Source organism: Pseudescherichia sp., assembly GCF_031979925.1.
In the GTDB taxonomy this organism is placed as follows: domain Bacteria; phylum Pseudomonadota; class Gammaproteobacteria; order Enterobacterales; family Enterobacteriaceae; genus Pseudescherichia.
The window spans coordinates 108,152-165,281 of sequence record NZ_DALZFB010000002.1 but is presented as its reverse complement, the minus strand read 5'-3'; the positions used below and the strand labels follow the sequence as shown (position 1 = coordinate 165,281).

The 57,130-nt window shown below is 56.5% G+C and carries 53 protein-coding genes and 5 pseudogenes (1 of these 58 only partly in view); 23 read left to right on the top strand and 35 right to left on the bottom strand.

Annotated features, from left to right (window positions below; genetic code table 11):
- Positions 1–1,903, bottom strand: partial view of an ATP-dependent Clp protease ATP-binding subunit ClpA gene (gene clpA / locus RTM13_RS04180; protein ID WP_103819666.1) — the 5' portion only. The gene continues 374 nt to the left of window position 1, outside the view; 1,903 of the gene's 2,277 nt are visible here — the first part of the coding sequence; it begins with the start codon at positions 1,901–1,903; its stop codon lies off the left edge, out of view.
- A gap of 28 nt (positions 1,904–1,931) precedes the next feature.
- Entirely contained in the window at positions 1,932–2,252 is a 321-nt protein-coding gene (gene clpS, locus RTM13_RS04175) for an ATP-dependent Clp protease adapter ClpS (protein ID WP_312210375.1), read from the bottom strand.
- Between the two features lie 329 nt (positions 2,253–2,581).
- Between clpS and cspD the strand changes: the two genes are divergently transcribed.
- Positions 2,582–2,815, top strand: coding sequence for a cold shock-like protein CspD (gene cspD / locus RTM13_RS04170; RefSeq protein WP_312210373.1), 234 nt, complete (start codon positions 2,582–2,584; stop codon positions 2,813–2,815).
- Between the two features lie 71 nt (positions 2,816–2,886).
- Here the strand turns inward: cspD and macB are convergent, their stop codons facing one another.
- The 3 genes from macB to RTM13_RS04155 form a co-directional block, all read right to left on the bottom strand.
- Complete coding sequence (macB, locus tag RTM13_RS04165) at positions 2,887–4,830, bottom strand: macrolide ABC transporter ATP-binding protein/permease MacB (RefSeq protein WP_312210372.1); 1,944 nt, start codon at positions 4,828–4,830, stop codon at positions 2,887–2,889.
- Positions 4,827–5,942 carry a macrolide transporter subunit MacA gene (macA, locus tag RTM13_RS04160; protein ID WP_312210370.1) on the bottom strand — a complete coding sequence of 372 codons (1,116 nt, stop codon included), beginning with the start codon at positions 5,940–5,942 and terminating at the stop codon, positions 4,827–4,829. Before macA ends, macB begins: the two co-directional genes overlap by 4 nt.
- A gap of 96 nt (positions 5,943–6,038) precedes the next feature.
- Positions 6,039–7,697, bottom strand: coding sequence for an ATP-dependent endonuclease (locus RTM13_RS04155; RefSeq protein WP_312210368.1), 1,659 nt, complete (start codon positions 7,695–7,697; stop codon positions 6,039–6,041).
- 213 nt (positions 7,698–7,910) lie between these two features.
- Here RTM13_RS04155 and hcp point away from each other — a divergent pair, with 213 nt between their 5' ends.
- Both hcp and hcr read left to right on the top strand, forming a co-directional pair.
- A complete protein-coding gene (hcp, locus tag RTM13_RS04150) occupies positions 7,911–9,563 on the top strand; it encodes a hydroxylamine reductase (protein WP_312210366.1) in 1,653 nt (550 codons plus the stop codon).
- A 10-nt stretch (positions 9,564–9,573) separates the two neighbouring features.
- A complete protein-coding gene (hcr, locus tag RTM13_RS04145) occupies positions 9,574–10,542 on the top strand; it encodes an NADH oxidoreductase (RefSeq protein ID WP_312210365.1) in 969 nt (322 codons plus the stop codon).
- Between the two features lie 109 nt (positions 10,543–10,651).
- Here hcr and RTM13_RS04140 read toward each other — a convergent pair whose 3' ends face one another.
- Complete coding sequence (locus RTM13_RS04140; RefSeq protein WP_312210364.1) at positions 10,652–11,080, bottom strand: DoxX family protein; 429 nt, start codon at positions 11,078–11,080, stop codon at positions 10,652–10,654.
- Positions 11,081–11,229: 149 nt separating this feature from the next.
- Between RTM13_RS04140 and poxB the strand changes: the two genes are divergently transcribed.
- The 3 genes from poxB (at position 11,230) to RTM13_RS04125 (ending at position 15,124) form a co-directional block, all read left to right on the top strand.
- Positions 11,230–12,948 carry a ubiquinone-dependent pyruvate dehydrogenase gene (poxB, locus tag RTM13_RS04135; RefSeq protein WP_312210363.1) on the top strand — a complete coding sequence of 573 codons (1,719 nt, stop codon included), beginning with the start codon at positions 11,230–11,232 and terminating at the stop codon, positions 12,946–12,948.
- Positions 12,949–12,986: 38 nt separating this feature from the next.
- Complete coding sequence (gene ltaE, locus RTM13_RS04130) at positions 12,987–13,988, top strand: low-specificity L-threonine aldolase (RefSeq protein WP_312210362.1); 1,002 nt, start codon at positions 12,987–12,989, stop codon at positions 13,986–13,988.
- A gap of 122 nt (positions 13,989–14,110) precedes the next feature.
- Entirely contained in the window at positions 14,111–15,124 is a 1,014-nt protein-coding gene (locus tag RTM13_RS04125) for an NAD(P)-dependent oxidoreductase (protein WP_312210361.1), read from the top strand.
- A gap of 2 nt (positions 15,125–15,126) precedes the next feature.
- Here the strand turns inward: RTM13_RS04125 and RTM13_RS04120 are convergent, their stop codons facing one another.
- On the bottom strand, positions 15,127–16,008 hold the full coding sequence (locus RTM13_RS04120) for an N-acetylmuramoyl-L-alanine amidase (RefSeq protein WP_312210359.1): 882 nt from the start codon (positions 16,006–16,008) through the stop codon (positions 15,127–15,129).
- Between the two features lie 108 nt (positions 16,009–16,116).
- On the opposite strand from RTM13_RS04120, the gene RTM13_RS04115 reads away from it, so the two are divergent.
- The 6 genes from RTM13_RS04115 to artJ all read left to right on the top strand — a co-directional run bounded on the left by RTM13_RS04115 (position 16,117) and on the right by artJ (position 20,532).
- Positions 16,117–16,635 carry a lipoprotein gene (locus RTM13_RS04115; protein ID WP_312210357.1) on the top strand — a complete coding sequence of 173 codons (519 nt, stop codon included), beginning with the start codon at positions 16,117–16,119 and terminating at the stop codon, positions 16,633–16,635.
- A 144-nt stretch (positions 16,636–16,779) separates the two neighbouring features.
- The gene (gene artP / locus RTM13_RS04110; RefSeq protein WP_042392362.1) at positions 16,780–17,508 is read left to right on the top strand and encodes an arginine ABC transporter ATP-binding protein ArtP; all 729 of its coding nucleotides are present in this window, start codon (positions 16,780–16,782) and stop codon (positions 17,506–17,508) included.
- A gap of 20 nt (positions 17,509–17,528) precedes the next feature.
- Entirely contained in the window at positions 17,529–18,260 is a 732-nt protein-coding gene (artI, locus tag RTM13_RS04105; protein ID WP_312210356.1) for an arginine ABC transporter substrate-binding protein ArtI, read from the top strand.
- A gap of 6 nt (positions 18,261–18,266) precedes the next feature.
- Positions 18,267–18,983, top strand: a complete 717-nt coding sequence (gene artQ / locus RTM13_RS04100) for an arginine ABC transporter permease ArtQ (RefSeq protein WP_312210354.1) — start codon at positions 18,267–18,269, stop codon at positions 18,981–18,983.
- Positions 18,983–19,651, top strand: coding sequence for an arginine ABC transporter permease ArtM (gene artM, locus RTM13_RS04095; protein ID WP_312210352.1), 669 nt, complete (start codon positions 18,983–18,985; stop codon positions 19,649–19,651). The genes artQ and artM overlap by 1 nt, the downstream gene beginning before the upstream one ends.
- Positions 19,652–19,800: 149 nt before the next feature.
- The gene (artJ, locus tag RTM13_RS04090; RefSeq protein ID WP_312210350.1) at positions 19,801–20,532 is read left to right on the top strand and encodes an arginine ABC transporter substrate-binding protein ArtJ; all 732 of its coding nucleotides are present in this window, start codon (positions 19,801–19,803) and stop codon (positions 20,530–20,532) included.
- Between the two features lie 52 nt (positions 20,533–20,584).
- Here the strand turns inward: artJ and rlmC are convergent, their stop codons facing one another.
- The 9 genes from rlmC to nfsA all read right to left on the bottom strand — a co-directional run bounded on the left by rlmC (position 20,585) and on the right by nfsA (position 29,068).
- On the bottom strand, positions 20,585–21,718 hold the full coding sequence (gene rlmC / locus RTM13_RS04085; protein ID WP_312210348.1) for a 23S rRNA (uracil(747)-C(5))-methyltransferase RlmC: 1,134 nt from the start codon (positions 21,716–21,718) through the stop codon (positions 20,585–20,587).
- A 42-nt stretch (positions 21,719–21,760) separates the two neighbouring features.
- On the bottom strand, positions 21,761–22,234 hold the full coding sequence (locus tag RTM13_RS04080) for a YbjO family protein (protein ID WP_312210347.1): 474 nt from the start codon (positions 22,232–22,234) through the stop codon (positions 21,761–21,763).
- A gap of 78 nt (positions 22,235–22,312) precedes the next feature.
- Positions 22,313–23,158 (bottom strand): putrescine ABC transporter permease PotI, encoded by an 846-nt coding sequence (potI, locus tag RTM13_RS04075; RefSeq protein ID WP_312210346.1) that lies wholly within the window; start codon positions 23,156–23,158, stop codon positions 22,313–22,315.
- A complete protein-coding gene (potH, locus tag RTM13_RS04070) occupies positions 23,155–24,108 on the bottom strand; it encodes a putrescine ABC transporter permease PotH (protein ID WP_312210345.1) in 954 nt (317 codons plus the stop codon). Before potH ends, potI begins: the two co-directional genes overlap by 4 nt.
- Positions 24,109–24,117: 9 nt before the next feature.
- A complete protein-coding gene (gene potG / locus RTM13_RS04065) occupies positions 24,118–25,251 on the bottom strand; it encodes a putrescine ABC transporter ATP-binding subunit PotG (RefSeq protein ID WP_312210344.1) in 1,134 nt (377 codons plus the stop codon).
- 89 nt (positions 25,252–25,340) lie between these two features.
- Positions 25,341–26,450, bottom strand: a complete 1,110-nt coding sequence (gene potF, locus RTM13_RS04060; protein ID WP_312210342.1) for a spermidine/putrescine ABC transporter substrate-binding protein PotF — start codon at positions 26,448–26,450, stop codon at positions 25,341–25,343.
- 349 nt (positions 26,451–26,799) lie between these two features.
- Complete coding sequence (locus RTM13_RS04055) at positions 26,800–27,279, bottom strand: YbjN domain-containing protein (protein WP_312210340.1); 480 nt, start codon at positions 27,277–27,279, stop codon at positions 26,800–26,802.
- An 87-nt stretch (positions 27,280–27,366) separates the two neighbouring features.
- Positions 27,367–28,269: a 30S ribosomal protein S6--L-glutamate ligase gene (gene rimK / locus RTM13_RS04050; RefSeq protein ID WP_312210338.1), complete on the bottom strand. Its 903-nt coding sequence runs from the start codon at positions 28,267–28,269 to the stop codon at positions 27,367–27,369.
- A gap of 76 nt (positions 28,270–28,345) precedes the next feature.
- Positions 28,346–29,068, bottom strand: a complete 723-nt coding sequence (nfsA, locus tag RTM13_RS04045; RefSeq protein WP_312210337.1) for an oxygen-insensitive NADPH nitroreductase — start codon at positions 29,066–29,068, stop codon at positions 28,346–28,348.
- Positions 29,069–29,243: 175 nt separating this feature from the next.
- On the opposite strand from nfsA, the gene RTM13_RS04040 reads away from it, so the two are divergent.
- Complete coding sequence (locus tag RTM13_RS04040) at positions 29,244–29,513, top strand: GrxA family glutaredoxin (protein WP_312210335.1); 270 nt, start codon at positions 29,244–29,246, stop codon at positions 29,511–29,513.
- Between the two features lie 15 nt (positions 29,514–29,528).
- Here the strand turns inward: RTM13_RS04040 and RTM13_RS04035 are convergent, their stop codons facing one another.
- Positions 29,529–29,900, bottom strand: coding sequence for an inner membrane protein YbjM (locus RTM13_RS04035; RefSeq protein ID WP_312210333.1), 372 nt, complete (start codon positions 29,898–29,900; stop codon positions 29,529–29,531).
- Positions 29,901–30,184: 284 nt separating this feature from the next.
- On the opposite strand from RTM13_RS04035, the gene RTM13_RS04030 reads away from it, so the two are divergent.
- Entirely contained in the window at positions 30,185–31,870 is a 1,686-nt protein-coding gene (locus RTM13_RS04030) for an aspartate:alanine antiporter (protein ID WP_312210331.1), read from the top strand.
- A 339-nt stretch (positions 31,871–32,209) separates the two neighbouring features.
- On the opposite strand, the pseudogene RTM13_RS04025 reads toward RTM13_RS04030, so the two are convergent.
- Both RTM13_RS04025 and RTM13_RS04020 read right to left on the bottom strand, forming a co-directional pair.
- Positions 32,210–32,604: pseudogene (locus RTM13_RS04025) on the bottom strand (phage tail protein); the annotation flags it as partial.
- Positions 32,601–32,807 (bottom strand): annotated as a pseudogene (locus RTM13_RS04020) (hypothetical protein); the annotation flags it as partial. The pseudogenes RTM13_RS04025 and RTM13_RS04020, both read right to left, overlap by 4 nt.
- A gap of 149 nt (positions 32,808–32,956) precedes the next feature.
- Here RTM13_RS04020 and RTM13_RS04015 point away from each other — a divergent pair.
- The gene (locus tag RTM13_RS04015; protein WP_312210329.1) at positions 32,957–33,721 is read left to right on the top strand and encodes a hypothetical protein; all 765 of its coding nucleotides are present in this window, start codon (positions 32,957–32,959) and stop codon (positions 33,719–33,721) included.
- 7 nt (positions 33,722–33,728) lie between these two features.
- Here the strand turns inward: RTM13_RS04015 and RTM13_RS04010 are convergent.
- The 4 genes and pseudogenes from RTM13_RS04010 to lysB form a co-directional block, all read right to left on the bottom strand.
- Positions 33,729–34,174: pseudogene (locus tag RTM13_RS04010) on the bottom strand (phage virion morphogenesis protein).
- A pseudogene (locus RTM13_RS04005) lies at positions 34,167–34,597 on the bottom strand (phage tail protein). The pseudogenes RTM13_RS04010 and RTM13_RS04005 overlap by 8 nt, the downstream one beginning before the upstream one ends.
- The gene (gene lysC / locus RTM13_RS04000) at positions 34,560–34,802 is read right to left on the bottom strand and encodes an Rz1-like lysis system protein LysC (RefSeq protein WP_312210327.1); all 243 of its coding nucleotides are present in this window, start codon (positions 34,800–34,802) and stop codon (positions 34,560–34,562) included. Before lysC ends, RTM13_RS04005 begins: the two are co-directional and overlap by 38 nt.
- Positions 34,693–35,121 (bottom strand): Rz-like lysis system protein LysB, encoded by a 429-nt coding sequence (gene lysB, locus RTM13_RS03995; RefSeq protein ID WP_312210325.1) that lies wholly within the window; start codon positions 35,119–35,121, stop codon positions 34,693–34,695. The genes lysC and lysB overlap by 110 nt, the downstream gene beginning before the upstream one ends.
- On the opposite strand from lysB, the pseudogene RTM13_RS03990 reads away from it, so the two are divergent.
- Both RTM13_RS03990 and RTM13_RS03985 read left to right on the top strand, forming a co-directional pair.
- A pseudogene (locus tag RTM13_RS03990) lies at positions 35,119–35,704 on the top strand (phage portal protein); the annotation flags it as partial. The gene lysB and the pseudogene RTM13_RS03990 overlap by 3 nt on opposite strands.
- 69 nt (positions 35,705–35,773) lie before the next feature.
- Positions 35,774–36,715, top strand: coding sequence for an HNH endonuclease signature motif containing protein (locus tag RTM13_RS03985; RefSeq protein WP_312210323.1), 942 nt, complete (start codon positions 35,774–35,776; stop codon positions 36,713–36,715).
- Between the two features lie 75 nt (positions 36,716–36,790).
- On the opposite strand, the gene RTM13_RS03980 is transcribed toward RTM13_RS03985, so the two are convergent.
- A complete protein-coding gene (locus tag RTM13_RS03980; RefSeq protein WP_312210321.1) occupies positions 36,791–37,789 on the bottom strand; it encodes a hypothetical protein in 999 nt (332 codons plus the stop codon).
- Positions 37,790–39,127: 1,338 nt separating this feature from the next.
- Here RTM13_RS03980 and RTM13_RS03970 point away from each other — a divergent pair.
- Together RTM13_RS03970 and RTM13_RS03965 are read left to right on the top strand one after the other, a co-directional pair.
- A complete protein-coding gene (locus tag RTM13_RS03970) occupies positions 39,128–39,781 on the top strand; it encodes a hypothetical protein (RefSeq protein ID WP_312210320.1) in 654 nt (217 codons plus the stop codon).
- A 316-nt stretch (positions 39,782–40,097) separates the two neighbouring features.
- Entirely contained in the window at positions 40,098–41,318 is a 1,221-nt protein-coding gene (locus RTM13_RS03965; RefSeq protein ID WP_312210318.1) for an MFS transporter, read from the top strand.
- On the opposite strand, the gene RTM13_RS03960 is transcribed toward RTM13_RS03965, so the two are convergent.
- The gene (locus RTM13_RS03960) at positions 41,281–42,513 is read right to left on the bottom strand and encodes an MFS transporter (RefSeq protein WP_312210316.1); all 1,233 of its coding nucleotides are present in this window, start codon (positions 42,511–42,513) and stop codon (positions 41,281–41,283) included. The two genes, RTM13_RS03965 and RTM13_RS03960, sit on opposite strands and share 38 nt — an antisense overlap.
- Before the next feature lie 173 nt (positions 42,514–42,686).
- On the opposite strand from RTM13_RS03960, the gene ybjG reads away from it, so the two are divergent.
- Both ybjG and deoR read left to right on the top strand, forming a co-directional pair.
- Positions 42,687–43,295 carry an undecaprenyl-diphosphate phosphatase gene (ybjG, locus tag RTM13_RS03955; protein WP_312210314.1) on the top strand — a complete coding sequence of 203 codons (609 nt, stop codon included), beginning with the start codon at positions 42,687–42,689 and terminating at the stop codon, positions 43,293–43,295.
- Positions 43,296–43,368: 73 nt separating this feature from the next.
- Complete coding sequence (deoR, locus tag RTM13_RS03950) at positions 43,369–44,127, top strand: DNA-binding transcriptional repressor DeoR (RefSeq protein ID WP_312210312.1); 759 nt, start codon at positions 43,369–43,371, stop codon at positions 44,125–44,127.
- Between the two features lie 6 nt (positions 44,128–44,133).
- Here the strand turns inward: deoR and dacC are convergent, their stop codons facing one another.
- Entirely contained in the window at positions 44,134–45,342 is a 1,209-nt protein-coding gene (dacC, locus tag RTM13_RS03945; RefSeq protein WP_312210311.1) for a serine-type D-Ala-D-Ala carboxypeptidase, read from the bottom strand.
- A gap of 259 nt (positions 45,343–45,601) precedes the next feature.
- Between dacC and RTM13_RS03940 the strand changes: the two genes are divergently transcribed.
- A complete protein-coding gene (locus RTM13_RS03940; RefSeq protein WP_312210310.1) occupies positions 45,602–46,228 on the top strand; it encodes a glutathione S-transferase family protein in 627 nt (208 codons plus the stop codon).
- On the opposite strand, the gene RTM13_RS03935 is transcribed toward RTM13_RS03940, so the two are convergent.
- Both RTM13_RS03935 and RTM13_RS03930 read right to left on the bottom strand, forming a co-directional pair.
- Positions 46,225–47,343, bottom strand: coding sequence for a PQQ-dependent sugar dehydrogenase (locus RTM13_RS03935; protein ID WP_312210309.1), 1,119 nt, complete (start codon positions 47,341–47,343; stop codon positions 46,225–46,227). The two genes, RTM13_RS03940 and RTM13_RS03935, sit on opposite strands and share 4 nt — an antisense overlap.
- Before the next feature lie 108 nt (positions 47,344–47,451).
- Positions 47,452–47,838 carry a biofilm formation regulator BssR gene (locus tag RTM13_RS03930; protein ID WP_312210307.1) on the bottom strand — a complete coding sequence of 129 codons (387 nt, stop codon included), beginning with the start codon at positions 47,836–47,838 and terminating at the stop codon, positions 47,452–47,454.
- Between the two features lie 211 nt (positions 47,839–48,049).
- Here RTM13_RS03930 and rimO point away from each other — a divergent pair, with 211 nt between their 5' ends.
- Positions 48,050–49,369 (top strand): 30S ribosomal protein S12 methylthiotransferase RimO, encoded by a 1,320-nt coding sequence (gene rimO / locus RTM13_RS03925; RefSeq protein WP_312210306.1) that lies wholly within the window; start codon positions 48,050–48,052, stop codon positions 49,367–49,369.
- Between the two features lie 48 nt (positions 49,370–49,417).
- Here rimO and RTM13_RS03920 read toward each other — a convergent pair whose 3' ends face one another.
- The 7 genes from RTM13_RS03920 to RTM13_RS03890 form a co-directional block, all read right to left on the bottom strand.
- On the bottom strand, positions 49,418–50,428 hold the full coding sequence (locus tag RTM13_RS03920) for an SIS domain-containing protein (RefSeq protein ID WP_312210305.1): 1,011 nt from the start codon (positions 50,426–50,428) through the stop codon (positions 49,418–49,420).
- 18 nt (positions 50,429–50,446) lie between these two features.
- On the bottom strand, positions 50,447–51,508 hold the full coding sequence (locus tag RTM13_RS03915; RefSeq protein WP_312211006.1) for an SIS domain-containing protein: 1,062 nt from the start codon (positions 51,506–51,508) through the stop codon (positions 50,447–50,449).
- A 27-nt stretch (positions 51,509–51,535) separates the two neighbouring features.
- Complete coding sequence (locus tag RTM13_RS03910) at positions 51,536–52,384, bottom strand: PTS system mannose/fructose/sorbose family transporter subunit IID (protein WP_312210304.1); 849 nt, start codon at positions 52,382–52,384, stop codon at positions 51,536–51,538.
- A complete protein-coding gene (locus RTM13_RS03905) occupies positions 52,362–53,141 on the bottom strand; it encodes a PTS mannose/fructose/sorbose/N-acetylgalactosamine transporter subunit IIC (protein WP_312210302.1) in 780 nt (259 codons plus the stop codon). Before RTM13_RS03905 ends, RTM13_RS03910 begins: the two co-directional genes overlap by 23 nt.
- Positions 53,142–53,157: 16 nt before the next feature.
- Complete coding sequence (locus RTM13_RS03900; protein WP_312210300.1) at positions 53,158–53,628, bottom strand: PTS sugar transporter subunit IIB; 471 nt, start codon at positions 53,626–53,628, stop codon at positions 53,158–53,160.
- Between the two features lie 15 nt (positions 53,629–53,643).
- Positions 53,644–54,066, bottom strand: a complete 423-nt coding sequence (locus RTM13_RS03895; protein ID WP_312210298.1) for a PTS sugar transporter subunit IIA — start codon at positions 54,064–54,066, stop codon at positions 53,644–53,646.
- A gap of 101 nt (positions 54,067–54,167) precedes the next feature.
- Positions 54,168–56,930, bottom strand: a complete 2,763-nt coding sequence (locus RTM13_RS03890) for a sigma 54-interacting transcriptional regulator (RefSeq protein ID WP_312210297.1) — start codon at positions 56,928–56,930, stop codon at positions 54,168–54,170.
- Positions 56,931–57,130: the final 200 nt, after the last annotated feature.

The window sequence follows — 57,130 nt, the reverse complement described above, 5'->3', positions numbered from 1 at the left end:
TCTTCTTGATCTCCTCCATCGCATCGGTGCTGTTATCCTGATGGATAAGACCAATGGATTTACGCTCGGTTTCACGCACCCCGGCGTTGGTGGTCATCACCAGCACCACGTTACGGAAGTCCGCTTTACGCCCGTTGTTATCGGTCAGGGTACCGTTATCCATCACCTGCAGCAGCAGGTTAAAGACGTCCGGGTGCGCCTTCTCGATCTCGTCGAGCAGCAGTACCGCGTGCGGATGCTTGATCACCGCGTCCGTTAACAGCCCACCCTGATCGAAGCCAACGTATCCCGGAGGTGCACCAATCAGGCGGCTGACGGTATGACGCTCCATATACTCGGACATATCAAAGCGCAGCAGCTCAATGCCGAGCGCTTTTGAGAGCTGAACCGTGACTTCGGTTTTACCGACCCCGGTCGGGCCGGCAAACAGGAACGAGCCTACCGGTTTATGATCCTGGCCGAGACCCGCGCGGCTCATCTTAATGGCTTCGGTTAAGGCCTCAATGGCTTTATCCTGACCAAAGACCAGCATTTTCAGGCGTTCGCCAAGGCTCTTCAGCGTATCGCGATCGCTCTGAGAGACGCTCTTCTCAGGAATACGGGCGATGCGGGCCACCACCGTTTCGATATCCGCCACGTTAATAGTTTTTTTACGCTTGCTGACCGGCATCAGGCGCGCACGCGCTCCGGCCTCGTCAATCACGTCGATCGCCTTATCCGGCAGATGACGGTCGTTAATGTATTTCACCGCCAGCTCCACCGCTGCACGTACCGCTTTCGCGGTGTAACGCACGTCGTGGTGCGCTTCGTACTTCGGCTTCAGCCCGTTGATGATCTGCACCGTCTCTTCAACAGACGGTTCGGTGATATCAATTTTCTGGAAGCGACGCGCCAGCGCACGGTCTTTCTCAAAGATGTTGCTGAACTCTTGATAGGTCGTAGAGCCCATCACGCGGATCTTGCCGCTGGAGAGCAGCGGTTTGATCAGGTTAGCGGCATCGACCTGACCACCCGAGGCGGCACCCGCCCCGATAATGGTGTGGATCTCATCGATAAACAGGATGCTGTTGCTGTCCTGTTCGAGCTGTTTCAGTAGCGCCTTGAAACGTTTCTCGAAATCACCGCGGTATTTGGTACCTGCCAGCAATGAACCAATGTCCAGCGAGTAGATAGTGCAGTCAGCCATTACTTCCGGCACGTCACCCTGCACGATACGCCAGGCCAGACCTTCCGCAATCGCCGTTTTACCGACGCCGGATTCGCCCACCAGCAGCGGGTTGTTTTTACGGCGACGACAAAGTACCTGGATAGCTCGCTCAAGCTCCCTGTCGCGGCCGATCAGCGGATCGATCCCGCCGACACGAGCAAGCTGATTGAGATTGGTGGTGAAGTTTTCCATACGTTCCTCCCCGCCTGCCTGCTCTTCGTGATTTGCCTGGCTGCCGGGATCGGAAGCCTGATTCGGTTCGTCTTTCCGCGTGCCGTGGGAGATAAAGTTCACCACGTCGAGACGGCTCACCTCATGCTTACGCAGCAGATAGGCAGCCTGAGACTCCTGCTCGCTGAAGATAGCGACCAGTACGTTCGCGCCGGTCACTTCACTACGGCCGGAGGACTGAACGTGGAATACCGCACGCTGCAATACGCGCTGGAAGCTGAGCGTCGGTTGCGTATCGCGCTCGTCTTCGCTGACGGGCAGCACGGGTGTGGTTTGTTCGATGAAGGCTTCGAGTTCCTGACGCAGCGCCACCAGATCGACGGAGCACGCTTCAAGCGCCTCGCGAGCCGATGGGTTGCTGAGCAGAGCCAGCAATAAGTGCTCGACGGTCATAAACTCATGTCGGTGCTCGCGCGCTCTGGCGAAAGCCATATTTAAACTGAGTTCCAGTTCCTGGTTGAGCATTGGGCACCCCCTCAATAGTTTGCCTTAATCAGGCGAGTTCCTGCGTACACAACAACGGATGTTCGTTCTCCCGGGCATACTTGTTCACCATCTCCACCTTGGTCTCTGCTACTTCAGCAGTAAAAATGCCGCAGATGGCTTTCCCGTGATAGTGAACCGTGAGCATCAATTGCGTGGCGCGTTCTACATCATAAGAAAAGAACTTTTGTAGCACGTCAATAACAAATTCCATCGGCGTGTAGTCATCGTTCATTAACATAACTTTATACATAGCTGGCGGTTTTAGCGCGTCGCGCAGCTTATCCGCCGCCAATTGGTCAAAATCCAGCCAATTATTAGACTTACCCATCGTTGTTCGCTTTCATCTAAGGTTGCCATTTCCGACAGAGTGCACCCTGTCGTTGACTTGAGTCTAGATGCATTTTGAATCTACATCAGGATCCAGATAACTAACATCTATCATTGCTATTCGCGAGGGCTGTCACAAACCCAGGCAATAGCGTTAACTGCTTCAAATTTTCGAGTGAATCATCCTGCCGGACGCTGCCAAACGCTTGACGCTAACCCCGATTTATCTAAATTGTACAAGCGAGAGTTGGCGAGGTTTTGAACAAACCCAGACTCTGCCACCGGTTCATTCCATCTTACTCAAAGAAGATTAACGAAGGATGTCGAAGCATGGAAACGGGTACTGTTAAATGGTTCAACAACGCTAAAGGGTTCGGTTTTATCTGCCCTGAGGGCGGCGGCGAAGATATTTTCGCTCACTATTCTACCATCCAGATGGATGGTTACAGAACGCTCAAGGCAGGGCAAACCGTCCATTTTGATGTACATCAGGGGCCGAAAGGCAATCATGCCAGCGTCATCGTGCCCATTGAAGCAGTGGCGATCGTCGAGGCCGTCGCCTGACGCCGCTTAGCTTTAATTGTGTACATCCCGCTCCTAAAATGCCAGCCCGCAAGCTGGCATTTTTATCGTCCCTACTCTCGCGCCAGCGCCTCGACCGGATCGAGTCGGGCAGCGTTGCGCGCGGGTAGCCAGCCAAACAGCACGCCGGTAAAGGTTGAGCAGACGAATGCCGTTATCAGTGCAACCGGGGAGAAACCAATCTCCCAGCCGGGCAAAAAGAGCTGAAGCGTAAAGGCAATCAGCATCGACAGGCAGACGCCTAACGCGCCCCCCACCAGGCAGACCAGCACCGCCTCGATCAAAAACTGTGACAGCACGTCGCTTTTACGCGCCCCGACCGCCATTCGAATGCCAATCTCCCGGGTGCGCTCGGTGACCGAGACCAGCATAATGTTCATTACGCCAATGCCGCCCACCAGCAGCGAGATTACTGCCACCAGCGTCAGGAACAGCTGTAGAGTACGTGTGGTCTTTTCCGCCGTTTTCAAGATCCCATCCATGTTCCAGGCGAAGAAATCTTTTTTACCGTGGCGCAGCGTTAGCAGCCGGGTCAGCTGCAGCTCGGCCTGCTCGCTGCTGTAGCCTTCGTTCACCCGCACGGTGATGGAATTCAGCCACGACTGGCCCATAATGCGTCCGGACATGGTGGTATAGGGCAGCCAGACGCGCAGGATCTTGCTGCTGCCGAACATGCTCTGCTTCTCCTTCGCTACGCCGATGACCGTGGCGGGCATATTCCCCACCAGCACAATCTCACCCACCACCCGGGCTTTATTGGGGAAGAGCTGTCGTCGGGTATTCTCGTCCAGCACGACTACCTGAGCGCGGCCGTTGAGCTGCTGATCGTTGAAGGTCGTCCCCTCGCTAAAGGTCATGCCATAGACGTTGAAGTACTGCCCGCTGACGCCGTTAGCGCTGGCGGCAACGTCGGTACCGCCGTAGCGCAGGCGCAGGTTCTGCGATACCGCCGGGGTCGCCGAGCGAACCCAGGGCTGCTTCTGAATGGCGATCAGATCGTCATACTTCAGCGCCTGCTGATATTGCGGATCGTCATCACCGAAATCTTTTCCCGGATAGACGTCAATAGTGTTGGTGCCAATGGAGCGGATATCCGCCAGTACCAGCTGTTTGGCGGCATCGCCCACCACCACAATCGACACCACCGAGGCGATGCCGATAATAATCCCCAACATGGTCAGCAGGGTACGCATCTTGTTAGCCGCCATCGCCCGCCACGCCATGGTCAGCGCCTCGCGAAAGCCGCTGCTGAACTGCCGCCAGCCGTTATCAGGCTGTACGCTGGGCTGCTGACGAAGGGTCCCCGGCTTCTGGGCAGGCGGCGGGTTGCGGATAATCTCGCCGTCGCGGATCTCTATGATCCGCTCGGCCTGCGCCGCCACCTGCGGATCGTGGGTAACGATAATTACCGTATGTCCCGCGTCGCGCAGCTGGTGGAGGATCGCCATCACCTCCTCCCCGGAATGGCTATCCAGCGCCCCGGTTGGCTCATCGGCGAGGATCACCTGCCCACCGTTCATCAGCGCCCTGGCGATACTGACCCGCTGCTGCTGGCCGCCGGAGAGCTGTGAGGGCTGGTAGCTCTCCCGCTCCCCCAGCCCTAGCCGCTTCAGCAGCTCGTGGGCGCGGGCCAACCGCGCCTTGCGCTCGGTACCGGCGTAGACCGCAGGCACCTCCACGTTCTGCGCTGCCGTCAGGTGGGAGAGCAGATGGTAGCGCTGGAAGATAAAACCAAAATGCTCCCGGCGCAGGCGGGCCAGCGCATCCCCGTCCAGCGTGGCAACGTCCACCCCCGCCACGCGATAGTGGCCGCTGGTGGGTTTATCCAGGCAGCCAAGAATATTCATCAGGGTCGATTTACCGGAGCCGGACGCGCCGACAATGGCAACCATCTCTCCAGCGGCGATATCCAGGGTGACGCCTTTCAGCACCTCGACCATACCGTCGCCAGAGGGGTAGCTGCGGCGGATATCCCGCAGCTCAAGCAGGGTCGTCATGGTGCGGCTCCGGCATTATCCTGACCGATGACGACCTCATCACCCTCCTCCAGGCCTTTCGCAACTTCAACGTCGGTGTCGTTGCGCGCCCCGAGAGTCACCTCCCGCTCGCGGGTTTCACCGTTACGCAGCAACGTGACCTTGTAACGGTTATCACCAATGGGCTCACCCAGCGCCGCCAGCGGAATGGTCAGCACGTTTTTCACCGTCGAGAGCTGGATATGCACCTGAGCGGTCATCTCCAGCCGCAGCACTCCCTGCGGGTTCGGCACCTCAAAACGCGCATAGTAGAAGATGGCATCATTGACCTTCTCCGGCGTCGGCAGAATGTCTTTCAGCACCCCTTCGTAGCGTGTTAATGGGTCCCCCAGCACGGTAAACCACGCCTTCTGCCCCGGCTTAAGGTGAATAACGTCAGCCTCGGAGACCTGAGCTTTTACCAGCATAGTGCTCATATCCGCCAGAGTCAGAATGTTAGGGGCCTGCTGGGCGGCGATCACCGTCTGGCCTTGCAGGGTGGTAATCTGCGTCACTTCCCCCGCCATCGGGGCAATAATGCGCGTGTAGTCGAGGTTGGTTTTTGCCGTGTCGAGGGTGGCCTGGTTGCGCTTGATCTGCGCGTCGATGGTGCCGGTCTGGGCCTCCTTTACCGCCAGTTCGGTGGCGGCGCTGTCGAGATCCTGGCGCGATACCGCCTGAGTCTTCGCCAGCTGCTGCTGACGGGAGAGCGTTACCGCCGCCAGCTTTTTCTCCGCCTCCGCCTGACGACGCTGGGCGCGCAGCTCCATCAGGGTCGCCTCCACTTCGCGGATCTGGTTTTGTGCCTGCTCGGGATCGATCACCCCCAGCAGCTGATCCTTTTTCACCTTGTCGCCAATATTGACGGAGAGGGTTTTAAGCTGCCCGCTCACCTGGGCACCCACATCAACCTTGCGGAGGGCGTCCAGCTTACCCGTTGCCAGCACGCTCTGCTGAAGCTCCCCTGGACGCACGATCAGCGTCTGGTACTGCGCGATCGGCGCGTTGAGCTGCCGCCATCCCCACACGGCGATAACCAGCAGGAGCAGCGCCAGCGCGACGTAAATCTTCCTGCGTTTTCCCTTAAGATTCATAAAAATTCCGGATAGTTAAGCTGACTACACTGAAACAATTCTATATGAACCGTCAGCGGCTGGAACCCTCTCTTTTTTTGCCTGAACGATTCAGGATTAGTCTGCCCGCCCGCGCGCCAGCCACAATACGCGGGAGAACATACTGCGCAGCAGCGGCGGCACAGCTTCTACGCCACGCCGCCCCGCCTCCAGCGCCACTTCAATGGCCAGATCCGGCTTCGAGGAGCGGTGAATAGCTTTAATGATTACCCGCCGCTCGTTCATGCGGATCCCCTCCGGCAGCTGAGCGATACGGTGGTAAACGTCAGCAAAGCCCTGGCGGTACATGAAATGCTCCATATCAAGGGCGGGCAGCGCGGTCAGATGCTCCCGCTCCAGACTTTTGTCATTATCAAGCAGGCTACGCACCGTGGCGGCATACTTCTTCCCTGCCTCGTCGCCATCCACCAGCACATGCCAGGCGATCCCCATCCGGCGGGCGAACTTCACCAGCGGCTTCAGGCCGGACTGGGCAAACTCAATCACCTTAATCCCTTCAGCATCGAAGTGGTGGCCGCACTGGCGCGCCAGCTCACTGATGGTCCAGGTCTCGGTCTCCCCCTCCACCAGCAGCCAGCAGCGAGCAAAGAGCGACGAGGGGCGATTGGCACGAATATGAAAGGCGATGCGACGGCCATCCTCCGCACTCAGTCCGCCCGGCCCCAGACGCCAGGCGGCTACCCTGGACGCCTCACGCACCAGCCGGCAGAGGTGCTCAACGGGCGTCAGGGAGAGCAGCTCCCCGGAGTTAGTGGTAGTGATGCGCTGGAGCGGCAGCAGATTGAGCAGGTGCCAGGCCACCGAGAGCATGATGGGATGCAGGCGCGTCTCGGGATCCTCAATCAGCAGCAACGGGCGCGCATCCCTGTCCAGCTGTACGGTCCCCTTGGCTTTTAGCAGGGTGGCGAACAGGCCCAGCAGGATCACCCGATGGCTGCGGCCACCGGGCCGGTCGATCATTCGGTTGATGATATCGAGATAGCGCCAGCTGCGCTGTTCATCGTGGGAATGGCGGCGCATCAGCCGCTGACGGGCTTCACCGGTGCCCTGCTCGGCAAAATAGTGCTCCAGCAGCTGTACCATCGCCGACAGTCCCTGGCGGATCTGCCCGTCGCTGAGATTTTGCGGACGCGATACCAGATCGTGAGCCAGCACGTCGAGCTGGCGGGCGGTGACGTCCACCTCCGGTAGATCCGGTACGCTGCCGTCGCGGATGCGGCGCATAAAGCGGGCGTCGCGCAGGCGCAGAACCGGCATCAGCCGCACCAGATGCTGCGCAAGATCGTCTGCCTCCGCCAGCGCCAGCGTCTGGCCCTCGGCATCCAGAAAGGAGCGCCGGGTAGTGACGTGGCCGTTGTTGGCCTGCTCCCCCTCCAGGCGGTAGAAAATCCGCCGGTAGCCATCCGTACCTTCGGCTATACAGTTCGCCAGCTGACGATAGCGACGGGCGCGGTAGTTACCCGGCTCGGCTTCACAAAAGGTCAGAATAATATGCAGGTGGCGCTCACGGCCCTGGATATCGCCGGGGGGAAACCAGAAGTCGTTGCGGGTAAAGGTATACAGATCCGTTTCTGGAGAAAGCAGCAGCGTGAGCGCATCAAGCAGGCTCGATTTCCCCCACGCGTTTTCTCCTATCAGAACATTATTATGCTCCAGCATCAGCGACAAACGATTGATGCCGCGAAACCCTACAATCTCTACCCGTTCAAGTCGCATTTCGCCTCCCACAAGTGATTTTTTCATAATTACATAAATTTGCGGGATGCTTAACGAGATTATTCCCCTCGCTACCCCTTTATCGGTAGGCGACCCTTGCCAAAATTGCGCTAAATCAATCTCTCTTCAGATAGCATAAATATCGCTTTAACCACCTGTCGCCCGGGCATAATCTTAAACATGTATTTAAAATATAACTTTAAAGGTGTGACTATGTTTTGTGTGCAATGTGAACAAACTATCCGTACCCCGGCTGGCAACGGCTGCTCTTATGCGCAGGGTATGTGCGGTAAAACCGCAGAGACCTCTGACCTACAGGACCTCTTGATCGCAGCGCTGCAAGGCTTGTCCGCCTGGGCGCTAAAAGCCCGCGACTACGATCTGATCGATCATGAGATCGATAGCTTCGCCCCTCGCGCCTTCTTCTCCACCCTGACCAACGTGAACTTTGACTCACCGCGCATCGTCGGTTATGCCCAGGAAGCCATCGCCAAACGTGAGGCGATCAAGGCGCTCTGCCTGAGCATCGATCCCACAGCCTCCGTTGATAACCCGATGGCGGGATTACAGCTGGTAAGCGACGACCTGGGCGAGCTTCAGCGCCAGGCCGCTGCCTTTACCCCTAACAAAGATAAAGCCGAGATCGGCGAAAATATTCTTGGCCTGCGCCTGCTCTGCCTCTACGGCCTGAAAGGTGCCGCGGCCTACATGGAGCACGCCCACGTGCTCGGCCAGTACGACAACGCCATCTACGCCCAGTACCATAAGATCATGGCGTGGCTCGGCACCTGGCCATCCGATATGAATGCCCTGCTTGAGTGCTCCATGGAGATCGGGCAGATGAACTTCAAGGTGATGAGCATCCTCGACGCCGGTGAGACCAACGCTTACGGCCACCCGACCCCAACCCAGGTTAACGTAAAAGCGGTTGCCGGGAAGTGTATTCTCATCTCCGGCCACGATCTGAAGGATCTGCATAACCTGTTGCAGCAGACTGAGGGCACGGGCGTGAACGTCTATACCCACGGCGAAATGCTGCCGGCCCACGGCTACCCGGAGCTGCGTAAGTACAAGCACCTGGTGGGTAACTACGGCAGCGGCTGGCAGAACCAGCAGGTGGAGTTTGCCCGCTTCCCTGGCCCTATCGTGATGACCTCCAACTGCATCATCGATCCGGCTCCGGGTGCCTATGACGATCGTATCTGGACCCGCAGCATCGTGGGATGGCCGGGCGTGAGCCACCTCGAAGGCGATGATTTTGCGCCGGTGATCGCCCAGGCACAGCAGATGGCTGGCTTCCCCTACAGCGAAATCGAGCATCTGATCACCGTCGGCTTTGGCCGCCAGACCTTGCTCGGTGCAGCCGATACGCTGATTGACCTGGTGAGCCGTGAGAAGCTGCGCCATATCTTCCTGGTGGGCGGCTGCGACGGCGCACGCGGGGAGCGGAACTACTTTACCGACTTCGCCACCAGCGTGCCGGAAGACTGTCTGATCCTGACCCTCGCCTGCGGTAAGTACCGCTTTAACAAGCTCGACTTTGGCAATATTGAAGGCCTGCCGCGCCTGGTGGATGCCGGTCAGTGCAACGACGCCTACTCGGCAATTATTCTGGCGGTAACCCTGGCAGAGAAGCTGGGCTGCGGAGTAAACGACCTGCCGCTGTCGCTGGTGCTCTCCTGGTTCGAGCAGAAAGCGATTGTGATCCTGCTGACCCTGCTCTCCCTGGGCGTCACTAATATCGTTACCGGCCCCACCGCACCGGGCTTCCTGACCCCGGATCTGCTGGCGGTGCTGAATGAGAAATTTGGCCTGCGTTCGGTCACCACCGTTGAACAAGATATGCAGCAGCTGCTGAGCGCATAAGGAGTAGACGATGACGATGCCAACCTCACAATGTCCGTGGCGGATGCAGGTTCACCATATTCATCAGGAGACGCCGGATGTGTGGACCCTCTCCTTGCTGTGCCACGACTACTATCCGTACCGCGCCGGACAGTATGCGCTGGTCAGCATCGGCAACGCCGCCGATACTCTGCGCGCCTATACCCTCTCCTCCACGCCGGGGGTAAGCGAGTACATTACGCTGACCGTCCGGCGTCTTGACGATGGCGTGGGATCCCAGTGGCTGACGCGGGAGGTGAAGCGCGGGGACTATATCTGGCTCTCTGACGCGCAGGGTGAGTTTACCTGTGACGATAAGCCCACCGACCGTGTGCTGCTGCTGGCGGCGGGCTGCGGCGTTACGCCGATTATGTCGATGCGCCGCTGGCTGGCAAAACACCGCCCGCAGGCTGACGTGCAGACTATCTTTAGCGTGCGCTCGCCGCAGGATGTGATCTTCGCCGATGAGTGGCGTGTCTATCCGGTCACCCTGCTGGCAGAGCACAACGCCACTATCGGGTTTATCACCGGTCGTTTGACCACCGAGCTGCTGCAGAGCGTGCCGGATCTCGCCTCGCGTACCGTGATGACCTGCGGTCCTGCCCCCTACATGGAGTGGGTGGAAAGCGCGGTGAAGGCACTGGGCGTGACGCGCTTCTACAAAGAGCAGTTCTTTGTGCCGGTCGCAGCGGCGGCCAGCAGCGGTCTGAAGATCAGTGCCCTGCAGCTGGCACGGGAGTTCTACGCCCCGGTCGGTACCACCCTGCTGGAAGCGATGGAGAGCAACAAGGTGCCGGTTAACGTGGCCTGCCGGGCGGGCGTGTGTGGCTGCTGTAAAACGAAGGTGGTTGCCGGAGAGTATTCGGTGACCAGCACCATGACGCTGACGGATGCCGAAGTTGCCGAGGGTTATGTGCTGGCCTGCTCCTGCCAGCCAGAGAGCGATTTGGTGTTAGCGTAAGGTAAACGCCCGGCGACGCTAACGCTTGCCGGGCCTACAAATTACATCGTGCCCATTGTAGGCCGGGCAAACGCAGTGCCGCCCGGCGTAGCGGTGTCCACATATAAAGTTACGAATACTTTGGCGCAATGGAGTAGCGTCCGGCCCCTAAAAAGGCCACCGCCAGCGCCGCAATAAAGAAGTAGACCATGCTCTCGATCGCCCAGGCACCGGTTTTATCCAGCTGCCCGGTGATATTCACCCCCACCATCATCCAGGCGACAATCATCGTAAAGGCCAGTACCAGCGCCGCCGGGCGGGTGAAGATCCCCAGAATGATTAATACGGGTGCCACTACCTCCCCAACCAGCACGCCATAGGCGATAAACCCCGGCAGACCTTTCGCCACCAGCATGCCGCTGATGCCGTCCACGCCGTCAATCAGCTTGTGCAGGCCGTGAAACAGCATCAGCCCGCCGACCACCAGACGCAGTAAAAAACGGCCCGCATCTTCATGTGCACACATTCTATTAACCGCATTTAACATTGATTTAACCATTTGAAATGATTCCTGTTTTTATTACCCATCGGCAAAAATCATCTTACGTTTAGTGACCGAAAAGCCCCAGCAAATAAAGGGGCAACGGCGCTTCGTTTTCTCTTTTTCATCTAAGCTTGTTACCAACATCACAAAATGGAGATGAAGAGATGAAACAAACCGTCGCTGCCTATATCGCAAAAACGCTGGAGCAGGCCGGGGTAAAACGCATTTGGGGCGTTACCGGCGATTCACTGAATGGCCTGAGCGATAGCCTGAACAAGATGGGCACCATTGAGTGGATGTCGACCCGTCATGAGGAGGTAGCCGCCTTTGCCGCCGGGGCAGAAGCGCAGCTGACGGGCGAGCTGGCGGTATGTGCAGGCTCATGCGGCCCAGGCAACCTGCATCTGATAAACGGCCTCTTTGACTGCCACCGCAACCACGTGCCGGTGGTAGCCATTGCGGCACACATCCCCTCCAGCGAAATCGGCAGCGGCTACTTCCAGGAGACCCACCCGCAGGAGCTGTTCCGCGAATGCAGCCACTACTGCGAGCTGGTCTCCAGCCCGGAGCAGATCCCGCAGGTGTTAGCCATCGCCATGCGTAAGGCGATCCTCAATCGCGGCGTCTCGGTGATCGTCCTGCCCGGCGACGTGGCGCTGAAGCCTGCGCCTGAAAGCGCCAGCAGCCACTGGTACAGCGCCCCGCGGCCGGTGGTCACCCCTGCCGAAACCGAGCTGCACAAGCTTGCCCAGCTGCTGCGCTACTCCAGCAATATCGCCCTGATGTGCGGCAGCGGCTGTGCCGGAGCGCATGACGAGCTGCTCGCCTTCGCGGAAAAGCTGAAGGCACCGATTATCCATGCCATGCGTGGCAAGGAGCATGTGGAGTACGACAACCCTTACGACGTGGGCATGACCGGGCTGATCGGCTTCTCCTCCGGCTTCCATGCCATGATGAACGCTGACACGGTGGTGCTGCTCGGCACCCAGTTCCCCTACCGGGCCTTCTACCCCACCGATGCCAAAATCATCCAGATCGATATCAACCCGGCCAGCATTGGCGCGCATAGCAGGGTCGATATGGCGCTGGTAGGCGATATCAAAGCCACGCTGGCCGCCCTGCTACCGCATCTGGAGGAGAAAACCGACCGCCGCTTCCTTGATAAAGCGCTGGAAGACTACCGCGATGCGCGCAAGGGGCTGGACGATCTGGCGAAGCCCAGCAGCAAGGTCATTCACCCGCAGTATCTGGCCCAGCGGATCAGCGACTTCGCCGATGACGACGCTATCTTCACCTGCGACGTGGGGACGCCTACAGTGTGGGCCGCACGCTATCTGAAGATGAACGGCAAACGCCGTCTGCTTGGCTCGTTCAACCACGGCTCGATGGCCAACGCCATGCCGCAGGCGCTGGGCGCACAGGCGACGCATCCCGAGCGCCAGGTGGTGGCGATGTGCGGCGACGGCGGCTTCAGCATGCTGATGGGCGATTTTCTCTCGCTGGCGCAGATGAATCTGCCGGTAAAAATCATCGTCTTTAACAACAGCGTATTGGGCTTTGTGGCAATGGAGATGAAGGCCGGGGGCTACCTGACGGACGGTACCGATCTGCATGAGACCAACTTTGCCCGTATCGCCGAGGCTTGCGGCATTACCGGCATCCGCGTCGAGAAATCCGCCGACGTTGACAGCGCACTACAGCGCGCCTTTGCCACCGAAGGGCCGGTGCTGGTCGACGTGACGGTGGCAAAAGAGGAGCTCTCTATTCCGCCGCAAATCAAGCTTGAGCAGGCCAAAGGCTTCAGTCTCTATATGCTACGCGCCATCATTAACGGTCGCGGGGACGAAGTTGTGGAGCTGGCGAAAACCAACTGGCTCAGGTAAAACAGATGGCACGATCCTGAACCTGATAAGGAAGTGCCGTGATAGATTTACGTAGTGATACCGTTACCCGCCCGAGCCGCGCCATGCTGGAAGCAATGATGGCCGCCCCGGTCGGGGACGACGTCTATGGTGACGATCCCACCGTTAATGAGCTGCAACGCTACGCCGCCGAGCTTTCGGGCAAAGAGGCGGCGCTGTTTCTGCCTACCGGCACCCAGGCCAACCTGGTGGCGCTGCTCAGCCACTGCGAGCGCGGCGAGGAGTATATCGTCGGTCAGGGGGCGCATAACTATCTCTACGAGGCCGGCGGCGCAGCGGTGCTGGGCAGCATTCAGCCGCAGCCCATCGACGCCAGCCCGGACGGCTCTCTACCGTTGGATAAGGTGGCAGCAAAGATCAAGCCGGACGATATCCACTTCGCCCGTACTCGCCTGCTGAGCTTAGAGAACACCCACAATGGCAAGGTGCTGCCCCGCGGTTACCTTGAAGACGCGTGGAACTTTACCCGTGAGAAAGGCCTGGCCCTGCACGTTGACGGCGCGCGCATCTTTAACGCGGTGGTCGAGTATGGCTGTGCGTTAAAAGAGATTACCCAGTACTGCGATACCTTCACCATCTGCCTCTCAAAGGGCCTCGGCACGCCGGTTGGCTCGCTGCTGGTTGGCAGCCATGAGTACATCAAGCGCGCTAACCGCTGGCGGAAGATGACCGGCGGCGGCATGCGCCAGGCGGGGATCCTGGCGGCGGCAGGACTCTATGCGCTGAAAAACAACGTTGAGCGCCTGAAAGAGGATCACGCCAACGCCGCCTGGCTGGCCGCCCAGCTGCAGGAGATTGGCGCGAACGTCATGCGTCACGATACCAATATGCTCTTTGTTCGCGTAGGCGAGCCGAACGCTGCGGCCCTCGGCGAGTTTATGCAGGCGCGCGGCGTGCTGCTTAACGCCTCGCCCATCACCCGAATCGTAACTCATCTCGACGTGAGCCGTGCGCAGCTGGAAGAGCTGGTTAGCCACTGGCAGGCATTCCTGAAACGTTAAGAACGTAGAATATTTGACAGATAAAGTCTGAAAACGGGCTTTAATCTGTCATCTTTCCATTGCATAGCGGCGTAATTCACGGAAGAATGCGCACGAAATTCTTTTCAACACAGTGGATTGCTATGAAGGTTCTGGTCACCGGCGCAACCAGCGGTTTAGGTCGCAACGCGGTCGAGTATCTGCGTCAGAGAGGCGTGAGCGTCAGAGCAAGCGGTCGCAATGAGGCGATGGGCAAGCTGCTGCAAAAGATGGGCGCGGAGTTCGTCCATGCCGATCTCACCGAGCTGGTCTCCTCGCAGGCAAAGGTGATGCTGGCCGGCGTTGACACGCTCTGGCACTGCTCCAGCTTCACCTCACCCTGGGGCACTCAGGAGGCGTTCGACCTCGCCAACGTGCGGGCGACCCGCCGCCTCGGCGAGTGGGCTGTGGCCTGGGGCGTACGCAACTTTATCCACGTCTCCTCCCCGTCGCTCTATTTCGACTATCACCACCATCATGATATCGACGAGAACTTTCGCCCGGCGCGCTTTGCCAACGAGTTTGCCCGCAGCAAAGCCGCGGCCGAAGAGGTGATCCAGCTTCTGGCCCAGGCGAACCCCAACACCCGCTTTACCATTCTGCGGCCGCAGAGCCTGTTTGGCCCGCACGATAAGGTCTTTATTCCCCGGCTGGCGCAGATGATGCACCACTACCGCAGCGTGCTGCTACCGCGCGGTGGGGATGCCTTAGTGGATATGACCTATTTTGAGAACGCCGTTCATGCCATGTGGCTCGCCAGCCAGGAGAGCTGTGATGGACTGCCCTCCGGCCGCGCCTACAACATTACCAACGGCGAACGCCGCACCCTGCGCAGCATCGTGCAGCGGCTGATTGACGAGCTGGAGATCCACTGCCGCATCCGCTCGGTGCCCTACCCGATGCTGGATATTATTGCTCGTAGCCTGGAGCGCTTCGGTGACAAGCGGGCCAAAGAGCCGGCGTTGACCCACTACGGCGTATCGAAGCTTAATTTTGACTTTACCCTCGACACGACCCGCGCCCGCGACGAACTGGGCTATGCTCCGCTGGTTACGCTCGATGAGGGGATCCGGCGCACCGCTCTGTGGCTAAAGGATCATGGTAAGCTGCACCGCTGAGCTTAGCCCTGCCCATATTTTTCCAGCAGCGCGTTGGCAATGGCCAGGGTTTCCGCGTCGGCGACGCCGTCGTAGCGCGCCGGGCGGAAGTGCATCTGGAAGGCCATAATCACCCTCTTCTGCTGGGCAATCGTCATGCCTGGTACAACCTCATAGCCGTAGCGGTAGAGCACATCCAGCAGCGCTGCGCTATCGACTCTTTCAGAAGGCGCGCGGCCGTTGAGGTAGAAGGTCACACGTTGGGCGTCGGGCCAGGCTCCAATTCCCTGCGCAGCCAGTTCACGCCACGGAAAGAGCGGCCCGGGATCGACCTTACGCTGAGGCGCAACGTCCGAGTGGGCCACGACGTTAACAGGAAGTATGTTGTAACTATTAATGATATCCTTTGCCAGCGGGATCAAGGCGGCAATCTGATCCGCCGCGAAGGGGGTAAAATCTTTATCTCTGCCTATCTTCTGCCAGCCGTGGTTCTCTAACTCAATGCCGATTGAGGTATCGTTAATCCGCGTTGCGCCCCGCCAATAGCTCACTCCAGCGTGCCACGCCAGCTGATCCTCAGGCACCAGCTGCCAGATGCGCGGCCTGCCGTTATGAACCGGCGGATGTTCGGGGATCAGGTAGTGCGAGCTGACATTTTTATCCGTCAGGGTTGCCAGAGAGGTATCGAAGTCGCCCGCCGTGTAGTGGATCACCAGTACTTTGATTCTGGGGTAAGCAGCCTGGGCCTGACGCTGGGTATCCAGCTCATAGCCCACCTTTTTAACCACGCTTTTATCGCTTATCTCGCTCTTCTTACTCGCACAGGCGGTAAGCAGCAGGGCCAACACCAGCAGCCAGAAGCGTTGCCACGCTGGCTGAGGCATAGGGGCGGGGAATAGCTGCATCTTTACTCTCCTTTTTAACCTTCGATGCCACAAGCGATGCATAATCAAACAGCCAGGGCTATGATTGATAAAACTATACACATTTCGTTAGCTTATAAGGAAATCATTATGCGCTACTCTCTTTTATCCGTCATTGCACCCTGTGCGCTGGTGCTCTCAGCCTGTACCACGCCCGTGACGCCCGCGTTTAAGGATATCGGTACGCGTAGCGGCCCCTGCGTGGCAGGCGGTCCTGATGCCGTGGCGCAGCAGTTTTACGACTACCGTATCCAGCACCGCAGTAACGATCTGACTGCGCTGCGCCCCTACCTCAGCGACGATCTGGCCGCCATGCTGACCGCCGCCTCCCGCGACAGCCGCAACAGCGCCCTGCTGAGCGCCGATCCCTTCTCCAGCCGTACCACACCAGCCCAAACGGCCACGGTGGCCAGCGCCTCAACCATTCCCAACACCGACGCGCGTAATATTCCTCTGCGCGTAGAGCTGACCCAGGGCAGCCAGCGCTGGCAGGATGAGGTGCTGATGGTGCGTGAAGGCCAGTGCTGGGCAGTTGATGACGTGCGCTATCTCGGCGGCAGCGTTCATGCCCCGGCAGGCTCTCTGCGTCAATCAATCGAGCATCGCTAATACTCTGTGCAGGCCGGACCTCCGCGATTTTGTGCTATTTTTAAGGTGGAATACGGCCTGTAGTTAAGTTTTAACGCATAAATATTGCATAACTATTCTGTCAACGTTACTATTTGCGGCCTCAATAGCTATCAGATTGCCTCGATGAGTATTAAATTAAACGGCATTAACTGCTTCTACGGCGCACATCAGGCGCTGTTTGACATCACACTCGACTGCCCTGAGGGCGAGACGCTGGTGCTGCTTGGCCCAAGCGGCGCGGGCAAGAGCTCGCTGCTGCGGGTGCTCAACCTGCTGGAGATGCCACGCTCCGGTACGTTAAGCATCGCCGGTAACAATTTCGATTTTGCCAAAACGCCCTCTGACAAAGCGATCCGCGAGCTGCGGCAAAACGTCGGCATGGTGTTTCAGCAGTACAACCTCTGGCCACACCTGACCGTGGTGCAGAACCTGATTGAAGCGCCCTGCCGCGTGCTGGGCCTGAGCAAAGAGCAGGCACACGCCCGTGCCGATAAGCTTTTAGAGCGCCTGCGCCTGAAACCCTACAGCGACCGCTATCCGCTGCACCTCTCCGGCGGTCAGCAGCAGCGCGTGGCCATTGCCCGGGCGCTGATGATGGAGCCGCAGGTGCTGCTGTTTGATGAACCGACGGCCGCGCTGGATCCCGAGATCACCGCACAGATCGTCAGCATCATCCGCGAGCTGGCCCAGACCAAAATTACCCAGGTTATCGTGACTCACGAAGTGGAAGTGGCGCGTAAAACCGCCAGTCGTGTGGTCTATATGGAAAATGGCTATATCGTCGAACAGGGCGATGCCAGCACCTTTACCGCACCGCAGACCGATGCGTTTAAAAACTACTTATCTCACTGATATTTTTTTGGGAAGTGACAATGAAAAAAGTATTGATTGCCGCGCTGCTGGCCAGCGTTAGCCTCTCTGCTACAGCAGCCCAAACCATTCGTTTCGCCACCGAAGCGAGCTACCCTCCGTTCGAATCCACCGATGCCAATAACAAAATTGTTGGCTTCGATGTCGATCTGGCGAACGCGCTGTGTAAAGAGATTGATGCGACCTGTACGTTCACTAACCAGGCGTTTGACAGCCTGATCCCAAGCCTGAAGTTCCGCCGCTTCGATGCGGTGATGGCGGGGATGGATATCACGCCAGAGCGTCAGAAACAGGTTCTGTTCACTAACCCGTACTACGACAACTCAGCGCTGTTTATCGGCCAGCAGGGTAAATTTACCGGCATCGATGCGCTGAAAGGCAAACGCGTCGGCGTGCAGAACGGCACCACACACCAGAAATTCATTACCGACAAGCATCCGGAAATTACTACCGTGCCGTACGACAGCTACCAGAACGCGCGTCTGGATCTGCAGAACGGCCGTATTGACGCCGTGTTCGGCGATACCGCAGTGGTGACCGAGTGGCTGAAGGCCAACGACAAGCTGGCTGCGGTGGGTGATAAGGTGACGGATAAAGAGTATTTCGGCACGGGTCTGGGCATTGCGGTACGTCAGGGCAATACCGACCTGCAGCAGAAATTTAATACCGCGCTGGAAAAAGTGAAGCAGGATGGTACCTACGAAACCATCTACAAAAAATGGTTCCAGAAGTAATCCTTGATGAATGAACTTTTTCCTTTAGCAAGCGCCGCCGGGATGACCGTCGGCCTTGCCGTTTGCGCCCTGGCCATTGGCCTGGTGCTCGCTATGCTCTTTGCCGTCTGGGAGTCCGTTAAGTGGCGTCCTGTTGCATGGCTCGGCTCAGGGCTGGTGACCATCCTGCGTGGCCTGCCGGAAATTCTGGTGGTGCTCTTTATCTATTTTGGTTCGTCACAGCTGCTGCTGATGCTTTCGGATGGCTTTACCCTCAACCTTGGGTTTGCGCAGATCCCGGTGCAGATGCAGATTGAAAACTTCGACGTCAGTCCGTTCCTGTGCGGGGTGATTGCCCTCTCCCTGCTCTATGCCGCGTATGCTTCTCAGACCCTGCGTGGGGCGCTGAAGGCTGTGCCGCAGGGCCAGTGGGAGTCCGGCCAGGCGCTGGGGCTGTCTAAAAGCGCTATCTTTTTCCGCCTGGTGATGCCGCAGATGTGGCGTCACGCTCTGCCGGGGCTGGGCAACCAGTGGCTGGTGCTGCTGAAAGATACGGCGCTGGTGTCGCTGATCAGCGTTAACGATCTCATGCTGCAAACCCGCAGCATCGCGACCCGTACCCAGGAGCCGTTTACCTGGTTTCTGGTGGCGGCGGCAATCTACCTGGTGATTACGCTTCTCAGTCAGTACATTCTCAAACGCATTGACCAACGCGCGACACGTTTCGAACGGAGGCCAGGCTGATGCTCGAGTATTTACCGGAACTGATGAAGGGGCTGCACACCAGCCTGACGCTCACCGTGGCGTCGATTGTGGTGGCGCTGATCCTCTCCCTGATTTTCACTATCGTTCTGACGCTAAAAACGCCGGGTCTGGTGTGGATTGTGCGCGGCTACATCACGCTCTTTACCGGTACGCCGCTGCTGGTGCAGATCTTCCTGATCTACTACGGGCCGGGGCAGTTCCCGTCGATCCAGGCGTATCCGTGGCTGTGGCACCTGCTCTCCGAGCCGTGGCTCTGCGCGCTGATCGCCCTGTCGTTGAACAGCGCCGCGTACACCACCCAGCTCTTCTACGGCGCTATTCGGGCGATCCCTGAGGGGCAGTGGCAATCCTGCGGCGCGCTGGGGATGAGCAAGAAGGATACGCTGGCGATCCTGCTGCCGTACGCCTTTAAACGCGCCCTCTCCTCCTACTCCAACGAAGTGGTGCTGGTATTCAAAAGTACCTCCCTGGCCTACACCATCACGCTGATGGAGGTGATGGGGCACGGACAGCTGCTTTACGGTCGCACCTACGACGTGATGGTTTTCGGCGCGGCGGGGATTATCTATTTGGTAGTCAACGGCTTGCTGACGCTGCTGATGCGGCTTATCGAGCGGCGGGCGCTGGCGTTCGAGCGACGCAACTAAAACTCTTTGAGGCGGGGCAACCCGCCTTTTTTACGTCGGCATAAATATAATTAATCAATAATATTGCATATCCATTCATTAGATGGCATTGTAACTCCATGCCGCAGACACGGTAAAAAACTATAAGATTGACAGACAGGAGTTCCATAATGAAAAAGTTAATTCTGGCCGCCATCCTCGCCACCTTCGCCGCCGGTGCCAGCGCAGCAGATAAGATCAGCTTCGGCTCCTCTGCCACCTACCCGCCGTTTGAGTCGCTGGATGCCAGCAACCAGATCGTTGGCTTTGATATCGATCTGGCAAAAGCCCTCTGCAAACAGATGCAGGCCGACTGCACCTTCACCAACCATGCTTTTGACTCGCTGATCCCGGCGCTGAAGTTCAAGAAGTATGACGCGGTGATATCCGGCATGGACATCACCCCAGAGCGTAGCAAGCAGGTCTCCTTCACCGACCCGTACTACGCCAACTCGGCGGTGGTGATTGCTAAGAAAGACGCGTTTAAATCCTTTGAGGATCTGAAAGGCAAGCGCATCGGCATGGAGAACGGAACGACCCATCAGAAGTTCCTCCAGGATAAGCATCCGGAAGTGAAGACCGTGGCCTATGACAGCTACCAGAACGCGATCCTTGACCTGAAAAATGGCCGTATCGACGGCGTATTCGGGGATACTGCGGTAGTGAACGAGTGGCTGAAGAACAACCCGCAGCTGGGTACCGCCACGCCGAAGGTGACCGACGCGCAGTACTTTGGTACCGGCCTTGGCATCGCGGTGCGTCCGGATAACAAAGCCCTGCTGGAAAAACTGAACGCTGCCCTGGCGGCCATCAAAGCCGACGGCACCTATCAGAAAATCAGCGACCAATGGTTCCCGCAGTAATAAGTATTTGATAAACGCCCGGTGGCGCTCTCGCTTACCGGGCCTACAAATTCTACTCTACTTCCCGCACCAACAACGTTAACACCTCATAATGCGCCGTATGCGGGAACATATCGAACAGCTGCACGCGTTCGATGCGGTATCCTGGCAGCTCGCGAATATCCTTCGCCATCGTCTCGGCGTTACAGCTGGAGTAGATAATCCATTGCGGAGCCATGGCACTCAGGTAGTCGCACAGCGGCTTGCCGATGCCACGCCGCGGCGGGTTGACCAGCACCAGATCTGGCACCGCCCCCTGCCCCGTGGCGAATGCGGTCGAGTCCAGCGCCTGGAAATGCACATTATGCAGGCCCAGCTCTTCAGCAGACTGCTTCGCGCAGGCGATAGCTTCCGGAGCGATCTCGATCCCGGTCAGCGTCATCTCCGGCGTCGCGCAGTGCAGGCCAAAGCCGCCCACGCCGCAGAAGAGATCCCACATATGCTTCACCGGTAGCGCCCGCACCCAGTCGCGGGCAGTGGCGTAGAGGCTCGCCGCCACGCTGGGGTTGGTCTGGAAGAAGCTCTGGGGGCGGATCCACAGCGGCACGCCGTTAAAGCGCTCCGCCAGCGCCCGCTGGTCGGTGAGCCAGATCTCCTGCTCCCCCTCCATAATCGCCATATGCACCGGCTGGATGTTTACCGAGATCACCTTCAGCTGCGGCAGCCCGGCCTGTAACGCAGGCAGCGCGGCGCGAAGCTGTTCGAGCTTGGCCTCTGAACGCAGCACAAAGCGCAGCATCAGGCCGCCGTCGAGCTGGCTTTCGGTGAGCAGCAGGTATTTCAGCTCCCCACGTTTGCGCGCCACGTTATAGGGCGTTAAGCCCGCCCGGGCAATAAAGGGCTTCAGGGCAGCAAACACTGAATAGAACGACGCCGGATAGAGCGGACAATCTGTAAGATCCTCCGGCGAACCGTCCCTGTGCAGCATCCCCAGCAGCGGTTTCTCTACGCTGCCGCTCACCACCATCTTGGCCTTGTTGCGGAACCCCTGCTCCGGGCCGCCCACTGGCGTGCACCACTCGGCGACCGGCAGACCGTCCAGCAGCGTACGCAGGCTCGCCATCTTCATGGCAAGCTGCTGTGGGACCGGCTGGTCGATCCATTGACAGGAGCGACAGCGACCGGCGTCATAAAGGGCGCACTGCATGATAGAAACCTTCTTTTTTGCGGGGCGGGGATTGTACCACCGTTACTGGAAGCGGAAAAAGCGTCTACAGGGCGATGGGATAAACAGCAGACCAAGCACCAGCATATCCGGCAGCTTCTGCATCACCAGCGAGCGGAAGATCTCCCGCTTCGAACCACCGGCAATGCTGAACAGCTCCGGGTAGCCATAGCCCAGCGAGGCCGCCCACAGATAGCCTGCGGCCACCACCTGGGTCAGAAGGTAGAGCCAGCGCGCCCAGTTGCGGCCTTTCACTACCGAGAAGGCGCAGAGAAACTCCAGAAACAGCAGCAGCAGGCTGCCGAGAAAAACCAGCGTCAGGCTCCAGGTCTGGGCGCTACGGTGGATAAAGTCGAGCGTCCCGCGCAGCCCCAGCAGGTTAAACAGCAGCAGCAGGTCGAGGCAGCGGATCGCAATAATAGCGATAGCCGCCACCTGTACCAGCGCTGGCACGTTAAGACGCGCATGGCCCTGCTGCGTTTTATTGAAAAATCCCACTGCGTAGCCTTCCCTGCGAAACGATGCCGCGACCGGCGCGGCACCTGTGACCCATGACCTCAGCAAATTTTAGTGGGATCACCCCTGTCTTGCACGCTGGATATCGCGCGTTCGTTGCTTTTCTGCGCGGGCCATCAATAGCCAGGCGATAAAACCAACAATTCCTACCACGCCGAGAATAATCGACGCCAGGGCGTTGATCTCCGGATTCACCCCCATGCGCACGCTGGAGAAGACCAGCATCGGCAGCGTGGTGGCCCCCGGCCCGGAGACAAAGCTGGCGATCACCAGATCGTCCAGCGACAGGGTAAAGGCCAGCAGCCAGCCAGAGATCACCGCTGGCATGATCATCGGCAGGGTAATGATAAAGAAGACCTTTACCGGGGTGGCACCAAGATCCATCGCCGCCTCCTCAATGGAGCGATCCAGCTCGCGCAGGCGGGAGGAGATCACCACCGCCACGTAGGCGGTACAGAAGGTGACGTGGGCCAGCCAGATGGTGAGCATGCCGCGATCCGCCGGCCAGCCGATAGCGTGGGCCAGGGCGACAAACAGCAGCAGCAACGACAGGCCGGTGATCACGTCGGGCATCACCAGCGGGGCGGTGATCATAAAGGCAAAGCCGTTTGCCCCGCGAAAGCGGCCGAAGCGCACCATCACCACGGCAGCGATGGTGCCGAGGATCACCGCCATCGTCGCCGCGCAGGCGGCAATGGTCAGGCTCAGCCCTACCGCGCTCATCATCGCATCGTCGTGGAACAGCGTGCTATACCAGCGCGTGGACCATCCGGCCCACACCGTCACCAGCTTCGAGCTGTTGAAGGAGTAGATCACCAGCATCAGCATTGGCGCATAAAGGAAGGTGAAGCCAAGGACAAGGATCATGATCCGCCACGGCGAACGCACTACCGGTAAGTTGTTCATGCGTGGTCTCCCGTGCCTTTGCTCTGATGTTTATGGAACCACATGATGGGCACAATGAGCAGCAGCAGCATAATAATCGCCACCGCCGAGGCCACCGGCCAGTCGCGGTTGTTAAAGAACTCCTGCCACAGCACGCGACCGATCATGATGCTGTCCGGGCCGCCGAGCAGTTCCGGGATCACGAACTCACCCACCGCCGGGATAAACACCAGCATCGAGCCTGCGATAATTCCACCCTTGGTCAGGGGCACGATCACGCTGAAGAAGGTCTTCAGCGGCCGCGCACCGAGATCCAGCGAGGCTTCAACCAGCGAGTAGTCGATGCGCGTCAGGGCGGTGTAGATGGGCAGCACCATAAACGGCAGATAGGCGTAGACGATGCCGATATAGACCGCGAGGTTGGTGTGCAGAATGGTCAGCGGCTGGTCGATGACTCCCAGCCAGAGCAGGAAGTTATTCAGCACGCCGTTATTTTTCAGGATCCCCATCCAGGCGTAGACGCGGATCAGGAACGAGGTCCACGACGGCAGGATCACCAGCAGCAGCAGGATGTTGCGCGTCGAGGGCTTGCTGTGCGCCACCGCCCAGGCCAGCGGATAGCCCAGCAGCAGACAGAACAGCGTTGAGATGCCCGCTACCTGCAACGATTGCAGATAGGCCTCGAAGTAGAGCGGATCGTCCGTGAGCTGGAGGAAGTTCCCCAGGTTAAGGGTGATCGAGAGCTGGCCGTCGGCCCACTCCATCAGATCGGTATAGGGCGGGATCGCTCGCGCCATCTCGGCCAGGCTGATTTTAAAGACGATGAGAAACGGCAGTAAAAACAGCAGCGACAGCCAGATGTAGGGCAGCGCGATCACCAGCTTGCGCCCGTGCTTCATCTGCATCCGCGCCAGCCAGAGGGTAAAGCGGGACGTTTTTTCCACGCGGGCCGGGGGTTCTAATGTACTCATCACCGCTCCTTAAACCGTTAGCACAACGCAGCTGTCGGCGTCCCAGCAGAGGCGCACCTCATCGCCCCACGTTGGCAGGCCTTTGCGGTAGCGATGTTCATTCTGTAACTGGGCGCTGATCATCTGCCCGCTCTTCAGGCGAACGTGGTAGATAGAGAGATCGCCAAGGTAGGCAATGTGCACCACTTCACCCACGGCAAAGTTATAGCCGTCAGCAGGTGGCTCATCGCAGAGCATGATCTTCTCCGGGCGCAGGGCCACGTAGACCGGCACGTTGTCCACCACCGACGCATCCGGATCGACCTTCAGAGGATGCATCAGCCCCGGCGAGTCAATCACCAGCCCATCCTCCTGGCGCTCCTTCAGCAGCCCTTCGAAGACGTTCACCGAACCGATAAACTCCGCGCTGTAGCGGGTCGTCGGATGCTCGTAGATCTCCTCCGGCTCGCCAATCTGCACAAACTTACCGCGGTTCATGATCGCGATACGCCCGGCCATAGTCATCGCCTCTTCCTGATCGTGGGTCACCATCACGCAGGTCACCCCTACCCGTTCAAGAATGTCGACCACCTCCAGCTGCATCCGGTCGCGCAGCTTCTTATCCAGCGCGCCCATGGGTTCGTCGAGCAGCAGCAGCTTCGGCCTTTTCGCCAGGCTACGGGCCAGGGCCACGCGCTGACGCTGACCGCCGGAGAGCTGATGCGGCTTACGCCTGGCAAACTCGCTCATGTGCACGAGGCCCAGCATCTCCGCTACCCGGCTGGCAATCTCCGCCTTCGGCAGCTTGTCCTGCTTCAGGCCGAAGGCGATGTTCTGCTCCACGGTCATGTGCGGGAAGAGCGCGTAGGACTGGAACATCATATTGATAGGGCGCAGATAGGGCGGAACGTGGGCCAGATCGACGCCGTCCAGCATAATCTGCCCGGTGGTGGGCTGCTCGAAGCCCGCCAGCATACGCAGCAGGGTCGATTTCCCGCAGCCGGACGCGCCCAGCAGGGCAAAAATCTCACCCTTGTAGATGGTCAGGTTGACGTCATCCACGGCGTGTTGACCATCAAAGGATTTGGTCAGGTTACGAATTTCCAGCAGCGGCGTCAGCGCCTTACGAGGTTTCGCCTGTGGGCGGGGGGTTGCGTCATTCACGGGATGCTCTCCGGCATACAGATAAACAGGTGCATATGCACTAAAACGGTGCCTGATGTCCGGTGGCGCGAACGCCACCGGATACGGTCTTATTTACCGCTCTTCACTTTGGTCCACGCGCGGGTTCTTACGCGATCGATTTTCGGCTCCTGCACCTTGAGGGTAAAGAGCTTGGCGAAGACGTCAGCCGGTGGGAAGATCGCCGGGTTTTCGCGTACTTCGGCGCTGATCAGCGGTACGGAAGCCTTGTTGCCGTTAGCGTAGAAGACGTGGTCGCTGATGTGGGCGATAACGTCCGGACGCATCAGGTAGTTGAGGAACTGATAGGCTTCCTCTTTGTTTTTGGCATCTTTCGGCATGGCGAAGACGTCAAAGAAGGCCAGCGCCCCCTCTTTCGGAATGATATAGGAGACGTTAACGCCGTTTTTCGCCTCTTTCGCCCGGTTCGCCGCCTGCCAGACATCTCCTGCCCAGCCGATGGCTACGCAGATGTCGCCGTTGGCCAGATCGTTAATGTACTGGGAGGAGTGGAAGTAGCGGATATTTGGACGCAGCTTCAGCAGCAGATCGGTCGCCGGGCCGGTATAGTCGTCCGCTTTGGTGCTGTTGGGATCTTTGCCCAGATAGTTCAGCACGGTAGCGAAGATCTCTTCCGGCGCATCAAGGAAGGAGACGCCGCAGCTCTTCAGCTTCTCAAGGTTTTCCGGCTTCAGCACCACATCCCAGCTATCGATCGGCACGTCGCCCAGCACGGCTTTTACCTTATCGACGTTATAGCCAATACCGGTGGTGGCCCACAGGTACGGCATCGCGTACTGGTTATCAGGATCGTGCTTCGCCACCAGCTTGAGCACTTCTGGATCCATGTTCTTCCAGTTTGGCAGCTTGCTCTTATCCAGCGGCTGGAACACGCCTGCGGTCAGCTGACGCTCCAGGAAGCTGGCGGAAGGCACTACCAGATCGAAACCGGTGCTGCCCGCCATGAGTTTGCCTTCCAGCACCTCATTGGAGTCAAACACGTCGTAAACAACCTTGATACCGGTCTCTTTTTCAAAGTTTGCCACCGTGTCCGGGGCAATATAGTCAGACCAGTTATACACGTGCAGCGTCTTCTGCTCAGCGGCCAGCGTGCCGGCGGAGACCGCCATCAGGGCACCCGCAACCAGACCAGACAACCATTTTTTACTCAGGGTGGTCATATCTCATTCCTTCTGGAAAGTTCGTGCGTAGACGAACTAAATGTACGCATTAAAGATATGCAAGAATCGTGCATACTTTATCACTCTGCACAGCTTCGGGTATGAGACGCCACCCGGCAGACGCTGCAAGCTTTTTAAAGCAGCGCAAGAATAACTGTAGCCAGGGTTAGAGGCTATAGGTCAGGTAAAAAACCGGGTTTTATCAATTTTTTATTCACTATTTGTCTATGCCATCGTCCGATAGCGCCATCATGGCGGTGAATAAAACTGGCAGGGGGCAGGAAATGCAGAATAAAAGCGGGGAAGATTGCAGCCGCTATGGCAGCGACTGCGCTTATGTCATGTGGGTTTAGTGAAGAAAATTGCGCACCGTTTCACCGGCGACCGCCTCGTCTTCTTCTGCATTAAACAGCAGCTGCTGCGCGCAGGCTTCCAGAATCACCATAGAAACCTGCTCTTCGCTGTGACGCATAAACCAGGCAAACTGCTTGAGATTCACTCCAGGAGCGGCGAACAGAGACTGGCACACCACCAGCTTCGGCAGATTATCATCCTGGATGTCGAGGAAGGCTTTTATCGTCAGCGAGCTGGCGTTAATCGCAGAGAGATCGGCCGCCAGCGCCAGCAGCGCAGTAGGCTTAACCTCTGCCATCGCCGAGAAGAGAACAATATCATCAACCAGATCGATCTTGGCGTCGTAGATGCCGTCAAAGTTTTGCATATGCGGCAGGTGTAGCGCCTGGCAGGTGTCACACTCATAAAAACTGATGCCCAGCTCGTCAAGCCAATGACGCAAGGTGTCCAGACTGGGTACGACGAGTGAATCCATAATAGGGGGTGACCTCTGTAGAAAAATTTGCGGGCATAGCTTACGCAAAAAACGCCCTGTATACCATTTATACTGCCGGAAAAGCGCCTAGCCGCCCGTTTTCAGACAAAAGCCGGGGGTCGCCTGCTGCTCGATCCAGGCAATCATCTTCCCGGCGATGTCCACCCCGGTGGTCTTCTCAATGCCCTCAAGGCCCGGCGAGGCGTTGACCTCCATCACCAGCGGCCCGCGATCGGCTCGGAGAATATCCACCCCGGCGACGTCCAGCCCCAGGGTGCGCGCCGCTAGCAGGGCCATCTCCCGCTCGCGCAGGGTAATGTTGGCCACCGTCGCCACGCCGCCCCGGTGCAGGTTGGAGCGGAAATCGCCCTCTTTCGCCCGCCGCTCGATAGCGGCAACCACCTCATCCCCCACCACCAGGCAGCGAATGTCGCACCCCTTCGCCTCTTTAATGTATTCCTGCACCAGGATGTGGGCGTTCAGGCCGCGAAAGGCGTCAATCACGCTCTCTGCCGCCTGGCGTGTCTCCGCCAGCACTACGCCGATACCCTGAGTACCCTCCACCAGTTTGACCACCAGCGGCGCGCCGCCGACCATGTCGATGAGATCGCTGGTGTCATCCGGTGAGTGGGCGATGCCGGTAACCGGGAGATCGATCCCCTGACGCGCCAGCAGCTGCAGCGAGCGCAGCTTGTCTCTGGCACGGGTAATGGCGACGGATTCGTTGAGGGGGTAGCTGCCGAGCATCTCGAACTGGCGCAGCGCCGCCGTACCGTAGAAGGTAATGGCGGAGCCAATGCGCGGGATCACGGCATCAAAGTAAGGGAGCTGGCGGCCCTGGTAGTGGATCGATGAGGCTGCCGGGCTGATGTTCATATAGCAGGAGAGCGGATCGAGGATCTCGATCGTATGGCCCCGCTGCTGCGCCGCGTCACGCAGACGTTTACACGAATAGAGCGTTCCATCCCGGGACAAAATGGCAATTTTCACCCTGCACCTCTCTACAATGACAGTGTCACAGCTGCCCCGCTATCATACACGCAGCGAGACGCAGGATGAACGGGATTTATCGCGTTGCCCAGCCCTGCTTATGCAGATAGTCAAGAATAAACGGACGGTTCTCTTTAATGATGGTGCGGCGGATATGATCGCTCCAGGTATCGCGACGGTTGTTGCTGCCGCGGGTCATATAGTACTCCGCCAGCTCTTCGTCATACCGCGCCAGCACGTCGGCATCTACCGGCTGATAGCGGTTCTCATGCACCACCATCGTGGCAGGCAGGCGCGGTTTCACATCCGGGTTATCCGCTGGCCAGCCGAGGCAGAGGCCAAACAGCGGCAGCACATGCTGCGGCAGGCCAAGCAGCGCGGTCACCTCTTCAATGCTGTTGCGGATGCCGCCGATATAGACGCCGCCCAGTCCCAGGGATTCAGCAGCCACCAGCGCGTTCTGCCCCATCAGGGATGTATCCACCACGCCCAACAGGAGCTGCTCGGCAAGGCCCAGCTGCGCATCAGGGCAGATTTGCAGATGACGATTGAAGTCGGCGCAGAATACCCAAAACTCCGAGGCCTGGGCGATATGCTGCTGGCCCCCGGTCAGCGCCACAAACTGCTCGCGCAGGGCCGGATCGGTTACACGAATAATTGAGGAGCACTGCAGGAAGCTGGAGCTGGAGGCCGCCTGCGCCGACGCGATAATCGCTTCGCGCTGCGCCTGGCTGATAGGTTCCTGAGTGAAGTGGCGGATTGAGCGATGGGCACGCAGCAGATCGATAGTTGGGGTCATCTGATTTTCTCTGGCAGTGTCATTTAAACCGGCATTATAGGTGATTTTTTTGCGGATGATTTGGTGAAACATAGCCTTATGGCATCGAAACGACAGGCAAAACCTTCTTTCTATTACCTGAGGTAATCGGCATGATACCCCTAATCATTATCTGGCTTAACGTTAAGGAGAGAGTATGTTTGCTGTAATCTTTGGACGCCCTGGCTGTCCCTATTGCGTACGCGCAAAAGAGCTGGCAGATAAACTGAGTGCCGAGCGTGACGACTTTAGCTATCGCTATGTCGATATCCATGCGGAAGGGATCACCAAAGCCGATCTGGAAAAGACCGTAGGCAAGCCCGTTGAGACCGTGCCGCAGATCTTCCTCGATCAGAAGCACATCGGTGGCTGCACCGACTTTGAAGCCTATGCCAAAGCGCATCTGGGTCTCTTTGCCGAGCAGTAAGCACGTCCGGGGGCGTTAACCGCGCCCCCGCCTCACCAGCAGGCTACGAATAAACAGATAGCAGAGCGCCCCCAGCGCGCACCAGAACACTGCGCTAAACAGCCACGCCATCTCCTGCCAGACAGAGCGTATCGGCGTCATGAAGAGCAGCATCAGCACGAAGCAGACCGTTGCCCCCAGCATTGCGCCAACTACCGGCAACACCACGCGACGTTTTGTTGAGATAAAGCTGGCCACCGCGCCGGGAATGATAAAAAAGAGCAGCCCCAGCTCAGGATGGCCGGCAGGCTGGAAGGCCCCTCTCACGTTCAATATATGTGACAGGTAGACCACAATAAAAAGCAGGAAGCAGCAAAAAGCGCCCGCCCAACCACGTTTAGACTTCAAATAATCCTCCTGACATCGCCTCTATCGAACATTTCTTCGCCCCAAAGGAACGTTCGGTTTGATAAAGCAGTGTGGCAATCCTTGCCAAAAAAGCACCCACGCGAATGCGCGATTCTTAGCTAGCCGTTGTTTATCAATACGATTAAACTAACGGCCTGATCTGTTTTGCGGTCATTGTTTTATTTTGCAGCAGCATGACGCTCAGGCCCGCTGCCTTAAGAAAAACATTAGCGTAAATCATCATTTCTTTCAACAGCTTACTAGTAAACAAGAAGTTAGCCTCCGTGAATATAAACGTCGCAGATTTGTTAAATGGGAATTACATACTGTTATTATTTGTGGTGCTGGCGCTGGGCCTGTGCCTCGGAAAATTACGGTTAGGCTCGGTACAACTCGGTAATTCCATTGGCGTTTTAGTGGTTTCGCTATTATTAGGCCAGCAGCATTTCGCCATTAACACTGACGCCCTGAATCTGGGTTTTATGCTGTTTATTTTTTGCGTGGGCGTGGAAGCCGGACCCAACTTTTTTTCAATTTTCTTTCGCGACGGCAAGAATTACCTGATGCTGGCGCTGGTGATGGTCGGCAGCGCGCTGCTGATTGCGCTGGGGCTGGGCAAACTGTTCGGCTGGGATATCGGCCTCACCGCCGGGATGCTGGCCGGATCGATGACCTCTACGCCGGTGCTGGTGGGTGCGGGGGATACGCTACGCCATTTGGGCATGCCCAGCAGTCAGCTCACCACCGCGCTGGATCACCTCAGCCTCGGCTACGCCCTGACCTATCTTATCGGGCTGGTTAGCCTGATTTTCGGCGCGCGCTATATGCCGAAGCTACAGCATCAGGATCTCCAGACCAGCGCCCAGCAGATCGCCCGCGAGCGCGGTCTCGACACCGACGCCAACCGCAAGGTCTACCTGCCGGTGATCCGCGCCTACCGCGTTGGCCCGGAGCTGGTGGCGTGGGCCGACGGTAAAAACCTGCGCGAGCTGGGGATCTACCGTCAGACCGGCTGCTACATCGAGCGTATTCGTCGCAACGGCATTCTGGCGACGCCGGACGGCGATGCAGTTTTACAGATGGGAGATGAGATCTCGCTGGTGGGCTACCCTGATGCCCATGCCCGCCTCGATCCCAGCTTCCGTAACGGTAAAGAGGTCTTTGACCGCGACCTGCTCGACATGCGTATCGTCACCGAAGAGATCGTGGTGAAGAACCACAACGTGGTGGGTCGCCGCCTCGCCCAGCTGAAGCTTACCGACCACGGCTGCTTCCTGAACCGGGTGATCCGCAGCCAGATTGAGATGCCTATCGACGACAGCATCGTGCTGAATAAAGGTGACGTGTTGCAGGTGAGCGGCGACGCACGACGGGTAAAAACCATCGCCGACCGTATCGGCTTTATCTCTATTCACAGCCAGGTGACCGACCTGCTGGCGTTCTGCGCCTTCTTCATCGTCGGTCTGATGATCGGCATGATCACCTTCCAGTTCAGCTCGTTTAGCTTCGGTATCGGTAACGCGGCGGGCCTGCTGTTTGCCGGGATCATGCTTGGCTTCCTGCGTGCCAACCACCCTACCTTTGGCTATATCCCTCAGGGGGCGCTGAACATGGTGAAGGAGTTTGGCCTGATGGTCTTTATGGCGGGCGTCGGCCTGAGCGCCGGAAGCGGCATCGGCCACGGCCTTGGCGCGGTGGGCGGACAGATGCTGGTTGCCGGGCTGTTGGTGAGCCTCGTACCGGTGGTGATCTGCTTCCTGTTCGGCGCCTACGTGCTGCGGATGAACCGCGCCATGCTCTTCGGCGCGATGATGGGGGCACGCACCTGCGCCCCGGCGATGGAGATTATCAGCGACACCGCGCGGAGCAACATTCCCGCGCTCGGCTACGCGGGCACCTACGCCATCGCCAACGTGTTGCTGACCTTAGCCGGGACGCTGATCGTCATCATCTGGCCCGGCCTCGGATAACTCTGAAGATAGTCGGTTGCGTAAAAATTTTCTGGCATCACGCGAACTTTTTATAGAAGTGCCAGTCATAACTATTGCCACTGCTTTTCTTTGATGTCCCCATTTTGTGGAGCCCATCAACCCCGCCATCTTTGGTTCAAGGTTGATGGGTTTTTTATTGCCTGAAATTCTGCCTATTCATAATCAGTCCCTTAGACTCCAACCATTCCTTTTATGGCGACAGAGTGGCGGCAGCGCTACGACAACCAAGGCAGTTCCAACCCAGAAGGCCCGTAGATATAACCACCACTAATCCAAAACTTACCGCCATACCTGGGACCATAGATGTAGTTTCCGCTTACCGAACATTTCGAACAGCGACTCATCCACCCGTTTCAGGGTCAGACTGAACTCAATCCGCCTGGGCATTCCGCTTTCAAAAAATTCCGTTTTGGTCTGGCTCAGGTTCTCGATCACAAACATACCGTAGATAGTCCCACTGCCCTCAATAAGCGGCCACGCTTTGCCCAGCTCCGCCATCTGCTCCAGCGCCAACAGTGACAACCTGCCACCGGTCACTTCCGGCAGCAGCACACCAGAAAGTGTCAGGGATTCGTTGTCCGGTCCAAGAAACTGCGTGGACGGGCGGCGGTTCACCCGGTTGTTGACCGCGTGCCGCCAGCTGAGCTGATACTGCAGCTCCTGATACGGCACGGTGCGCAGCATAAAACATACAAACCCAGCACCATCATCATGAATCGTATCCCCCCTGATCGCTGTACTTGCTGCGCGCCTTCGCCCTGGCCCGGCGCTCACGCTCATCGAGCTGGCGCCCCACTTCACGGGCAATGTCCGGCTGGGCGGTGATATGAATCGGCGCATTAATTTCGTAGCGGATCACCGGCGGCGGGCTGTCAGTCTTCACCGGCTGCACCTGATATGCCCTGACCGGCAGGCTGCCGGTACGGATCAGGTTGGTGATAAGGCGCATGATTTCTGTGAGTTGTGCGTTCATGCTGGTAAATCTACTGAGCGTCATCGTCCCGTACCACTGGCTAAAATTGTTTAATCCATGGCACAATGGGACATCTTTTGGAAGGATTAAACATGAAAGAAAATATAAATTTTTTTATTAAAAAACTAATAAATAAAGCATTTCCTGAGTTCAGTAATAAAGTAACTTGGACCTTAATTACTGTAGGTATCGGCATACTTGCCTTACCCGCCCCCACGTATTTGCTTTTTATTAATTTATTGATAGATTTCTACAATAAAAAAACCAACTCAAACATAAATCTCATTGAGATTAACAATATCACCCCAAGCAGTGGCATTGCTTTAACACTAATTATTACTGGATTAATTTACCATCTAATTATCAAAGGGTTTCAGATTTATTCTGAAATGATTAAAGAGAATAACGATAAAGAAATACAAAAGAATAAAAGAACAGCCGACATAAGCCTTTATGAGAAATTCATAGATTTATTCCCTCCAACATCATTCTCAGTAAGGCTATTAAAGGACCAAGACTTTGGCAATCCATACCATGAAAATGCTGTTAAAGACTTTGATCAGTTGAAGTATGGATGGGGTCATGCGAACCAGCATTTTCACGATCAAGAAATTGAAGACAAAGCCAAAATTCTTTATCAGGAGATAAATAAATTCAACACATTCTTAGCTATCAATACAAATTATATCAACCAAGGCCCGTTAATAAGCATGCTTACTGACTGGGACCGTGCCATGGATATGGAATGGGAACCACAAACAGAAGCAAATGTGAAAAAAGCTAACGAATGGGGTTCAGAAATTCATGCAATTTATTGTGACTTCATTGATTCCACAAGGAAGAAGCTTGCCATCTAGTCACAATTTATAATGCGAGCCAGTGAAGCATATAATCTTGGACAACCCCTTCTATTTGATCGTTTGTCCCCAGCAACCGCCGCTCAGCATAACGCACTTCCGGCCCCCACGGCTTACACGATCACGTAAGCCGTAATGATGTACCCGTGCAATTCGCTGCACCTTCCCTGCAAACTGCACGCTGGTAGAATCCGCGCTGGCGGCAGTTTTCAGGTATTTCGCCGTGCGTAGCTTTGCAAACATCTGCCGTTCAATGTGCCCTTTTTTAGTCCGCGCAGTGACCTTTCGCGGCTCGTACCCGCTGCCGTCCGGGTTGCGCTGCAGCCGGATGTTCTGCTGCTGATTCCGGCGCAACTCCTGCGCCAGTTCGCGCATCATGCGCTGACGTGCGGCAGGCTCCATATTCGCCAGCAGCACGGCCAGCCACTCATCGACTTTATGCAGATTATCCACGCTTCGCTGTCCACATTTCTTCTGGCTCATCGGGTTCCGGCTCAGCCTCAACTGTCGAGATAGCGCCGTCGGTGCTGACCAGCAAGCGCTCCATCAGCTGCAGGTTCAGGCTAATATCACACACGTCGTTGCGCAGAATATCCACCTCAAAGGTGAATAGCTTCTCACGCAGTTGTAGATTGTTGATGGCATCCGCCTGACTCACTTTCAGCCACAGCAGCACCGGGGCCATCAGCAGGTTCTGGTGACCGCTGAAATCTTCATCACCACGTTCAGGGTGTAGCGGTATTCCCACGACATGGACTGCGCACCGGTTGCCACCAGGGAGCCATTATCCACGAACAGATGCAGCTTGTCTGGGTCATCGCGCACATAGGGCACCGCCCTATTCAGGGCGCGGCGTAAGGACTGCGGCTTGTTCACTGTTTCGCTCCTGACACGCCACGACCGTGTCTACTTTGTCGGCACAGACCACCCAGGCGGCCTCGGTTTTGTCCAGCACCGCGTTCAGGTCACCGTTAGTTCGCGGCGCTGACGGGTTCAGACTGCACGGCGTCACTCTCGGACAGCCACTCACGGTAAGCTGCATCTCCGGTGATGGCGGACCTTTCGCGCAGCCTGACAACATCAGGAGACAAAAGAGTGTCAGCCCAGCGGCGTAAATCTTCGTTTTCACGTTTAAGCTCCTCGATCCGGCTCTGCCGCTGATGAAGCAATGCGCGCGAGTCTTCTGCCGCCGCATAGAGCCGCGTCTGCTCACGGCTGTTGGTTTCGGTCAGAATGGACAGGCCGATCAGCTGGCTGTTTTTCTTCGCCAATTCCAGGCTTTTGCTTTTCAGCGCTTCGCCCTTGGTTTCGATGGTGTGGCTGGCGTTATTAGGCCGGCACGACTGCCAGTCCAGCGCCGCCAGAAGCATTAGCAGAATAATCACCAGTGCCCGACTCATTCCCTCACCACGCAGCCGTATGAATTCACCAGAGGGAGCATCTTCCACCTGATGGAGCCGGACCTGAACCAAAAGATTTACGGACTGCCGGAATACCTGTCCGCCATTCCTTCCGCCCTGCTGAATGAGTCCGCTACGCTTTTCCGCCGGAAGTATTACAACAACGGCAGCCATGCAGGTTTCATCATGTATATGGCCGACGCCGCGCAGAACCAGGAGGATGTGAACAGCATCCGCCTGGCGATGAAAAGCGCCAAAGGGCCGGGCAACTTTCGCAACCTGTTTATGTATTCGCCGAACGGGAAAAAGGATGGGATCAGATCATCCCGTTGTCAGAGGTCGCAGCAAAGGATGAGTTTCTGAATATCAAGAACGTGAGCCGGGATGACATGATGGCAGCACACCGCGTTCCGCCTCAGATGATGGGGATTGTGCCGAGTAATGTTGGGGGGTTTGGGGATGTGGAGAAGGCGGCTAATGTGTTTGTGCGGAATGAATTACTACCGTTACAAAAAAGATGGGTGAAGTAAACGACTGGTTAGGGCAAGAGGTTTTGCGATTTGAGTCATACTCCTTGGCGTAATTTCTCTTGTAAATTAAAATGCTTTGCTGTTGGATAGTGTTAACCAATTTTTTATAAGTGGAAAAAATCGTGGTACAGCAAGCATGGTCCTTTAAAGCAATTGAGAAAGACGATCTTAGATATTGGGGTAATGATGGTTATCATGATGACTCATCAGTTTTCTATCGCTATGACAGTTTTGTAGCGAACTACAAAAATGTAAAAAACGGTGATATTGTTATTATTACCGACAGAGAAAGTGTCTTAGGCATATCTGTTATTGAGAAATTAGAAACACAGAGCATTAATAAGAAACGTAACAAATGTGTCTATTTGGACTGCAAAGCAAAAAAAATCCTGCCAAGGAAAACTATAAAACCAGAGTGGCGTTGTGATAAAGGCCATGAATTTGATGAACCAAGAGTGATTTTCGAGCCAGCTAAAGAATTTATAGCAAACTACGGCACTCAGTACCGTACACTATCCGATATTACAATGTCACAACTTATAGATAAAACTCCACGCTACAATGGGCAAATGTCCATCCAAGAAGTTAACTATCCTTGGGCTGTTGCTTTGCTTACTTCCCAACCTACTATGATTCTGGATCTAAATGCTAGCGAAGCCGATAAAGACATTCCCACTTTGACGAATGAAGATCAACGGAACGTTGTAGAGCGGCAAATAAAACAACGACGTGGGCAAAAAACATTTCGAGACAAGCTATTAAAATCAAACCCTATTTGTGCGGTTACAGGATGTAAGCTTGTTGATATTCTTGAAGCTGCTCACATTGATGCATATCGAAACGACAGTCACAATCACATTAGCAATGGATTATTGCTCAGAAGTGACATTCACACTTTATATGACCTAAATCTTTGTGCTATAGATCCGACCACAAAAACCATTCATTTTTCAGCGGATGCTTTGGAAAATGGGTATTCGAAATTTGAAGGTTTAAAGATAAGTATTAAACACACTATCGCAATAAAATCACTATTAACTAGGTGGAAGTCCTTTAACATTTAAGTACCCTGTTGATATGTAATACCTAGCGATAACAAATGGGCGCCTTTAGTATCTAAGGCGCCCATTTGCATAGCACTATAGCACTAGGGAATCACTGACCCATGCCTTATTATGGCCCGCACGATAACAATCATAAAGTAATAAATCTGATCTTGTATCCGTTGCGAGTTCAATTTCAGGGATGTAATAACTTGCTGGATTGCTATTATCTAGTGATATTGAAAAATTTTGATTAACGATCGTTGAAAGAGATGTATTGGCATCCAATAAACCAAATGGACCATACTTTACACAGTACATTACAACACAAGCAGCAACTGCGTCCATTACGTTTTCTAAAGTTGAAAAGTGAAACGCCCCTGATCTATCATGTTTAGTTTTATTATATGCATTATACCATGGCAAAGAAGTTGTGGGGTTATTTGCATTCCATCCATCAAAAGGTTTGAAATGTCTTAATCCGTCATAATTCAAATATTTAATTTTATATTCAGACAGATAAAGCTTATCTAGTAATCTTACATAATCATTTGTGGAGTACCGACCATTTGAACGAGATAAATTTGTTTTACCAATGATTGAGACCCATTGATTTTCAACCTCAGTACAAGCAAGAATTAATAGCTCTCTACATTTATGACTGTAAGAAATCAAACCATGGGTACTTGGTTCAACATATAGAAAAATATCATCAAGCTTTTCTATCAAAACTCTTAGGGCTTGCTCTGTTGCTCTTTTTTCAAACTCATCGATACCTAATGCTGTTTCTATATCATTGACATAATATAAGGATGGCCGCCACACTCCCTTAGTGACATGTCCAACTTCATTATCTAAAGGGGATATGTTCTGAGCCCCAAATACCCTCTGAACCCAATCATTAAGAGTTCCGCTTCGTTGCTCAATAACAGTTAACCCAACTGATATTACATTAAATCCAACGTCACGCCCATACAGATGCACAAAATGACTTGTTGTTTCATAAGCGTAACCGAATTTGTGCTTTTGATGTGTTGTTGTTTCAAAGTTAGGAATGCGTGTATGAGTGTTTTCGTACCAGATTCCGTTCATCATCACCTCTAATGAGAGTCGATTATATTTCATTGGCTTATATGAGTAATACTACACTAAGTTGTTCCTGTGACAGCTACTATCTAAGCCACTTCAGGCATGCAGCGCGCTCGTATCCCCGCCACGCCTGCCTGATTTATGTAGTGGTTTTAATGCAGGTGCTTGACGGACTAGGAAGCGCGCCAGTTCTGGAGGCCCCGACCCATTTGGATCATGCGAATCCATACATCATAGGCATGCACTGCTTTCTCATACCGCAGGATGCCATATGGGAGGGAGTTTCCCATGGTGCGAAATCACTAATGCGTACTCTTATCATGTCCTACTCCATATTTATTCAGCTTGGTACTCAGATCGCTAGTCTGCTCCGACAGCCACGAGATCGCCACCTCCTTGTCGCCACCGCTACTACCTGAGCTGGCAACCAGCCGGGCCATAAGTGCTATCCGCTGCAATGAAGGTGACTCCATGAGCAAATCGTTCACAATTCTCTTCCAATATCACTGCTTATACATACAGTGCATTATATGATTTAAAAGCTGAAGTAGTTTTTTAGTCAGCTAATCCATTGATTGTAGACATACCATTTCCGTACACCTTTTGTACAATTTACGCCATTTGTCATCCTCATGCAGACGCTAGTTTCGGTAAAACAGACGCAACCCAGCTCAAAATGGCAGACTGCCGTCACGCAGAAGCAGATCCAGTGCCGTTTCACTCGCGTCAAAACCTCTGAACCTCAGCTCCGCATCGAGCTACAGCCGTTGATGCTCTGTAACTTCCTGTTTGTATCCTTTCTGGCGTTTCGGTTTTACCACTTGTAGCCTCGTGGCCAGTTGTCGCAGTTCCTTTATGCTCATATTCTTGTAATCTGAGATAATTGGAAAAATTTTAGTTAACTGCCTGCTGCGATAAAGGAATTTTTATGACAACGAAGTCGGAATCGAATGATGAACTGAGTGAAAATAGTGAGCTTAGGGCCGTAAAGCGTCTCTACGAGCTTACTATTCGTAATCTATACGTACAGTGCAATATACCTTCGCGTTTAGAAAATGCTTTTTTAACTTTTTTCGGATTATGTGAACTGCACCGCACTAGCTCGTTTTCCCTTTGCCGATAAAGATTATGTGCTGTTTGGTCTCTTGATTAGCAATAAAGAATATCCTTGCAGTAACGTGAACGTCTAACACCCGCCATTAACTTCCTAATTTTATTTACACTCGCGAATGTATTAATAATATACTTTAAATGCTATTTTTAAACCCGCGCCCTTGTATTTGCTTCAACCCTCGCTTTTATAGGGGTATGATCCATTAAAAATTGTACAAGGAACAGTTGTTAATGGATGTATCACTAATAGCCAATGCCGTAGTAAAAGGCGTTGTATCCCTCCCCTGTGACTTTTATCTAGGACTTGAAAGAACATTTCAGGATCTCAACATGTCCGATGGAGGTTACCGAATACAGCGGCGTAACCTCAATGATGATAGGCGGGTTGTGTTGGCAATCAGATCGTTGATAAAAGACAGAAACACTATCGTAAAAGTGACTAAAATTATCATCAACGATGTCCTTAGTCATCTACCAGAACCAGCTTTAAAAAAGATCCACGATTCCCTTATCTCCAGCGCTACCACCATGAGTTCACGTACCGCTTTACAAGTAAGTGTTTCGACGTTTCTTGGTACTAGGGTACTAAACGGCATGATGACAACCTTGGTTACTCGTCTGGCAATGCGGGGCCTGACTGGGGTTATGCTTGGAGGGATTGTTACTCAAGGCGTGATTGCACGGGCATGCGATGCTTCACGAAGGTTAAGCCTTGAGAACCCACAACTCTGGCAGGCACTCTATATCCATAATTATGATATGCTCTACTTCTTATTCGAAGGTCCTTTAATACATTTTATTGAGATGGGCGAGATGTTACGTAAACATCCCGGAAGAACAGAGGAATTAATACGTGTTATCGAAGATATTAAAATTAACAATTAAATTCACGTCAGAGGTGTTCGGCACCCTCATCTTGACGCTTACCATTTTTGGTATGTTTTATACTGGTTTTATTAATGAAGGAATAATGCGAATAGTCGGTCCCTTAATGGTTTTGGCTGCTGGAATTATTGCATACGTTGTCATTATGCTCATCGCGGACAGATCCGTTAAAAAAAGTAATAACAGCTAACCCGCCCGGCGGCACTTAAGTTTGCCGGGCCTACGGGCTGACCTACCCCCCACCTTTCCCCTGCATTCTTGCCCAAATCTTGCTACTGTTAAGCGACGCCAAAACCATAACTAAAGACAACACGCTATGACCTCCTCCTCTCGCTCTGCCCTGAAACACCGTCTTTGGGCTCTGTTTACCTTCTTCTTTATACCTGGCCTGCTGATGGCCTCCTGGGCTACGCGGACTCCGGCCATTCGCGACATCCTGTCGGTTTCCACCGCTGAGATGGGCGCGGTGCTGTTTGGCCTCTCTATCGGCTCAATGAGCGGCGTTCTCTCCTCCGCGTGGCTGGTCAAACGCTTCGGCACCCGCAACGTTATCCGCGCCAGCATGTCACTGTCGGTCTTCGGAATGATGGTGCTGAGCCTCGCCCTGTGGTTTGCCTCGCCGCTGCTGTTTGCCGTTGGGCTGGCGCTGTTTGGCAGCAGCCTGGGGGCAGCCGAAGTGGCGATTAATATCGAAGGCGCGGTGGTGGAGCAGAAGATGAACAAAACCGTGCTGCCGATGATGCACGGCTTCTACAGCCTCGGCACGCTGGTGGGCGCGGGTATCGGCATGACGCTTACCGCCTGGGGCGTGACTGCGACCCTGCACGTGCTGCTGGCGGCGCTGGTAGCCATCGTGCCAATCCTGATTGCGATTACCGCTATCCCTGACGGCACCGGGCGTAACGATGCAGGCGAAGCGCAGCACGAACGCAAGGGTCGTCCCTTCTATCGCGATACCCAGCTGATGCTGATTGGCGTGGTGGTGCTGGCGATGGCCTTTGCCGAAGGCTCCGCCAACGACTGGCTGCCGCTGCTGATGGTGGACGGTCACGGCTTTACCCCGACCTCCGGATCGGTGATCTACACCGGCTTTACCCTCGGCATGACCGTTGGGCGCTTTACCGGCGGCTGGTTTATCGATCGCTACAGCCGCGTCACGGTAGTGCGGGCCAGCGCCATTTTGGGCGGGCTGGGGATTGCGCTGATTATCTTCGTCGATAGCGCCTGGGTGGCAGGCGTCTCCGTGCTGCTGTGGGGCCTGGGCGCGTCTCTTGGCTTCCCGCTGACCATCTCCGCCGCCAGCGACACCGGGCCGGACGCCGCGACCCGCGTAAGCGTGGTGGCGACGACCGGCTATCTGGCGTTCCTGGTGGGGCCGCCGCTGCTGGGCTTCTTAGGTGAGCACTACGGACTGCGCAGCGCCATGATGGTGGTGCTGGCGCTGATGGTGGTTGCGGTCATCGTGGCCCGGGCGGTAGCGAAACCGGGCCAGTCCCCTGCTAGCCGTTCAGAGAGCGCCCCACCGAGCGGTCTTTGAGGAAGAAGACCATCAATCCCAGCCAGAGCAGGCCGTTTACCAGGTTGAAGAGGCTAAACAGCCCTTCGCCGCCGCTCAGGTAAGCGTGCTTGCTCAGCTCAATGCCGAAGGTAAATATCGCCATCTGCAACATGCCCATGGCGGCGGATACCGTCCCTTTGCTGATGTCGCTGGCGAACAGCGTCAGGCGCACCAGTCCGGCATTGGCGAGGCCGATACCAAACGCGTAGATACTCAGCCCGGCGGTCATCCACAGATAAGCGTGGGATGCAACCATGGTCGCCACGGCCGCCAGCAGCAGTCCGGCAACGATCGGCCAGCCGCCCATTATAATCAGCGACCGTACGCTGCGCCGGGAGGTCAGCCGGGCCAGCACGAGATTACCCACGATCAACGCGCCGAAGATCGGCACCTGCAGCAGGCCGTACTCATAGCTGCTCATCCCTTCGCCGCTGATAATTATGATCGGCGACTGGGCAATCCACGCCAGCAGCGGCAGGCTGACAAAGCCCGTCGCCAGCGCACCGGCGACGAAACGGCCGTTTTTCAGCACCGCCTTATAGTCCCGGCCCAGCTCCTTCAGGGAGAGCGTCTCCCCAAGGCGAGTGGCAGTTTCCGGCATCGCCCGTTGCAGGCCGAAGAAGGCGACAGCCGCCAGCAGCGCGAAGAGGACAAACATCCCCTCCCACGGTGCGACGTGCACCCAGGCGGCTCCCACCAGCGGGCCAAGCAGGGGCGCAATCAGCGCCACGTTCGCCATCAGGGCGGTGATCTTGATGCACACCGCCTCCTCGAACGACTCCTGAATGGCAGCGTAGCCCACCGCGCCGATAAAGCAGAGGCTCACCCCCTGCAAGAAGCGCAGGATAGTGAACTGCTCAATGTTCTGCGCCAGCAGCGTCGCCAGGCAGGTGACAATAAACCACACCACGCCGGTGAGCATCACCGGGCGACGGCCAATGCGGTCCGACAGCGGCCCGAGCAGCCACTGTAAAAACATCCCCCCGGCCAGATAGGCGGTCATGGAGGTCGGCACCCACTCGATGCCAGCATTGTACTGGGCAACCACCGCCAGCATCCCCGGCTGGATCATGTCGTTGCCGATATAAGTTGAGAACTCGTAGAGCACCAGGCACAGGGGAAACATCAGTGCCTGGCGGCCTAAACGGCCTCTGGAAGATGAACGATTTTGCATGTAGCCTCTTTATCCTTAAGATCGCGCAGAGTGTAGTTAAATCGCCGCGCTGGCGGTAGTGAATTCTCTATGGCAGCGCACGTTTAATACGCTTTAATAGCTTAAGGTTCGTTTAAGGTACGTGCTGCACAATGGGAGCCTTAATTTATGGTCAACAGGAGTGACGACACCCCATGCTGGAAAATCTCAACCACACGCTGTTTTACTGGCTGAATGCCACCCCCGACTCGCCATCCTGGCTGATTAACGCCGCGGTATTTATCGCCAAAGACCTGATTACTCTGCTGCCGCTGCTGGCTGTGGCGCTGTGGCTATGGGGCCCGCACGACCGCGTGAGCGCCCAGCGCCATCTGGTGATCAAAACCGCGATGGCGCTGGCGGTAAGCATGAGCCTCTCCTGGTTAATTGGTCATCTTTTTCCTCATGACCGACCCTTCGCCCAGCACGCGGGCTATAATTTTTTACAACACTCGGCGAACTACTCCTACCCCAGCGATCATGGCACGGTGGCGTTCACTTTCGCGTTGGCGTTTCTGTTCTGGCATCGGCTCTGGTCTGGCTGCGTAATGCTGGCCGTGGCGCTGAGCATCGCCTGGTCGCGCGTCTATCTGGGCGTTCACTGGCCGCTGGATATGCTGGGCGGATTGCTGATTGCCCTCAGCGGCTGCCTGGCCGCACAGATGCTGTGGCAGGTTTGCGGAATGGGGCTGCACCGGACGTTGCATCTCATCTACCGCCGCTGTTTTGCTCTACCTATCCGCAAAGGCTGGGTGCGTGAGTGACTTAACCTGGCCGCGCAGGTAATATTGAACGCCCTGCCGTATGCAGGGCTTTTACTATTACGCCAGGGGATTTATGGAAACGAAACGTGACGAAAGGATCGGCCAGCTGTTACAGGCCCTCAAGCGCAGCGATAAGCTGCATCTGAAAGAGGCTGCGACACTGCTCGGCGTGTCTGAAATGACCATTCGTCGCGATCTGAACGCCAAAAGCGCCCCGGTTGTGCTGCTGGGGGGTTACCTGGTGCTGGAGCCGCGCACCGCCAGCCACTATCTGCTGAGCGATCAGAAAACGCGCCTGGTGGAGGAGAAGCGCCTCGCTGCCCGCCATGCGGCAACGCTGGTGCAGGCCCACCAGATGGTGTTTTTCGACTGCGGCACCACCACGCCGTGGATCATTGAGGCGATCAGCGACGAGCTGCCCTTCACCGCCGTCTGCTATGCCCTGAACACCTTCCTCGCGCTACAGGAAAAACCGCTCTGCCGGACCATTCTCTGCGGCGGCGAGTTTCACGCCAGCAACGGTATCTTCAACCCGCTCAACTTTAAAGAGACGCTCAACAACCTCTGTCCCGATCTCGCCTTCTATTCGGCGGCGGGGGTCCATCCGGAGATGGGCGCGACCTGTTTTAACCTTGAGGAGCTGCCGGTAAAGCACTGGGCGATGACCCGGGCGCAGTACCACGTGCTGGTGGTCGATCACAGCAAGTTTGGCAAAGTACGCCCGGCATGCATGGGCGAACTGAGCCAGTTTGATGCTATTGCCAGCGACGTCCGCCCGGACGATAACCTGTTTGCGCTGGCAAAAGCGCAGCGCATCGCCCTGCTTTACTGATCCGGCTTAAGAGAACCAGTTGCCGAACCACTCATGGAACTTCATCAGCACGAAGTCCCACATCCGGCTCAGGAATCCGCCCTCTTCCACCGCTTCCATAACGATCAGCGGCCGCTGCTCGATGGATTTACCGTTAAGCTGGAAGTCGATAGCGCCTACCACCTGGCCCTTTTTCAGCGGTGCGGTAAGCTGCGGGTCATTTAATTTCCAGGTCGCCTTCAGGTTTTTCAGCTGCCCTTTAGGAATAGTGATCGAGCCGGCTTCGCCTGCGCCGAGCTTCGCCTCGCTGCTGCCGCCAAACCAGACGCGGGTAGTGGCGAAGGTGGCATCGGGCTTGATAGGGGTCACGGTTTCGAAGAAGCGGAAGCCCCAGGTCAGCAGCTTCTCTGACTCGTTGAAGCGGATACGGTCGGTTTTACTCCCGAGCACCACCGAGATGAGCCGCATATCACCCTGCGTGGCCGAAGCGACCAGATTGTAGCCTGCCCCTTCGGTGGTACCGGTCTTCATCCCGTCGACGTTGAGATTCGTGCTCCACAGCAGACGGTTACGGTTCGGCTGACGGATCTTATTGAAGGTAAACTCTTTCTCTTTGTGGATGGCGTACTCTTCCGGCACGTCGTGGATCAGCGCCTTGCCCAGCAGGGCCATATCGCGGGCGGTGCTGAACTGTCCCGGCGCGTCGAGGCCGTGCACCGTTTTAAAGGTGGTGTTGGTCAGCCCCAGCCGCTGGGCGTAGTTATTCATCAGGCCGACAAAGGCATCCTGGCTTCCCGCCACGTAGTCGGCAATGGCGATGCTGGCATCGTTCCCTGACTGGATGATCACCCCTTTATTGAGATCCGCCACCGACACCTGATCTCCCGGCTTGAGGAACATCAGCGACGAGCCGCGCAGCGCCGGGTTGCCGGTAGCCCACGCGTCTTTACCCACGGTAACCATATCGGTGAGATGTATTTTTCCCGCCTTCAGCGCCTGACCAGTGACGTAGCTGGTCATCAGCTTGGTGAGGCTGGCCGGATCCAGCTTCTCATCGGCATTACCCTCAGCCAGCACCTTGCCGCTGGCGTAATCCATCAGGATCCACGCCCGGGCGTCAACCGCAGGTGCAGCAGGGGCCGCGACCTGCTCGGCGGCAAAAAGAGAGGGAGAAAAAAGAACCACAAGCGCCGAAGCCGTAGCCAGGCCGCGGAGGGACAGAGAGAAATGCGTCATAAAGGCCACCCGAGTATCCATTCTAAAAAACCGCGTTAGCTCACCGCTACGCGCTAAACGGTGAGTAGTAACGTACAAAAGGCGGGAAGAAAACCGCCAGCTGGTAAAGTTTTTTAAAGTTTACGCAATATCACATCCACACGCTGCTGTGAGCGGGATTTTTTTGTTATTCGTTGCCTGAATGTTAACTTTATCCCACTATGTCAGCCATATGGTGCTGATGACAGCGCCCGGTTGCTGACGGAAAGAAGGAGTTTTTATGATCACGCTGTGGGGCAGAAATAACTCGACCAACGTAAAAAAAGTCTTATGGACCCTTGAAGAGCTGGAGCTGCCATATACGCAAATTCTGGCCGGGCTGGAGCATGGCCTGAACCACAGCCCGGAGTATCTGGCGCTGAACCCCAACGGGCTGGTGCCGCTGTTCCGCGACGATGAGACCGACAGCGTGCTGTGGGAGTCGAATACCATTGTGCGCTTCCTGGCGGCACAGTATGGTCAGGGCCGCCTGTGGATCGAGCCGCCCGCTGCCCGCGCGCAGGCAGAGAAGTGGATGGACTGGGCTAACGGCACGCTCTCCCCGGCTCACCGGGTGCTGTTGATGAATCTGGTTCGCACCCCGGTGGAAAAGCGCGATCCGGCGGTAATTGAGGCGGGCATCGCCGCCTGCGAGCCGCTGTTTGAAATTCTGGATAACGCGCTGGCAAATTCGCCATGGCTCTCGGGAGAGGAGTTTGGCCTCGGGGATATCGCCGTGGCACCCTTCGTCTATAACCTGTGGAACGTGGGGCTGACGTGGACGCCGCGCCCGCACATTCAACGCTGGTATGACGCCCTGAGCGAGCGTCCCGCCTACCGAAAAATTGTGATGATCCCGGTGACCTAATTTCCCGCCGGGCTAACCTTTAACAGCTCGCCGTCGGACTCGTCGGTGAGCACATAGAGGTAGCCGTCGGGGCCGACCCGCACGTCGCGGATGCGCTGGTTGCGATCCCCCAGAATGCGACCATCCTCGGTGACTTTATCCCCGTTCACGCTCATCACAATCACGTCCTTGTCCTTCAGCGCGCCGATAAACAGCTTGTGCTGCCACTGCGGGAAGGTCGATGCGTTATAGAACGCCATGCCGCTCACCGCCGGGGAGTCTTTCCAGTAGAAAGCAGGCTGCTCGGTGCCGGCAACAATCTCCCCCTTCGCCTCCGGGATCTTCATCCCGCTGTAGTTGATACCCCATGTGGCCAGCGGCCAGCCGTAGTTTTTGCCTTTCTGCGGGATGTTGATCTCATCTCCGCCGCGCGGCCCGTGCTCGTTCAGCCACAGGGCGTTGGTCCAGGGATTCATCGCCATCCCCTGCGGGTTACGGATGCCGTAGGACCAGATCTCCTTGCGGGCGTTGGCATTGTTAGCGAAGGGGTTATCGGGCGGCACGGCCCCCTCATCGGTCAGGCGCACCAGCTTGCCCTGGAGCTTATCAAGATCTTGCGCAGTGGGACGCTGATTGTTCTCACCGAGGGCGATATAGAGGTAGCCTTTGCCGTCAAAGACCAGCCGGCCGCCGAAGTGGTTGCCGGTAGAGAGCTTGGGCGTCTGGCGAAAGACCACCTTAAAGGCCTCGAGGCGGGTGAGATCGTCGCTTAACCGCCCGTAGCCCACCGCCGTTCCGGCCTTGCCATCACTGCCCGCCTCGGCGTAGCTCAGCCACACCCGCCGCGACTGGGCAAAGTCTGGAGCCAGCACCACGTCAAAGAGGCCGCCCTGCCCGTTGGCCCACACTTTCGGCACGCCGGAGAGAGGATCGGACAGCCCGCTTCCCGCCTGCCAGTGGCGTAGCTGGCCGCCGCGCAGGGTAATGAGCATCCCTTTATTGTCGGGCAGGAACGCCAGCGACCATGGGCGATCGAGCTTGGTTTGCAGCACGTCAACGTTTACCGGCGCAGGCGCGGCAAAAACCGAGGCGGACAGAAACAGCGCGGGGATAAAAATCAGGGCGTTGCGGCGCATGAGGCACTCCTTTGAGGGTTTCTGGCTTAAAGCGTAGCCAGCGGAACGTTGCGCGCGCCCATTTTTACAAAAGCTTAAGCAGAAGGGGGAGTCGCCTCCCCCGGGGATTCAGGCTTCCACAACCAGCGGTTCACGCTCGCTGAGGCTCTGAATACATACGTTGAGGGTTTTGAGACAGCGGTCGAGCGTCTCTACGTTCACAGCAATATAGTTCGGGCAGTCATGGTGCCCACTCATTAAGCATATACCTGCAGAGGAGAGCGCCCCCTCTGCCCGGCACAGCACTTCACGTTCTCTGGCATCCGGCACGGCAGAAACATGCCGCTCCAGGCCGCGTATTTGTGTTGATAGTTCAAAAAAGCTGTCACGCAGATAGTTGCTTTCGCTGACCGACATGTAACCCTTCGCCTTTCTGAGCTGGACATACGCCGCAAGATCGATGCTGGCGTTAGCAAGTTTTCTCAGCAGACTTCGTTTCAGTCTGTCAACGGTCATACTTGATCCTCCCTTGTCGGCCTAATCGCAAATCAAGCATAAGCTCATTTTTTGTTCAAAATTATGCGCTGGGTCAATATTTATCCAGACTTTAACAATTTTTACAGTGTGACAACGTACGCAAAATTTGCCCAAATGAGTTAGCAGTAGAGAGTCACCGCAAACCCGTGTAAAATCGCCCGGTTTTTTCTTCTGTTTACTTTGTGAGCGTATGAGCATACAACAACCGCGTATTGGTTTTGTCTCCCTGGGCTGCCCGAAAAACCTGGTGGATTCCGAACGCATTCTTACCGAACTGCGCACCGAAGGTTACGATGTGGTGCCGCGTTATGACGATGCCGATATGGTGATCGTTAACACCTGCGGCTTTATCGATAGCGCCGTGCAGGAGTCGCTTGAGGCGATTGGCGAAGCCCTGAATGAGAATGGCAAGGTCATTGTCACCGGCTGCCTGGGGGCAAAAGTGGATCAGATCCGCGAAGTGCACCCGAAGGTGCTGGAGATCACCGGTCCGCACAGCTATGAGCAGGTGCTGGAGCACGTGCACCACTACGTGCCGAAACCGAAGCACAACCCGTTCCTGAGCCTGGTGCCGGAACAGGGCGTCAAGCTGACCCCGCGCCACTACGCCTACCTGAAAATCTCCGAAGGCTGCAACCACCGCTGCACCTTCTGCATTATTCCGTCTATGCGTGGCGATCTCGACAGCCGTCCGATTGGCGACGTGCTGGCCGAGGCCAAGCGGCTGGTTGATGCGGGCGTGAAAGAGCTGCTGGTGATCTCCCAGGACACCTCCGCCTACGGCGTTGACGTTAAGCACCGCACCGGCTTCTACAACGGCTCGCCGGTAAAAACCAGCATGGTTAGCCTGTGCGAAGAGCTGTCGAAGCTCGGCGTCTGGGTGCGTCTGCACTATGTTTACCCCTACCCGCACGTTGATGACGTCATCCCGCTGATGGCCGAAGGCAAGATCCTGCCCTATCTGGATATCCCGCTGCAGCACGCCAGCCCGCGCATCCTCAAGCTGATGAAGCGCCCTGGCTCCGTGGATCGCCAGCTGGCTCGCATCAAGCAGTGGCGTGAAGTCTGCCCTGAGCTTACCCTGCGCTCGACCTTTATCGTCGGCTTCCCGGGTGAAACTGAGGAGGATTTCCAGATGCTGCTCGACTTCCTCGTCGAAGCGCGCCTCGATCGCGTTGGCTGCTTCAAATACAGCCCGGTTGAAGGCGCAACCGCCAACGAGCTGCCGGATCAGGTGCCGGAAGAGGTGAAAGAGGAGCGCTGGAACCGCTTTATGCAGCTGCAACAGCAGATCTCTGCCGAGCGTCTGCAGGAGAAAGTGGGTCGCGAGATCCTGGTGATTATCGATGAAGTCGATGAAGAGGGCGCGATTGGCCGCAGCATGGCCGATGCACCGGAGATTGACGGCGCGGTCTACCTCAACGGCGAAACGAAAGTGAAGCCGGGCGACGTTGTTCGTGTGAAGGTTGAAAACGCCGACGAATACGACCTGTGGGGTACCCGGGTTTAAGACGCAACAAAACGCCCGGCATGCATTTGCCGCCGGGCGTTAGTGCGATTAATACTCGAACTGCCGGTAGTAGCGGCGAATATCCAGACTGTGGCCGGTGTAGTGCTCAAAATGGGCCGCCAGCCGATCCACCAGCAGCGTTGACGCCACGCAGGGAGCCAGGATGCCGCGAAACGCATCATCAATCCCGTCGAGCAGATAATCCCGCGGATCGATAACCACCAGATGGTCAGTGATCTTCGCCGCAAAGCGCTCTACCCGCTCATCCAGCGCCCGACATTTCCCCTCTCCTTTCACCAGAAACAGCGGAACCTCTTTCTCCAGCAGCTCCAGCGTGCCGTGGAAAAACTCGGCCGAGGTAACGGATTTTGTCCGCTTCCACTGCATCTCCTCAAGAATACACATCGAGAAGAGATAGACTTCGCCCCACATCTCCGCGCCGCCAATCCACATCATATAGTCGCTGGCGTGGTATTTACGGGCTATTTCATCCGCCTGTGGATCAAACTTTATTTTCGCCTGGAGCAGGTTCTCCGGTAATAACTCCAGCTGGCTGGCAAACCGATCGTACTCGGCAAATTCACCGTTACGGTTAACCAGGCGGAAAAAGAACCAGTAGAGCAGCATATACTCATATTCCACGCCGTTTTTGTGGCGCATCGGAATATGCCAGCCTGCCGCACTGGCCAGCGGGGAGTCGCTATTTTTAGTAATGGCCACTACCCGGATCCCCTGCGCCTTACACCACTCGGCAAGTTCTACCGACTCTTTGGTATCACCGGATTTAGAGAGCGTCACCACCACAGAGCGTTTGGTTAATTTTTTATGGCCGGTATGAATTAATTCCGCCGCCTGCTCAAGGTAAACCGGCAGCGTCGTCATCTCTTTAGCAAAGGCATTTATTGCCATCATCGGGGCCAGAGAGCCCCCGACAGAAGCAAAAAATAGCGCATCATATTCCTGCTGAAATATCTCATCAGCGGCCTGCTCAGCCTGTTTACGCGCAGCAACGATCTCACGAGCACTCGTCAGGTACTCGTCCTGATTAAAACCCAACATATTTTCTCTCCTGATTAATTAGATCTTACTTTTTAATACGCGGTCAAAGTCATCAAAAATACGCACCGACAGATCGATCCCTTTGGCACACGCCGTGCGCCAGGCCAGCACCTGCATCGGGACAACCAGCAGCAGCGAGGCGAGGTCGTGCGCCAGCGGGAAGTTGAGGGCCAGCGTCTGCGGATCCTGCTCATCGCTCAGGGTCACCAGCAAGGTCTGGTTTACCGCCGGAGCCATGTAGCCCCGCAGCGCCCGCAGGCGTTTGTCCGGGGCATCCTCAATAAAAAACATCACGTGCTGGGCATTGGCCTCCAGATAGGGACCGTGCATATAGGCCTCCAGCTCAAAGCCGCTGGACGGGACGCGCACCGTTTCGGTGAACTTGGTCTCAAACTCTTTCGCTACGCCGGTCAGCGCCCCGTAGCCGATAGCCACAAAACGCGTCCCGCTGCGCAGGGTCTCCTGATGGCGGTCGAAAAATGCCTCCGTCCGGGCGATAGCCCCTGGAATAGCGGCGACAAGCTGGCCCAGCTCGTGCAGGGTGGCCTGTGCCTCCTCATCCGCGATCTGTTTTTGCGCCCGGGCAAGAGTAAGCGCAATCAGCAGCAGGTTGAGCACCGTGGCGCTGAAGCCCCTAGTGACGAAGCCCACCTGCTCGATGCCGGTATTGATATCCAGCACGTAATCGCAGCCCTTGCCGATGGGGCTTTGCGGATCCGAGGTCAGGGCAAAGACCGGCAGCCCCGCAGCCTGAACCTTCTCCATCGCCGCCAGCGTCGAGGCGCTCTTGCCGCTCTGGGAGACAGCAATCACCAGATCGGTGTGCGGATCGACAGTTTCATAGTGCACAAAGTTGTACGGCTCTTTGATCTCCACCCGCAGGCCGTAGCGCCGCTCAAAGAGATCCCTTGCACACAGGGCGGCATTAAACGAGGAGCCGGTCGCCAGCAGCAGCAGGCGGCGCACCGGGCGCTCGCGGGCAAAGGCCTCAATCGCCGCCAGGCTATGCCGATGCTCGCGCAGGATCGTCTCCAGCGCCGCGGGCTCCTCTTCGATATAGGTCATCATGGTTGGTAACATCATGGTAGGTAACATAGGTTTCTCCGGTTAAAACAGGCCAATCCACGAGCCGAAAATGCCGACCAGCGCCATCCCGCCGATAATGGTGAGCGGTTTTACTCTGCGGCCCAGCAGCCAGTAGACGATGCCGAAGCTGATGAGTGGCAGCAGGCAGGGCATGACGTTGTTGATAATGTCCTGCACCTCGGTCTTCGCCTCCCCTGCACCAAAGCTGATGGGGATAGTGATATTGATCATCGAGGCGGTCATCGCCCCCACCACCATCAGCCCCATAATCGATGCGCCGTAGGTCAGGCTCTCCATCATGCCGCTCTGCTGAACGCGCTGAAGCACCCCGGTGCCGAGCACGTAGCCCCAGCGGGTAAAGAACCAGCGCACCAGAATGTGCGGAACGTTAAACACCAGCAGAAAGAGGATCGGCCCGAGAATACTGCCCTGCAGCGCCAGGCTGGTACCGATCCCCGTCGCGATCAGGCGCAGCGTCCCCCAGAAAAAGGAGTCTCCTAATCCCGCCAGCGGTCCCATCAGCGACGCCTTCACGTTATCAATCGCCCCGGCATCGATGGTTTTCTGCTGGCTGTTCTTCTCCTCCATGGCGGTAGTGATCCCCAGCAGCAGGGTGACGATATGCGGCGTGGTATTGAAGAACACCAGGTGACGCTTCAGCGCATTTTTTAGATCCTCTTTCTGCGGGTAGAGCTTTTTCAGCACCGGAATAAGGGTGTAGACAAAGGCCAGGTTCATCTGCCGCTCATAGTTCCAGGAGAACTCCATCTGGAAGGAGCGCCAGAAGACACGGCGCAGATCGCGGGCGGTAATCGCCTTCTCATCCTGCACGTCAGGCAGGGTCTCTTCAGAAATCATCTTCGTCGTCATGGCTGACTCCTTGCTCTGTGGTGGCACGAGGCGTGGTGAAGGCGGTGACGTTAACCATAATCACGGCCACGATAGCGCCGAGGATCGCAATGCCGGTGACCGGAATTTTCAGGTAGGCCATCAGCACAAAGCCGAGGAAAAAGTAGGGCGCGACCTTTTTGTTGATCAGCAGCCGGGCCAGCATGGCAAAGCCCAGCGCCGGAATGATGCCCGTCGCCACGCTGAGGCCGTGCTTAATAAACTCTGGAATAGCATCCAGCAGGGACTTCACCGCGCTGCTGCCCACCAGGAAGGAGACGGTCACCACCGTAGCCAGCATCAGCGACAGGCCAAACCCGGCGATCAGATGCATCCGCTCTATGCCGCGCGTATCGGCCTCGTCGGCATAGGCATCCGCCTTCTGGTTAAGCATCGGGATAAACATCCCCAGATAGACGTTTTTTAACACCAGCGTCAGGGTGGCGATGGGCAGCCCCAGCAGCAGCGCCGTTTCGGTCCCCGCACCAGAGGTGATAGCGAACGCCACGCCCAGCACGCCGCCGGTCACCACGTCAGGTGGAATGGATGCGCCCACCGAGAAGGAGCCGATAAAGGCCAGCTCCAGCGTCGCGCCCATGATAACGCCCGTCTGAACATCACCCAGCACCAGCCCGGTTAACAGGCCGGTGACGATAGGCCGGGAGATTAACGAGGTGCCCAGGGCATATTCCGACTGGGCGATAAACGCTACCAGTCCGAGTAAAAGTGCCTCTACCATAGTGAATCCTCAGGAATTACAAACATTCCGTTATGAGCTGTTTGCGATCGTTGGGAACCTGGCGGATCTCAATTTCAACCCCCTGCCCCACCAGTTCATTGAGCCGGGTAATTTCGTCAGGCAGCAGATTCACCGCCTTCGAAATATTTCTGCTGCCCTCTTTCGCTTTGATTCCGCCGAGGTTGATGCTTTTTATTTCCGGTATCTCTCGGGCTAAGCGCCAGGCGTCCTCTACTGACTCCACGACGATAAACAGCGTATATTTGTCAGTAACGCCGCTTTTAATTGCCTCAATGGAGTCAGTGATATTTTTAATAACCAGCTTCACCGACGGCGGCTTAGCCAGCTTGATAGTGGTTTTACGCAGCTCGTCATTGGGCACGCTGTCGTTGGCAATCAGAATGCAGTCTGCGCCGACATATTGCGTCCATGAGAACGCCACCTGGCCGTGCAGTAAACGATGGTCAACCCGCACTAACGTAATCATCCTGTTTCCTCCCTCTTAGAAATCTTTATCCGCCTGCATTGCGCTGGAGATGGTGTAGTTACAGTACTGAATGCTCTCCCTGGAGCTTATTAACGCCTCCTCGATAAGCTTCCCGGTATCAGGCTCGTCGCCGGAAATAAGCAGATCGATCACCAGCGGCAAATTGAGGCCCGCCACCAGATGAAAGCGGGGCCGCTGCAGAAAACGAACAAATTCGTTATTTACGCTGCCGGCGAAGATATCGGTGATAACCACAACCTCATCTTCGTCAGGGATCCGCTGCATTAGCTCCGTGACCTGCTCAGTTAAATCCCGCTGCTCCTCAACGTAGGCGCAAAGCGTCGAAATATCCGTCTGCTTACCGAGGATCAGCTCAACTGAGTCGAGCACGCCCCGGGCAAGGGTGCCATGGCTGGCAAATATGTAGTGTCGTTTCATCCTGTCCTCGAAAATGCGTTCCACTACCGGAGGTATTGCAACCGGCGTGCCACGAAAAAGTGGCGCACGGTGAAATGCGCCACGACAGGAGAGCGTGAGGATTAAAACTCTTGATCTTGCGGGATAAATTCTGTTTCCAGGGTCAGAATATTATGGATGTAACAAAGCTCTACAGCGGGGATTTTGACACTATAACTGCTCTCAATGACACTAAAGGCCTGCTTAATATCGGCCAGCTCGCTTTCCGGACACTGCCGTCCTGCATAGCTGGCAGGAGAGGCGTTACGGATCAGCCGCTCTATCAGGCAGCTGATGTGCACGTAGAGCGCTACCTTGCGATCGTTGGGGATCTGGCAGCCAGCCAGATGCTCGTAGCGCAGGACAAATTGCTCAACCTGGTTAAGCACCTTGCTGGTGTCAAGAATAGTGACCGACTCAATCACCCGGCGCAGGGAGAAGTTCTTCAGCAGCAGATTGTTAATCTCGTCGATCTGCTCTGGCGTAGCGATATCGCCAAAGATACGCATCAGCTGGGCATGGCCATCCCCGGCGATCAGCGAATCCAGCGAAATCCACGGCACGGCGGGCAGGTGCGGATCGAACGTGCCGACCACGGCCAGCATCTCATAGCGATTAAATGCCAGCGCGCCCTCCTGGCCATTGCTGAGCGTGTCGTAGTCGCAGGCGATCACGTCAATACCCAGCGTCTCTGGGATGCTGGCCTTCAGCAGCGTGCAGAGATTGGTTGCTGCGCCAAGGCCGGTGACGCAGGTGGTCAGGATCACCCGCGGACGGTTTGCCTGCGGCCAGAAGATCTGATGCTCCACCGGCAGGTCGTCGCTGACCTCGTGGGCGATATCCTCGATCAGATCGCCGCGTAATATCCGCTCGCCAACGTAGAGCGCCATGCTGGTGGAGACGTTATTGACAATCGCCACCGGCGTCGAGACCCGGCGTTGAAAATGGTGATGAATGGCGTTGAGCGATCCCATATCGACAAGGATCATCACGCCCGAGGCCAGGGTATTGCTTTCGATGTAGTCCATCACCTGGCGGGCAATGGCCTCCGGGGTGACGTCCAGCGGCATATCGAAAGACTCAAACAGATGATTTTTTAACAGACGGTTGGCGACGTTAGCAATGCTGCTGGCGGTAGCATAGCCGTGGGCCAGAATAACGGCGCGGGTGACGTGCGGCTGGCTGATCGCGCCAGACTGATGCAGCCACAGCACCAGCAGCAGGGCATCAATCCGCTGCGGTTCGATATCCAGCTTTTGCGTCAGCGCGGTGATGATGGCCTGGCAAAAACGGTAGAGCAGCGGGTACTTCTGGGCGAGGAAATCGTCGAGGCTGCGGATCCGCTCCTGGCTCAGGCGGGAGGGGGTGCTCCGGGAGCGGTGCACCAGGTAGTGGCTCAGGGCGTAGATGCAGTTGCCGTTGAACTGAATGTTGAACTGCTTCTCCAGGCGGTAGAACTCCTCGCGCACCTGCTGGGTGGTCAGGAGCAGCATCGGCGAGTCGGTGGTGTCGCGGTTATCGAAGATGAGCCGGTCAAAAAGTCCCTCTATCGCCTCCCCCATGCGTTTGCGCACCTCTTCCCAATCCGCGTGGCCGCTCATCCACTGCTCATAGAGCGCCAGCACCTGGCACTGGGCGTCATAGATCACCCCCCGGGTGGGATCGCGGGAGCGCAGGAGCCACGCCAGGCTGGTCTGCGGCTCGACGATCAGGTTCTCCTCCACCGCCAGCGGTTCGCCAGAGGCGGGGATCGCTGCGGCAATTTTCTCCGGCAAATGCTGAATGCCCACCACCAGCTCCTCGCCGCCCCGCTGCTTGGCCCACGACGCCGCCACCGTGTACTTCACCGCGTTCTTCAGCTCGCCGACGTTGCCCCGGTAGACAAAGTGGTTCAGGACCTGCATCAGTCGGGGGGTTAACGCCAGACGCACCGCCAGCTTTTTCGCTTCGAGCCAGAAGAAGAGCAGGATCAGCGCCTCCTTCTCCTGCCGGGAGCGGCTTTGCAGATCGGGCAGCGTGACCAGAATCGGTATGCGTCGCAAAAAGGTGGTTAAGAAGGTGCTGTGCAGCTCCTCGGTGGTGGCAAACACCAGCCTCGTTGCGACCGGGCGGCCCTGCGCCGTCTCGCCAACCCGATAGATCTCCTTGCGGTCGAGCCAGGTAAAGAGCTTCTCCTGCCCCTCGGCGTTGAGTCGGTGTACCTCGTCGAGGAAGAGCATGCCGCCGTTGGCCGCCTCGAAGGCTCCCTGGCGATCCGTCTGCGCTCCGGTAAATGCCCCTTTGGCATAGCCGAACAGGTTAGCCGCCAGCAGTTCCGGGTTGCTGGCATACTGGGCACAGTTAAAGCTGATGAAAGGCGCATCGTCCGCCAGCAGCCCCTCGGAGATAGCAAACGCGTGCATTAGATTCGCCATATAGCTTTTGCCGGTGCCGCTGTCGCCGGTAATCAGCAGCGGCAGGCCGCCATCCGGGTAAAAGAGCGCGGTTTTGAGCTGCTCAATGGGCTTTTTCAGGCTCTCATCGTGACCGATAAGCAGCGAAAAGTGATCGGGCCGCTCCGGCTCCGGCCCGCCGTCGCCAAGCAGCTGGGCAACGCTCTCATACTCATTGGCGGACAGAGGAAAAAACTGCTGGCTGAAGGTTTTTTTATGCAGGAAGTAGACGGGCCGGGTATTGATCTTTACCAGCACGCCCTGGGCAACCAGCTGGTTCAGATAGTGGCTGGCGGTATTTCTCTTCAGCGAAAAGCGCTGCGCCAGATAGCTGGCGGTAAACACCTCGCTTAGCTTTTCCGGATCGAAAAAGTCAGTCTGATTTGCCAAAAACGTCAGTAATTCATCACGCATTGCTTTCCCCTTCACGCATCGTTCTGGGGGTATGATGCCCGCAAACCGAGACCGCAGGGGAGAGCAACGCCGGTAAGTTTATGCTTTTGTGGTAGAGCGCACAGAATGCCCGGTGGCGCTTCGCTTACGCGGGCCTACAAACCCACACCGTGCCCACCGTAGGCCGGGCAAACGCAGTGCCGCCCGGCATTTGCGGCAGG

Coding starts and splice junctions, on each gene's coding strand:
- RTM13_RS03935 (WP_312210309.1), bottom strand. CDS start 47,343: ATGCGCCGCAACGCCCTGATTTTTATCCCCGCGCTGTTTCTGTCCGCC.
- macB (WP_312210372.1), bottom strand. CDS start 4,830: ATGACGACCCTGCTTGAGCTGCGGGATATCCGCCGCAGCTACCCCTCT.
- RTM13_RS04125 (WP_312210361.1), top strand. CDS start 14,111: ATGAAGGTTCTGGTCACCGGCGCAACCAGCGGTTTAGGTCGCAACGCG.
- cspD (WP_312210373.1), top strand. CDS start 2,582: ATGGAAACGGGTACTGTTAAATGGTTCAACAACGCTAAAGGGTTCGGT.
- RTM13_RS04015 (WP_312210329.1), top strand. CDS start 32,957: ATGAAAGAAAATATAAATTTTTTTATTAAAAAACTAATAAATAAAGCA.
- rlmC (WP_312210348.1), bottom strand. CDS start 21,718: ATGCAGTGCGCCCTTTATGACGCCGGTCGCTGTCGCTCCTGTCAATGG.
- artI (WP_312210356.1), top strand. CDS start 17,529: ATGAAAAAAGTATTGATTGCCGCGCTGCTGGCCAGCGTTAGCCTCTCT.
- RTM13_RS03930 (WP_312210307.1), bottom strand. CDS start 47,838: ATGACCGTTGACAGACTGAAACGAAGTCTGCTGAGAAAACTTGCTAAC.
- ybjG (WP_312210314.1), top strand. CDS start 42,687: ATGCTGGAAAATCTCAACCACACGCTGTTTTACTGGCTGAATGCCACC.
- RTM13_RS04115 (WP_312210357.1), top strand. CDS start 16,117: ATGCGCTACTCTCTTTTATCCGTCATTGCACCCTGTGCGCTGGTGCTC.
- rimO (WP_312210306.1), top strand. CDS start 48,050: ATGAGCATACAACAACCGCGTATTGGTTTTGTCTCCCTGGGCTGCCCG.
- deoR (WP_312210312.1), top strand. CDS start 43,369: ATGGAAACGAAACGTGACGAAAGGATCGGCCAGCTGTTACAGGCCCTC.
- RTM13_RS04120 (WP_312210359.1), bottom strand. CDS start 16,008: ATGCAGCTATTCCCCGCCCCTATGCCTCAGCCAGCGTGGCAACGCTTC.
- lysC (WP_312210327.1), bottom strand. CDS start 34,802: ATGTTGTCAGGCTGCGCGAAAGGTCCGCCATCACCGGAGATGCAGCTT.
- RTM13_RS03960 (WP_312210316.1), bottom strand. CDS start 42,513: ATGCAAAATCGTTCATCTTCCAGAGGCCGTTTAGGCCGCCAGGCACTG.
- hcp (WP_312210366.1), top strand. CDS start 7,911: ATGTTTTGTGTGCAATGTGAACAAACTATCCGTACCCCGGCTGGCAAC.
- potF (WP_312210342.1), bottom strand. CDS start 26,450: ATGACCACCCTGAGTAAAAAATGGTTGTCTGGTCTGGTTGCGGGTGCC.
- potI (WP_312210346.1), bottom strand. CDS start 23,158: ATGAACAACTTACCGGTAGTGCGTTCGCCGTGGCGGATCATGATCCTT.
- RTM13_RS04055 (WP_312210340.1), bottom strand. CDS start 27,279: ATGGATTCACTCGTCGTACCCAGTCTGGACACCTTGCGTCATTGGCTT.
- lysB (WP_312210325.1), bottom strand. CDS start 35,121: ATGAGTCGGGCACTGGTGATTATTCTGCTAATGCTTCTGGCGGCGCTG.
- RTM13_RS03900 (WP_312210300.1), bottom strand. CDS start 53,628: ATGATTACGTTAGTGCGGGTTGACCATCGTTTACTGCACGGCCAGGTG.
- artQ (WP_312210354.1), top strand. CDS start 18,267: ATGAATGAACTTTTTCCTTTAGCAAGCGCCGCCGGGATGACCGTCGGC.
- RTM13_RS03940 (WP_312210310.1), top strand. CDS start 45,602: ATGATCACGCTGTGGGGCAGAAATAACTCGACCAACGTAAAAAAAGTC.
- RTM13_RS03915 (WP_312211006.1), bottom strand. CDS start 51,508: ATGTTACCAACCATGATGACCTATATCGAAGAGGAGCCCGCGGCGCTG.
- RTM13_RS04040 (WP_312210335.1), top strand. CDS start 29,244: ATGTTTGCTGTAATCTTTGGACGCCCTGGCTGTCCCTATTGCGTACGC.
- RTM13_RS03980 (WP_312210321.1), bottom strand. CDS start 37,789: ATGATGAACGGAATCTGGTACGAAAACACTCATACACGCATTCCTAAC.
- poxB (WP_312210363.1), top strand. CDS start 11,230: ATGAAACAAACCGTCGCTGCCTATATCGCAAAAACGCTGGAGCAGGCC.
- macA (WP_312210370.1), bottom strand. CDS start 5,942: ATGAATCTTAAGGGAAAACGCAGGAAGATTTACGTCGCGCTGGCGCTG.
- artP (WP_042392362.1), top strand. CDS start 16,780: ATGAGTATTAAATTAAACGGCATTAACTGCTTCTACGGCGCACATCAG.
- potH (WP_312210345.1), bottom strand. CDS start 24,108: ATGAGTACATTAGAACCCCCGGCCCGCGTGGAAAAAACGTCCCGCTTT.
- dacC (WP_312210311.1), bottom strand. CDS start 45,342: ATGACGCATTTCTCTCTGTCCCTCCGCGGCCTGGCTACGGCTTCGGCG.
- RTM13_RS03970 (WP_312210320.1), top strand. CDS start 39,128: ATGGATGTATCACTAATAGCCAATGCCGTAGTAAAAGGCGTTGTATCC.
- clpS (WP_312210375.1), bottom strand. CDS start 2,252: ATGGGTAAGTCTAATAATTGGCTGGATTTTGACCAATTGGCGGCGGAT.
- RTM13_RS03890 (WP_312210297.1), bottom strand. CDS start 56,930: ATGCGTGATGAATTACTGACGTTTTTGGCAAATCAGACTGACTTTTTC.
- RTM13_RS03910 (WP_312210304.1), bottom strand. CDS start 52,384: ATGACGACGAAGATGATTTCTGAAGAGACCCTGCCTGACGTGCAGGAT.
- artJ (WP_312210350.1), top strand. CDS start 19,801: ATGAAAAAGTTAATTCTGGCCGCCATCCTCGCCACCTTCGCCGCCGGT.
- RTM13_RS04140 (WP_312210364.1), bottom strand. CDS start 11,080: ATGGTTAAATCAATGTTAAATGCGGTTAATAGAATGTGTGCACATGAA.
- RTM13_RS03895 (WP_312210298.1), bottom strand. CDS start 54,066: ATGAAACGACACTACATATTTGCCAGCCATGGCACCCTTGCCCGGGGC.
- RTM13_RS03905 (WP_312210302.1), bottom strand. CDS start 53,141: ATGGTAGAGGCACTTTTACTCGGACTGGTAGCGTTTATCGCCCAGTCG.
- RTM13_RS03965 (WP_312210318.1), top strand. CDS start 40,098: ATGACCTCCTCCTCTCGCTCTGCCCTGAAACACCGTCTTTGGGCTCTG.
- RTM13_RS03920 (WP_312210305.1), bottom strand. CDS start 50,428: ATGTTGGGTTTTAATCAGGACGAGTACCTGACGAGTGCTCGTGAGATC.
- hcr (WP_312210365.1), top strand. CDS start 9,574: ATGACGATGCCAACCTCACAATGTCCGTGGCGGATGCAGGTTCACCAT.
- artM (WP_312210352.1), top strand. CDS start 18,983: ATGCTCGAGTATTTACCGGAACTGATGAAGGGGCTGCACACCAGCCTG.
- RTM13_RS04155 (WP_312210368.1), bottom strand. CDS start 7,697: ATGCGACTTGAACGGGTAGAGATTGTAGGGTTTCGCGGCATCAATCGT.
- nfsA (WP_312210337.1), bottom strand. CDS start 29,068: ATGACCCCAACTATCGATCTGCTGCGTGCCCATCGCTCAATCCGCCAC.